Below are 53,408 nucleotides of genomic sequence, written 5' to 3'. Positions count from 1 at the left end.
GCGCCGCGATCCGCGGCCAGGCCGGATCGCGCTGCGCCCGCCAGCGCTCGACGCACCCGAGGCACGGCGAGCGCTCCACGAGCACCAGCGGCCCGACGACGCCCGCCCCGTCCCGCACGAAGACGGGCAGATGGTCGACCCCCTCGGCCCGCAGCGCCGCGACGACCGCGGGGTCCGGGACGACCGCATCCGTCAGCACCACGAGGTCCGGGCGGCGACCGGACGGGGCGGGGCCCGTGTTCGTACCCAGCCCGAGCCGCTCGACGGCCTCGGCGGCCGCGACCGACCGAGGCCTGCCGATGTCCGCCGAGCGCAGGCCCCCGCACCCGACGTCCGCACTCTCGACGTGACCCCGCGCAGCCACCTCCACCGCGCCGATCCCCGCGCGCGCGAGCCCCACCGCCATCGCGGCCGCGAGGGGGCCCTCGCCGGACACCCGCACCCGGGCCGCGGCCCGTCGCGCGGCCGTGCGCGGCCCGATCTCCGCGTCGACCAGGACACCCCGCTCGACGAGCCCGCCGAGCAGCGCGGCCGCGTATGCCGGCGGCACCCCGCGCTCCGTCGCCTCGGCGACCCACTCCACCGCGACGGCGGGCGCCCGCAGCCGATCCACCAGCGGCAGCACCTGCGCGGGCAGCCCCTCGACCGCCACGCTCCGGCCCGGCGAGAGCCCGAACTGGCGCCCGTCCGGCCCGCGGGTGAGCAGCGCCCGGTGCGGTGCGGTGACCAGACGCGCGGGGACGGCCGGCGCGGCGACCTGGTCGGGGGCGGGAGGGGAGGACACGCGTCGAGCATCGCGCTGCCGCGCCGGGAACGCGAACGGTTGTCCACAGGTGGCCAGATCTGTGGATGAACGGACCGGACTCGCCGGAGAAACGGCTGGACCACCGGTTCCGACACCACCGTGCTCATCCGGGGCACTAAGCTGGACCCCATGGCGAGCCCCGCGGTCGTCGAGGTCAGGCGAAGTGACCGGCGGCGTCGGATGGTCAGCGCGCGGCGCGAGGGTGACACGGTGATCGTGTTCATCCCGGGCTGGATGAGCGAGGCCGAGGAACGGCGCTGGGTGGACGAGATGGTCAGCAGGTTGGAGCGCAGCGAGGCCAAGCGGCGCTCTCCGGGTAGGCACGGGGACGAGGCGCTGCAGAAGCGCTGCCTCGAGCTGTCGCGGAAGTACCTGAAGGGCAAGGCGACCCCGGCGTCGGTGCGGTGGGTCCCTCCGATGCGCACGCGCTGGGCGTCCTGCACGCCGGAGGACCGCACGATCCGGATCAGCGAACGACTGCGCGAGGTGCCCGGCTGGGTCGTCGACTACGTCCTGGTCCACGAGCTGGCGCACCTGCTGGTGCCGGGCCACGACGACGCGTTCTGGTCGCTGGTCCGCGCCTACCCGCGCACAGAACGGGCGATCGGGTACCTGGAGGGGCTCTCCGCCGCCGCGGGTCTGGACCTCGTGGGCACCGACGGCCCGGAGGACGCCGAAGAACCCGCCCCAGCCGAAGCGGGCTGAGCGTCACTGGAGCGCAGACCCGACCGCGCTCTCGTCACACTCACGCGACCCACTTCGCGAGTGTCACTGGAGCGCGGATCCGGCTGCGCTCTCGTCACACTCACCGGGATCCGGATCAGCGAGTGTCACCGGAGCGCGCACATGGCGACGCTCAGGTGACGCTCGCCTTGACCGTGGCGGGCGTGACTTGAGCGCCGGTGCGAGCGCACCCGCGTGACGTTCACGGCGCTCGGGATCCGCGGGCGTCATCGTCGGTTGACGGGCGTCACCCGAGCGCAGAGCCCACTGCGTTCCAGCCACACTCGCGTGACCCCTTCGCGAGTGTCACTGGAGCGCAGACCCGACCGCGCTCCCATCACACTCACCGGGATCCGGAACCGCGAGTGTCACCGGAGCGCACACATGGCGACGCTCAGGTGACGCTCGCCTCGACTGTCGCGGGCGTGACCTGAGCGTGGATGCGAGCGCACTCGCGTGACATTCACGGCGCTCGGGATCCGCGGGCGTCATCGTCGGTCGACGGGCGTCACCCGAGCGCTGACCCGACCGCGCTCCCGTCACACTCACCAAAACCCGGATGCGCGAGTGTCACCTGAGCGCACACACAGCGACGCTCAGGTGACGCTCGGCGCTACTTCTTCTCGTCGGGACCCTCGGGGTCGTCCGATCCTTCGGTGCCCTCGGACGCGTCGGACTCGGCGGACTTCTTCTCCTCCGCCGCCGCGTCCGCCTCCGCCTGGAACTGCTTCTCCAGCTCGGCGATGGGGTCGTCGGTGTCGCGGCGGTTCACGAAGCCCGCGGGGTCGTCCAGGTCCTCGGAGACCGGCAGCAGGTCGGGGTGGGCCCACAGCCCGTCCCGGCCCTCGATGCCGCGCTCGGACTCCAGCAGCTTCCACAGCTCGGCCGCCGCCCGCAGCTTCCGCGGCCGCAGCTCCAGCCCGACGATCGAGGCGAACGCCTGCTCGGCGGGCCCACCCGAGGCCCGACGGCGGCGCAGCGTCTCCCGCAGCGCCCCCGCCCCGGGCAGGCGGTCACCCACCGCGTCCGCCACCACGGCGTCCACCCAGCCCTCGATGAGGGCGAGCAGCGTCTCGAGCCGGGCCAGCGCGGCCTTCTGCTCGGGCGTGGTCTGCGGCTCGAACATCCCCGACGACATGGCCTCCTGGATCGACGCCGGGTTCGACGGGTCGATCTGCCGGGCCATGTCCTCGATGCGCGAGGTGTCCACGGTGATCCCGCGGGCGTAGTCCTCGACGGTCGAGAGCAGCCGCTCCCGCAGCCACGGGACGTGCGCGAACAGGCGGTGGTGGGCGGCCTCGCGGGCGGCGAGGTAGATCATCACCTCGCTGGCCGGGCGGTCGAGGCCCGCGGTGAACTTCTCGACGGCCTCGGGCAGCAGTGCCGCGGTGCGCTCCGGACCGACCGGGAATCCGACCTCGGTGCCGGTCAGCACCTCGGCGGCGAGCTGGCCCAGCCCGTTGCCCAGCTGCGATCCGAACGCCATGCCGCCCATCTGGCCGATCATCGCGAGCATGGGCCCCGCGGCGGACCGGATCTCCTCGGGAAGCCCCTCGACCCAGGCCCCGGACACCCGTCGAGCCACCGGGTCGCACAGCCGCTTCCAGGTCGGCATCGACGCCTTCACCCAGTCCGACGGCGTCCACGCGACGGTCTCGGTCGCACCCGCCGGGAACTCGGTGGCCGGGTCCAGCCAGAGCTCCGCGAGCTTCACCGCGTCCGCGACGGCGGTCCGCTGCGCGTCCGTCAGCGACGATGTCTTCTGCGCGAGCTGCTGCGTGGCCAGCTGCGCGGCCAGGTCGTAGTTGACCGGACCGTCCGACGGGCCGGCCTGCTGCGCGCTCGAGAGCATCTGCCCGAGCTGCGAGAGCATCTGGCCGAGCTGGCCCATGTCGAAGTTCCCACCGCCGGGCAGCCCGCCGGGCATTCCCGGCATTCCGGGCAGCCCGCCGGGGAAGCCCCCGGGCAGGTTGCCGAAGCCGAAGGGATCCTTGGGCCCGTCGGAGTCCCGGTCACGGTCGCGGTCCGGGTCGCGGTCGGAGGGGCCGAAGCCGAACGGGACGTCGCTCATGCCACCACGGTACGCGGACCGAACGCGGCGCGGCGTAGGTTCGCTCTCCGTGAGCCGCCGAACGTCGACGCTGGTCGCCGCCGTGCTCCTCGTCGTCGTGGTGGTGGGCGTGGGAACCCTCGTCCGCGTGCCGTTCGTGGCGATGGGGCCGGGGCCGACCTACGACACCCTCGGAACCCTGGACGGGACGCCGGTCGTCGCCGTCACCGGGACGCAGACCTATCCGACCGCCGGGCACCTCAACATGACGACCGTCGCCGTGAACGACGGTGTGACCGCGCTCACCGCCCTCGGCTACTGGCTCCAGTCCGACCGCAGGCTCGTCCCGCGGGACAGCGTGTACCCGCCCGGCCAGACGACCGAGGAGGTCGACCGGCAGAACACCGAGCAGTTCGCGGCGTCGGAGACCAGCGCCGAGGCGGCCGCGCTCGCCGAGCTGGGGCTGCCCACCCGGGTGACCGTGGCGGAGGTCGTCCCGGGCTCGGCGGCGGACGGCGTGCTGCGCGCGGGCGACACGATCGTGTCCGTCGGCGACACCCCGGTGAGCACGCCCGAGCAGCTCGCCGGGTCGCTGACCGGCACCTCGGCGGGACAGACCATCCCGGTGACCTACGAGCGGGACGGCGTGCGCACCACCGTCCCCGTCGTCCTCGGGCAGGGGGACGGCCGGGGGATGCTCGGGGTGCGGGGCGGCGTCGAACCCGTGACGGGTGACATCACGATCAGCCTCGGCGACGTCGGCGGGCCCAGCGCCGGGCTCATGTTCGCCCTGGCCGTGGTGGACAAGCTGACCCCCGGCGAGCTCAACGGCGGCCGTTTCGTCGCGGGCACGGGCACCATCGACGCGGCCGGGACCGTCGGTCCGATCGGCGGGATCCCGTTCAAGATGATCGCGGCGAAGGACGCCGGAGCCACCGTCTTCCTGGTCCCGGACGCCAACTGCGCGGAGGCCGCCGCGAACGCGCCCGCCGGCCTGCAGCTCGTCCGGGTGAGCACCCTGGCGGGCGCGGTCGACGCGCTGGAGGGTCTCGACCGCGGCGCCACCGTGCCGTCGTGTACCCCGTGACCTGTACGGTCGCTTCGGAGAACGGACGAATCCGGCACGTTCACGCTGCACACGGGAACTCCACACACCGTCCGTAGAGTTGTCCCACCAGAACCGACCCTGGAGGAGTGCCCAGTGGCCATGCGGCCCCCGGCGGGAGCGCCCTCGCTGTCCCGCCGTACACGGATCCTGCTGATCGCGGCGGCGGTCCTGGTGGTCGTCCTGCTGGGTGGTTCCCGGCTCGTCGACTTCTACGTCGACTGGCTGTGGTTCGGCGAGACCGGCTTCCGCAGCGTGTTCGGCACGGTGCTCGTCACCCGGATCATCCAGTTCGTCGTCGGCGGGCTGCTGCTCGGCGGCACGGTCTGGCTGGTCATGTGGCTGGCCTACCGCTTCCGGCCGGTGTTCGTGCCGGTCAACGGCCCGGAGGACCCGATCGCGCGCTACCGCACGGTCGTCATCTCGCGGCTGAAGGTGTTCGGGATCGGCATCCCGGTGCTCGTCGGCATCGTGGCCGGGCTGGCGGCGCAGGGCGACTGGCAGACCGTCCAGATGTTCCTCAACGGCACGCCGTTCAACCAGGTGGATCCCGAGTTCGGGAACGACATCTCGTTCTACGCGTTCACCCTGCCGTTCCTGCGGCTGCTGCTGGACTGGCTGTTCGTCGCCGTGGCCGTGGGATTCGTGGTCTCGCTCGTGGCGAACTACGTGTTCGGCGGCATCCGGCTGGCGGGTCGGTCGGGGCAGGTCTCGGCGGCGGCGCGGGCCCAGCTCGCGATCCTCGCGGGGCTGTTCGTGCTGCTCAAGGCGGTCGCGTACTACCTGGACCGGTACGAGCTGCTCTACTCGGACCGCAACCAGAACTTCTACGGCGCCACCTACACCGATCTCAACGCGGTGATGCCGGCGAAGCTGATCCTGCTGGTCATCTCGGTGATCTGCGCGGGGGCCTTCTTCGCGGCGGTGTTCCGGCGCAACCTGCAGCTCCCGGGCATCGCGGTCGTCCTGCTGGTGCTCTCGAGCGTGCTGGTGGGCGCGGCGTGGCCCGCGGTGCTGCAGCAGTTCGTCGTCGCGCCGAACGCCAACGAGCGCGAGGCGCCCTCCATCGAGCGGAACATCGCCGCCACCCGCGCGGCCTTCGGGCTCACCGACGACAAGGTCACGATCGAGCCGTACTCCGGCACGTCGTCGGCCAGCCCGTCGGAGATCCGCAACGACACGGCGACGATCCCGAACATCCGGCTGCTCGACCCGGGCAAGCTCACCAAGACCTTCACCCAGCTCCAGCAGCGGCGGAACTTCTACGGCTTCCCGGACAAGCTGGACATCGACCGCTACACCGTGAACGGCCAGACCCAGGACTACGTCGTGGCGGCGCGCGAGCTGGACTCGACCGCGCTGGTCGGCAACCAGCAGGACTGGATCAACCGGCACCTCGTCTACACGCACGGCAACGGCTTCGTCGCGGCCCCCGCGAACCAGGTCAACGCCGCGCTGGAGGACACCGGCGGCCAGGGCGGCCTGCCGAACTTCACGGTCAGCGACACCTCGGTGCAGGGCGCCATCCCCGTCCAGCAGCCGCGCATCTACTACGGCGAGCTGATCTCGGACTACTCCATCGTCGGGGCCGAGGAGGGCGCGGCGCCGCGCGAGTACGACAGCGACAGCCAGCAGTGGACCTACGACGGCGCCGGGGGCGTCTCGCTGGGCAACCTGTTCAACCGGGCCGTCTTCTCGCTCTACTACGGCGAGCGGAACATCCTGTTCAACAGCTCGATCAACGACAACTCCAAGATCATCTACAACCGGGACCCGCGGGACCGCGTCGAGAAGGTCGCCCCCTGGCTGACCCCGGACAACGACCCGTACCCGGCCGTGGTCGACGGGCGGATCCAGTGGATCGTCGACGGCTACACCACGCTGCAGCACTACCCGTACGCCGAGCAGGTGCCGCTGGGTGACACCACCCAGGACAGCCAGATCGGGCTGCAGGGCCAGCGGCTGCCGAACGAGAACATCAGCTACCTGCGGAACTCGGTGAAGGCGACCGTCGACGCCTACGACGGCACCGTCACGCTCTACGCGTTCGACGAGACCGACCCCGTGCTGCAGACCTGGATGAAGACGTTCCCGGGCACGGTGAAACCCGCCTCGGACATCAGCCCGGACCTGCGGGCGCACTTCCGGTACCCGGAGGACCAGTTCAAGGTCCAGCGTGAGCTGCTGACCCGCTACCACGTGGACAACCCCGGCGAGTTCTTCTCGACGGTCTCGTTCTGGGACGTGCCGTCCGACCCCACGGTCCAGGGCAACACCGGTGCCTCGCAGGACGCGCAGCCGCCGTACTACCTGCTCACCGGCCTGCCGAACCAGGAGGAGGCGAGCTTCCAGCTCACGAGCGCGCTGGTCAGCCTCCGACGGCAGTTCATGGCGTCCTACATGACGGCGAGCTCCGATCCGGACACCTACGGCAAGATCACCGTGCTGCAGTTGCCCGCGGACACCCAGACGCTCGGCCCGCAACAGGTGCAGGCGCAGTTCCTCGGCTCGCCCGAGGTCTCGTCGGAGCTGAACCTGTTGCGGCAGAACCAGACCACGATCGACTACGGCAACCTGCTCACGCTGCCCGTGGCGGGCGGGCTGCTCTACGTCGAGCCGGTCTACATCGAGCGCGCCGGGCAGGACTCCTCCTACCCGCAGCTGGCGCGCGTGCTGGTGAGCTTCGGCGGTCGGGTCGGGTACGACGCGAGCCTGGCGAACGCGCTGGACCAGGTGTTCGGCGCCGGAGCGGGGGCCAACGCCCCCAACCCGACGCAGACGGGCGGCGGCGGGACCCCGCCGCCCACGGCCGGGAACCCGGGCGCGGCGGCCAACCCGGCGGCGGTGCAGGCGGCGAACGACATCAACCAGGCGTTCGCCCAGCTCAAGGCGGCCCAGCAGAGCGGCGACTTCGCCGCGCAGGGCACCGCACTGGCCGCCCTGGACCAGGCCGTCCAGCGCTTCCAGCAGGCGCAGAGCGCGGCACCCGCCGCCCCCGCCGCCCCGGCGGGCGGCGGCTGAGTCCCTCGGTGTGACGGGCTGCGCAGCCCGTCACACCGAGGTGCGCTCACGGCGTCCGGTCCTCCCGGAGCAGCGCGGGGATCTGACGGGCGGGGTCGAGGAACTCGATGCCGAGGACCTGTCCGTCGGCCCCGAAGTCCACCACCAGCACGTCCGCGCCGGCGCTGTCTGCGACCGCGACCTGGCGGACCGCCGATCCTGGGGCCCGCGGGGCGAGGCGCAGGTATCCCGCGCCGGCGTCCTCGTCGACGCTCAGTTCTACGGAAGGCCGGGTTATCGCCATGCGGTCACGACCCAACCATCGTCGTTGAGGATCACCGTGAGGTTGTTCCCAGCATGCCGGTACTGCCCGTTTCCGTGAGAGTTCTTGAAAGCGGATGTGCGGAGCGCAATACGGTGAACTCGACCTGCTGAGGTGTGATGCCTCGCGCAGCCATCTGTCCGCGGGCGTGGTTGGTGTAGCCGGCGACGCGTTGGGGCGGGAGTTCGGTTTCGTATTGGGCCGTCGGTGGAGCTGCAGCGATGGGCGTCGCCGCGGTCGCGGGCACTGCCCACACGGTGACGGCCGTAGCCCGAGGCGATCCCGACACCGAGGACAAGCCGGGTGAGTCTTCTGAACATCGTCGGTTCCTCCTTGATCGTCGTCCTTCAGTGTCGAGGCGGGGGCGAGGTGCTCCGAGACCGCGATCGGGCGAACCCGGGTCTGGCCGGTAGAGGAGTCGGCGATGGCGCAGCAATACTCGATCTGTGAGGAGGGACACCGAAGTCCCTGCCTGTGCCCGTGACCTGCGATTATCGCAGGTCGCGCGCATCGTCGCAGGTCAGGGCCTCGGACATGCAGGGGACCCCCCGTGCACGCGGTGTTCGCGGGCGTGTAATGTTCCTGGCACAAGAGAAAAACACGCGGCACACAGAACGACAGCCGCTGGCGCGGGGTGGAGCAGCTCGGTAGCTCGCTGGGCTCATAACCCAGAGGTCGTAGGTTCGAATCCTACCCCCGCTACAAAGGTCAGAAGGCCCCCGGAGAGATCCGGGGGCCTTCTGCGTTGGCGTTTGTGACCAGATTTGTGACCAGCAGGCCCGGTCAGGGCTGCTCTTCGGTGAGGCGCTGGCGGATCAGCTTGGCCACCAGCTCGGCGGCCTCGCGGTCGTGCCCGGTGGAGCGGTGGCCGTAGATCTGCACGGTGATCCCCTCGTGCGCGTGGCCGATCCGGTCGCTGACGATCTTGGAGTGCACGCCGCTGTCCAGCGAGAGCGTGGCGTAGGTGTGCCTGACGTCGTGCAGCCTGATCCGCCGCACCCCGGCCATGTCGACGAGCCGGTTGAAGCGTCGGGTGATCGTGTCCGCGTGGAGCATCCGGCCGTCCTCGTAGCGCATGAGCTTGCGGTGCGAGGTGTCGTAGCCCGTCCCGAACGCCTCGGCCTCTGCGTCGAGCATCGCCAGGTAGCCGCGGAGCAGCTCGACGGTAAAGGCATCCAGCGAGATCATCCGGACGCCGCTGGCCGACTTCCCGTCTGAGTCGACCGTCTGGCCGGCCACGACCACGCGCGTGTCCTCGATCGTCAGCGTCGCGTCGTCGAGGTCGAGCAGGTCGCGATCCACACCGGCCAGCTCGGAGCGGCGCATCCCCGTCGTCGCAGCCAGCAGCCAGACCGCGGCGAAGCGGTCGGACAGCGCGAGCCGCAACCATGCCGTCAGCTCGTCGACGGTCCAGGGCGTCGGCCGCGTCCGAGCGGTCCGCTTCTGGCGCGGGAGCCGGGCGTGCACCGCGGGGTTGAAGACCAGGTAGTCCCAGGCCACCGCGTCCGAGAACGCCCGGTGCAGCATCCGGTGGACGTTCTTGACGGTCTTCGGGGCGAGGCCAGCCGACGTCTCGACGGGGACCCGGCCACGCCGGAAGCGCAGCACCGCTGCCCTGGCGGCGTGGATCGTGACCCCGCACGCTTCGACGAGGTCCGCGGGCGCCGGCCCCAGGCCCTCGCGCTGTTCGCGGCGTTCCGACCAGTAGAGGTACATGGCCGTGTTCTTGTCGACCTTGACTCGGCCCTCGGTGAGAAGCCGCTGGTAGAGCAGGTTAAGGACGGGCACTGTGACGTCCTGCAGCCGCCGATCGCCAATGATCGGGTCGACGTAGGCCCTGGTGTAGTCCGCGTAGTTCTGCCGGGTCGTCGGCTTGATCGACTCCTCGACAGACGCCAGCCACTCGGCCATGAAGCTGCGCACGGTCCGACGAGCCGGGGCGACCGCGCGGCCGGTCCTGTGGCGCTGCTTGGAGGCGACCGCGGCCTCCCACGCGTCGTCCTCGGTCTCGAACCCGCCCTTGTTCTCCCGCTGCCGCTTGCCGGTCAGCGGGTCCGGGTCGAGGTCGAGCCGGTAGTACCAGCGAGCGCCGCGCTGGCTGACGGTGATGCCCGCAACGGGCGCAGCCCGCTTCGTCATGCCGCCACGCCCTCGACCATCGCAAGCAGCCGCGAGGTGACGACGTAGACCCGGCCGCCGAGGCGTCGGGTGGGCAGCTCGCCCGCGGCGGCGTAGCGGTAGGCGGAGGCGCGGCTGATGCCCAGCAGCTCGGCCGCACGGGGCACGGAGAGCAACGCGGGCAGTGGTGCGCGGTCGGTCGTGCTCGGCGTGGCGCTCATGGCGCGGTCCTCTCACTGGTGGGCGGGCGGCTACTGCGTCGGTCGTCGCGGACTCGTTCGGCGTGGGCGAGTGCGAGTTCTCGGTCGGTGTCGGTGTGGTGGCCGATGCCGACGAGGTGCCAGTCGTTGATGACGATCACGGGCTCGTCGGCGGGGTGGCCCAGCTCGGCGAGCTGCTTGGTCAGCCGCCAGGCCCGTCGCTCGCCGCGGATGGTGCGGAAGGTGGTGGAGTAGGCGCGGCTCTTGGTGAGGAAGTGGCCGCGGAAGCCGAGCATGTGGGCCCACTTGCGCAGGTTCAGCTCCGCGTACTGGGCCAGCCCTCCGAGCTGCCAGGCGGTCTCGATCAGCCTTCGGTGGTGGTCGGCGAGGGTCATGTGCTCGAGGTGGGCGAGCGACCGGATGGGGCGGTCGGGATGCCTGTCGGTCTTGCCTGTGCCCTTGGTGGCGTACTTGGCGATGTAGCCAGCCAACCGGCAGTCGGTGATCTCGCCGGTCTCGTCGGTGACGGCGTCATGCGCGGTGGGGGTGATCTCGCGCAGATCGAGCTGGGCGCCCCAGCACAGCGCGAGCGTGGTTCCGTCGGGTCGGGCGACGTCGAGCACCGACGAGGCGGCAGCTTCCCGGACCGCGCCGTGCAGGCCTTCGGCGGTGATCCCCGCGGGCGCAGGGTCAGCGGGTCCGTCCGGTCCGTCGAGCCGGATGGCGGCGTGGAAGTGCACCAGGCCGCGACGCTGGTACTCGGCGACTTTGGCGTAGGACAGCCGGGCGACCTGCCCGAACCTACGTCCGGAGACGCCGAGGCGGGCGGCGAGGGCGCGGCGTAGGGCGATGGCGAAGCGGGCCCAGAGCTTCCCGGCGTGGGCCTGCCAGAGCACCGCGGCTTGGTAGTCGTAGGTGTCGTGGTCGACGGCCCCGCCGATGTTCGGGTCGTTTGCCTGGTGGTGGCTCCCGCAGGAGCACGGGATCACGCGGCCGCGGGTGGTGAGCCGTCGAGTGTGGACCGGTCCGAACGACGGTGCGGTGAGGGTGAGGAACGCGCGGGGCCGGTCGGTGACCGAGGCGGGGATGCCGCGTTCTTGGCCGGCGAGTCCGGCGCGGATGAGGTGGAAGGCGTCGGCGGCGTAGCGGTCGGAGCAGGCCGGGCAGACGGTGTCGCGGCGGTTGCCGCACGGCGCCCACACCTCCCCGGAGCGCTGCGCCAGGACCTCTCCACCGGTCGTCGTGATCGTCGAGGAGCCCCGAAGACGGACCGGGTGGGCACAACCGCCCGTGGCCTCCATCCGAGCCCGCCAGGCTGGGTAGTCGAACGAGCGGAGCCGAGCGGTCAAGTCGAGATCGTGGCTCATCGAGTCCACCACCAGGTGTAGCGGGCCTCGTAGCCCCACTCAGCCGCGAGAGCGCGGGTCGTCTGCCACTCGACCAGGACCGCGGCGACGACGGCGGCCCAGAACCAGCCGGAGCCAGTACCGAGCACGAGCCACAGGACCCCGATCGCGGCGGCGAGGGCGAGGGTGACGCGTAGCCAGGTCGCGGCGGCCCATCCGGTGACGGCCCACATCACGCGGCCTCCCCGTCGATCGCGCGCAGCTCCGGCGGCGCGGGCGGTGCGCAGCGCTGCACGAGCTCGTCGATCTCGGCGTCGGTGACCAGGCTCGCGCGGAAGCGGATCGGGAGCCGTGAGCGCTGGTCGATGACGTACCCGATGCCTGCGTGGTCGTCGCCGCCGGGGATCTCGTCGGCCAAGGCGCCGCGTTCGCGGGCTCCGTCGCCGAGGATCATGTCGACGTGGCTGGCGGCGGTGACGCCGAGGCAGATGCGGGTGGTGAACAGGTCCCGGACATCGACGACGTCCTTGGTCGGCTCCTGCACATAGCCCAACACCGAGGTCAGGCAAGCGCGGCCCTGGGTGAGGATCTCCGCGAGCAGCCGCAGCGCTTCGCGGACGTCGGCGCGTTCGCCGTATGCGGTGAGCATCGCCATCTCGTCGATGATCACCACGTCCAACGGGGTCGCCGGGCTGACGTCGAGACGCCGGAGCCTCTGGTCGGCCATGAGCTGTTGGCGTGCCTTCATTTCGTCGCGCACGTCGGTGAGTAGCGCGATCGCCTCGGTTGCGGTGGTGGCGTGGCGGTGGAACAGCGGGAGTCCGCGGCGGGTCTCGGCGCCGCCTTTGAGGTCGATGACGTGGACGCGGACGAGGCCGTCGCGGATGGCGGGTCCCATGGCGCGTAGCGGGGACCAGATCAGCGAGCCCTTCCCCGAGCCCGACGCACCGGCCACCGCGATGTGACGGCCGGGCACCCCGAGGTTGAACGGGTGGCCGTACTCGTCTTCCCCGATCGGCAGAGCGCCCAGGTCGACCGCGGCCGCGGACGAGGGGATCGCCGGGGCGGGGATCGGGAACCGGAACGGCATCTCCCGCTCGACGACGACGGTGAGCACACCGGGGCGGTGCCGGGCGACAGCGACCCGATGCGCGCGCAGAGCATCCGCGAGGGGCTCGGTGCGCCCGGTCCAGAGCGTGAGGTCCTGGCCGCGGGTCAACCGGACGCGGAGGGTGTCGAGCGTGGGTGTCGCAGAGCGGACACGAAGCACGCGCGGGGCGGTGATGTGTCCTGTGTGGTGGTTGGTCTGGGCCAGCCCGCAGTCGGCGAGCAGAGACGACCAGCGGCGACCGCGATAGGTCGTCCAGCGCCGCCACGAGGCGCGGAGCGCTGGTGCGGCCCAGCGGTCGAAGGAGGGCGGGTGCAGCCGGCCCCAGACCACGATCACGAGGACGAGTGCGCCGACGCCGATCGCGGTCGGGAGGGCACCAAGGAGCACGGCGGCGGCGACCAGGGCGCCGGGGACGAGTGCGAACAGTGGGTGTCCGACGAGCCAGGCGACACCGCGGAACTCGCCGCCGACCCGGCGGGAGGAATGCCGGACGGTGTCGTGGCGGGCGCGGTGGTGGCTCAGCGAGGGGCGGTTGGTCGGTCGAGGCATGGTCAGACTCCCTTGCGGATGGCGAGCTGCGCGAGGCGGAGGCCTTCGGCGACTCCGGCGCGCCAGGCCTGCTCGGTGGGGATCTCGGGGGTGGTGGCGTGCAGGAACCGGCGGCGTTCGCGGTCGAGGCGGCGCAAGAGGCGCCCGACGCCGTGGGCGGGCTGGCGGACCCGGCCGTGACTGCTGCGGGCGGTGGTCAAAGGCATGACAGCTCCTTGGGAGTGGTTGCGGGACAGGGGATTCCGGTGCCGTGGCAGGTCGGGCACTCACCCGCGGTGCAGGCCGGGCAGTCCTGGCCGTCGTCGGCGCCGGGGTGGGTCGCAGGGGTGGTGCCGTAGCCGTCGCAGGTGTCGCACGAGCCGGAGCCGGTGCAGTCGGGACAGGTGCTCATCGGGGCGGGTCTCCTGGTGGTGGGCCTGTTTTCGGGCAGGGGGCAGCCACCGCGGAATTGCTGCTGATTTCGCCGATCCACAAGGGGGGTCGGCTGCCCCGTGCCCGGAAGCGGCGGCGGTCAGGCCGCGGTCGTGCTGGTGGCGCTGGTCTGGCTGCGCGCGGTTTCGAGCTGGGTGACGACGTCGGTGAGGACGTCGCGCAGGCGGACGAGGTCGCCGTGGTGGCCGAACACGGTCACGTGCGCATCCTTGCCGTCGATCCGGACTGTGGCGCGGTCCTGCTCGGGGTAGAAGTGGGTGGCGTAGCGGGTGGTCTCGTACACGTGCAGCCTGAGGTTCCCCCGCCGGCTCGGAGTGCTGATTAGCTGACCGGGGCCGGGTCGGCCCCGTTGGCGGGTGATGCGGGTTGATCGTCCAGGACGCCCTCCTGGGCGTGCCAGGTGGCCTCGTACTCATCCGGTGAGAGCCATCCGAGGCGGGCCTGGATGCGTTCGGTGTTGTACCAACCGTCGATGTAGGCGAACAGCTCGTTCTCTGCCTCCTCGCGGGTCCGCCACGATTTCCGGTAGACGAGCTCGGTCTTGAGTGTGGAGAAGAAGTTCTCCATGAGCGCGTTATCGTAGGAATCGCCGACCGAACCCATCGACGCGAGAATCCCGTGGTCTTCCAGGCGCTGCCCGAATCTTAGAGACGTATAGTTGGCGGGTTCAACCGGTCGATGCAACACCGGGCTGCGGGAGCGAGCGTAGTTGCTCTTCGAAGACCTCGGCAGGGGTCTTCCATCCGAGGACCTTGCGGGGTCGGTTGTTCAGTGCGTGAGCGACGGCCTCGAGTTCCTCGGCGGACCAGCGCGATAGGTCGGTTCCTTTGGGGAAGTATTGGCGCAGTAGGCCGTTGGTGTTCTCGTTCGTCGGGCGTTGCCATGGTGAGTGGGGGTCGGCGAAGAAGACCCGCGTCCCGGTCTCGACTGCGAACAGCGCGTGCCCCGAGAGCTCCTTGCCGCGATCCCAGGTCAGCGTCTTGCGTAGCTGTTCGGGCAGCTTCGTCATCGACGCGGTCAGCGCGGCGTTCATCGCGACGGCCCCGTAGCCGCCCAGCGACGGCCCGTTCTTGACATACGGCTTCTCGCCCCAGCCTTGCTCCCGCGGCAGGTGCACCAACAGCGTCGAGCGGCTACTGCGCTCGACGAGCGTGCCGATCGCCGACCTCCCGGTGCCGATGATCAGGTCGCCCTCCCAGTGCCCGGGAACGGCGCGATCCTCGGCTTCAGCGGGACGCTCGCGCAGGACGACATCGGCGGTCACGTGACCCTGCGCCTTGTTCCGGGATCGCGCCCGCGGCTCCCGCAGCGCACGCCCTGTCCGCAGGCACGCGACCAGCTCACGCTTGAGCGCACCGCGGCCCTCGATGAACAGCGATTGGTAGATCGCCTCGTGGCTGATGCGCATGGACTCATCATCGGGGAAGTCCACCTTCAGGCGCTGCGCGATCTGTTCGGGGCTCCACGCCAGCGACCATCTACGGTCTGCCCGGTGCGGCTTGTTGAGCCCCTTCCAGACCGGCGGTGTCGGACCCGCGACGATCGTGCCGTCAGGTCTACGGACGTTGCCCGCGAGCCGGTCTTGGACGTACTCGCGCAGCCGCGGGTTCTCGACCAGCTTCGCGGTCTTCGGGCGTTTCGCAGCCTGCTGGGCCTTCCACTGCGCCACCCCGGCGCGGTACTCCACCTTCCCGCTACGGGTGGCGGCGTTGCGGCGTAGTTCGCGTGAGACCGTCCCGGGGTCCCGCCCGATCGCCCTGCCGATCTCACGGACTCCCTTGCCCTTGGCGCGCAAGATCGCGATCTCCTCGCGTTCGTCGAAACTCAGGCAGCGACCCGACGGCTCGGTCAGCAAGATCGGCGGCATGCCGCCAGCGTGGCGAAACCAGCGGGCACCGACCGGCCACGACACGCCGACAGCCAACGACGCCTCCACCGTCGTGACACCCGTGGCGATCAGCCGCCAGAACTGTCGCTGCACCACCCGCGACGGCTCTGGCCGCCCAGGGGAACGCATCGGCGGCCGCAGCGCCCGATCAGCACGCCACTGCCGGCGAAGCCCCTCGGGCATATCGCCGGTCCTCCTGCTCCAGTCCTTCGTCGCCATCCCTGGACTCCTCCGTGATCAGGGTGTTGCGACGACCGTTTGAATCCGCCGTTCGAGCCGCGATCCGAGTGGTGGACTATCTGTCCGCTGGCGACGTTGCGGGTCCAGACCGCGTACTCGAGCGCGCCGAGGATGAGGTCGGTGTCGCAGCGGTCCGAGCAGCGCCAGCCCACGATGCGGTTGGAGAAGGCGTCGCGGACCGCGGCCAGCCAGAACACGCCCTCCCCGCACGGGATCCGGGTGGCGTCGGCGACCCACAGCCGGTCTGGCGCTGCGGCGGTGAAGTCGCGGTTGACCAGGTCGGGAGCCGGGGTGTGGTGCGGGTTCTGCCTGGTCGAGGCGACACGCCAGCGTTTGCGTAGGAACGCGCCCTGCAGCCCGTGCTCGCGCATCAGCCGCTCGACTCGCTTGCGGGAGACGTGGCGTCCGCGGCGGCGCAGGGTCGCGTGTACTCGCGGAGCGCCGTAGGTGGCGCCGGAGCGGTCGTGGATCTCGCGGATCTGTTCGAGTAGCTCGGTGTCGGCGCGGCGCCGCTGCGACGGGTCGCGTTGTTGGGCGAGCCAGCCGTAGTAGGTCGACGCGGCGACACCGAGGACTTTCAGGATCGGGGCGATCCCGAACCGGCCCTTCAGCGCCTCGACGGCTTTCACCACCTCTTCCTTGTCGGGTCCATCTCCTGGGCGAAAAAAGCGCTCGCCGCCTTGAGGATCTCATTCGCGCGGCGCAGTTCGGTGTTCTCCTTGCGCAGCCGGCGCAGTTCCTCGGACTCGGCGGTGGTCGGGCGGTCGTGGCGTTCGCCGTGGTCGGCCTCGGCCTGGCGGATCCAGTTCCGCAGCGCTTCGTGGTGCACGCCCAACTGCTCGGCCAGCCGCCGGATCACCGGCTTGGGGTCGGACTCCCGGTAGAGACGGACAGCGCGCTCACGCAGCTCGTCGGGGTACTTCTTCGGTGCTGCCACGGAGACTCCTTACACGGCCCTTCGGCCATGATCGTCGATCTCCGAGCAAGCGGGGGAACCTCAGCCCGACCTCCACATGCGTCGTCGGCAGCCACTCCGGACGGGACATCACTTGTCCCCGGACGGCCGCGGTGCCGGGGCGGGACCGGCGTGCTTGATGCCCATCGCCCGCCAGGCCAGTCCGGCGTTGACCCGCCCGGCGGTCTCGATCTGGTACGGGCTGATGCGGGCGTCGAGCAACTCGACCCGCACATCCTCACCGAAGTCCGGACCGGGATCGGTCCCCAACGTCACCTTGATCTCCTCACCCTTCGGGGCCCGCTCGCCGGGCTTGACCCGCAGCTTCGCGAACAACGACACCGTGAACTGAGTGGCGCCGTCGCGGTCGGTGACGGGCACCTGGGCGCCGTTGGCGTCCTCACGCATCTTCGGGGCGGGCGGTTCGACGACGGTCAGCTTGTAGCCGCCGAGGTTGACAGGGATGTCTCGCACTGGTGCTCCTTGGTCGAAGTGTGCCCCGATCTCAGGGCGTAGTCCGACCGTAGCATGTGCCGCCTGTGCGCCTTAGTCATGTTGGTCAGGTTACGACATAGTCCACCCAGGTGGCCTAGTCAGCCTATGCGGGAGCACGTAGGGTGAATGGCATGCAGGACTTGGACCCCGACGACCCGCGCCCGCCGTACCGGCAGGTGGCGAGCGCTCTACGTGCAGCGATCCTGACACGTTCGCTCAAGCCCGGGGAGAAACTGCCGTCCGGGCCTGAGCTGGCCAAGCGCTACGGCGTCGCCCGCATGACCGCACAGCAGGCCATCCGCGTGCTACGCGAGGAGGGCCTCGTCGTCTCCCGGCAGGGGAGCGGGGTGTTCGTGCGTGAGCGCACCGAGCGCCCCGTTGGGCTCCGGCCGCACATCGAGCGCGCGTTCGAGGCCGAGAAGGTCACCATCGACTTCGCCGGGTTCTCCGGCGAGACCCTGCACGGCGCGATGTCCGAGCCGCTCGACAAGATCCGGGCCGGCCAGGTGCGCCCCGAGTCAATCCGGGTCCGGATCCTCGTCCCGGACCCAGCGCAGCCCTGGGCCCTCCCGGCGACCGTCGACGGGCTTGCGGACAGCCCGGCGTTCCGGGCGCGGGCGACCGGGATCATGCAGCGCCACACCGAGGCCGTCGTCGAGGCGGTCAACGAGCTCGGCGAGCTCGGCCTCGTCACCGACGCCGCCGCAGAGGTGCGGGTCGCGCCCGCGGTGCCGCTGTTCAAGCTCTACGTGATCAACGATGCCGAGGTGTTCTTCGGCTACTACCCGGTGCAGGAGCACACGGTGAAGCTCGACGGCGACCAGGTCCCCATGTGGGATCTGATGGGCAAGGACGCCACGCTGTTCCACCACAGCGCCGACAGCGACCCCGACACCCTCGCCTCCCAGTACGTCGCCCAGTCGAAGATGTGGTTCGACAGCGTGTGGGGCAGCGTCGCGCGACCGTTCTCCCGGTGAACCTCGCCAAGCTCCTCGAGGAGCGCCGCCACGTCCTTCTCGACTTCGACGGTCCCGTTTGCGCGGTGTTCAGCGCGCGTGGAAGCAAGCATGCCGCTGACACGGTGCGGCGGGCGCTCGGAGCCGCGGCCTGGCGCGAGATGGGCGACGACACCGCCAGCTACAGCGACGACCCGTTCGACGTCCTCCGCTACGCCTGGGCGCGACTCGACCGGCTGAAGGCCGACGCAGCCGAGCAGGCGCTCACCGCCTACGAGGTCCGCGCCGTGGCCGACCTGACTCTCACCGAAGGAGTCGCGGAGGCCATCGAGTCGCTACGAGCTGGCGGACACACGGTGACCATCGTCAGCAACAACTCTGAGCGGGCCATCCACGCGTTCATCGACGCGCACGCCCTGGCCGAGCAGATCGATGGCGTAGTCGGCAGGACCCGCGCCCGGGCCCAGGACCTCAAGCCGGAGCCCTACCTCCTCGACCGCGCCCTCGAACAGCTCGCCGCGAAACCAGCCGACGCCGTCCTCGTAGGAGACTCGATCACCGACATTCAAGCGGCCCGAGCCGCCGGAACCGCTGCCATCGCCTACGCCAACAAGCCCGGCAAAGACCGAGCCTTACGCTCCTTCGAGCCCGACGCTCTGATCAAGTCCATGGACGAGATAGCCCACGCCGCGTAGGCACCGAGCGAAGATCAAACCATTCACACCTGATATGTAGGGCGTTCTGTCAAGTGGGCAGGGTGAAGCGGTGCCCATGACCGTCGTCGTGGGCACCGCTTCATGTCCGGACGGGACGGGTGCTGGTGGTGGCGAGCGTGTCGGCGTTCGACGCGTTGTCAGTCTGATATTCGCGGGTTGGATACCGCAGGACGGACTGTTCGGCGTGGCGGGTTCCGCGGTCTAGGCACGAGCGTGACCAGCAGGTTCTCCGCTCCCCGGCGACGGGGTGGCAGCGGTTGCTGGTCGCTCATAGGTGTGTCGCGGGTCCGCTCACAGGCGCAGCCGTCACCACCGGGCCCGGGTCCGGACGATCAAGGGTGGCCCGGTCAGTCAGGGCCGTCGAGGACGGCGAGGGACCAGCACCATCCGGCGAGTTCGCGGGCGATCGCGGTGTTCGCCACGACCGGCAGCTTGCGGCGGGCGTCGAACCCGACCCAGCGGGCGTGCAGGCGCCGGTTGGCGCGCTCTCCGCGGTCTCGGGCCGCCGGCCCGGCGTGTTCGTGCCGGCGGCGCAGGACCGCGCTGGGTCGTAGCGGGCGGCGGTGATGCCACGCCGCCTCGATCAACAGGCGTCGGGCGTGTCCGTTGCCGGTCTTGGTGATCGAGCCTTGTGAGCGGGTCGTGCCGGAGGAGGACTCGGTCGGGACCAGACCGAGGTAGGCGCCGATCGAACGCCCGGAGAGCCTGCGCCAGTCCCCGATCTCGGTGGCGAGTCCGAACGCGGTCAGCGTCGACACCCCGCGCAGACACCCCAGCCTGGCCACGACCGGCGCGTACTCGCCGTGGGCGGCCATCTCCGCGATCGCGGCATCGAGACGGTCGCGGCGGGCCAGAGTGGCCAGCAGGGTGTCGTAGGCGATGTCGAAGGTCAGACCCAGGCCGGGCTGGGCGGTGAAGATCGGGAGTCGCCGGCGGGCTCGCAGCCAGTGATCGTGGTTGATCGTCCAAGGCTTCCCGCCGGAGTAGATGATCCCGTGGCGCAGCAGCAGTTTCGACAACCGGTGCCGGGCGGCCATCAGATCACCGCGGACGTCCTCCCGGGCCCGTGCCACGTCCCGGGCCGCTTCCTGGGCGATGCTCGGCACCGTCACCGGGACGATCTCGTCGAGGTGCAACAGTCGGGCCAGGTGCCGGGCGTCGCGCTTGTCGGTCTTGACCCGGTCCCCGGACGGGCGCTGCAGCCGTGACGGCGCCGCCACCTGACACCGGAGGCCTTCGTCGGTGAGGAACCGGGCCAGCCCGAACCCGGTCGGCCCGGCCTCGTAGACGACCTCCACCGGGCCCGGCAGAGCCTGCAGCCAGGCCATCAGCTCGTCGTGGTCCGGGGTCAACCGGCGCTCATGCAGCTGCCCGGTCACCCCGTCGAGCCCGCACGCGACCACTGATCGTGCGTGCACATCCAGTCCGACACTCGTACGCTTCCGCTCCACTGGGGCCTCCCACATCTTGTGGCACTACCGGCCAGGAACCTCATTTCCTGCCCGGCAACCCACGTTCACATGTGGCGAGGCCCCAGCCCGGACCTCCATACCGTCTATGCATCGTGATCATCTGGCGTTTGCAGGCACTACGGCGGGTGACCGCCGAACGACGCGTCTGACCCGTATGAGATCTTGATCCGATGTTGGACGCTGCACGCCGCGACCTGGCCCGGATGCGTAGCAACCCGGCTGACTGGCAGGAGCTGCGGTACGTGCCCGCCTTGGATGCTGACGGGCGAGGCAGCGATGAGAACGCAGCCCGTCGTGCAGCAGTCCTCTGGGTCCTCCAGTACGAGAGTCATCAGCCCGAAGACCTCGCCCTTGTTCGGTGGCTGGCCCAGGAGGAGGCGACATGCCGCCATAAGGCACCCGGCAACGGCATGACCGAAGTGACCGAACTTGCCGGCCTCCTCCTGGCGGAGCATCGCCAACTCGACGACGTGTGGCTGCAATACAAGATCAAGATGGCGAACTTCGACACGTACTGCGGGTACGATCGCCAGCACCTCGTCGCAGCCGGCCCTCACGAACTCGGGACATCCGGACACTGCGAAGGTCCTCGATCTGATCATGGAAGAGGACGGCACTCCGCAGATACAGGAACCAGACCTTGAGGCGTGGTTCCTGAGTCGCCGCGAGTGGTTTCCGGCCGACCCAGCCGACGAGAATCCACTCGTCTGGGTCGAGCGAGCGGATCAGCTCGGCGACAAGACCCTGGCACGTCGCTTGCTCGATGACTGGGCAGCGGGGCGGCCTCGCGACGAACGCACACTGTCCACTCTTCGCTGGAAGCTGGTCGACTTCGGCACCTACGCCGAGGCGGCCGACGTGATGCGGGAGATGTTGTCTCTGAAGCCTAACTCCGCGTCGGACCTGCTCCACCTTGCCGAGCTAGAGCGCAAGGCCCACCGGCACGATGCTGCGTGGGAGTCACTCCAGGACTGCCGCCGCGCCCTGGAGAACGAAGATGGATGGCAGGACGTCGGCCTTGGTCGCTTCTACATCGGGGAGCTGTTCCTGCTCGCGGGCGCTGCCCCTGAGCCGCTCTCTCACGTCGTTTTCGCCCAGGCCGATCGGGAAGCGCCCACCGTGTCTCGTCTCGCCCCCGTGACCCTCCGGGCCGCGCTGGACGCCGCTCGCAAGATCGGCCATCCCTCGGAAGCTCAGTACCAGCATCTACGTGACGCCGAAGACGAGCGCATCGGACGGCCCCCCGTGGACGACTAGACCGGTTGCCTCGGGCTCCGACAGCCAGACCGCGGCCAGACCGCGGCCAGACCGCGGCTGCGGGGTTCAGACTTTCTCTTCCTGATCAAGGCGGCGGCTCCGCCGCCGCGCCGCTTCCCGCCGGCCGGGGCGTGCGGCCTCCGGCCGGTCCCCGTCCGGCGCGCGGCCCACGCGACATGCCCCGCTTCTTGCCCGGATAATCGCAACGTTTGACACGCTCCGCCAGCGAGGCGGAGGCGGCGTATGTGCTGGTCAGCGGCCCAGTTGGGCGCTCAAGAGTCGCTAGGCGGGGGTCAAATAACCAAATAACACGCGTCCATGTACTTTACGTCCATGCAGGCGGACGACCTGGCCACCCTTGTCGCCGATCTACGGGCCGAGGGCAGCGACCTCGCTGAGGTCGAGGTCAAGCGTGCTCAGCGTGGCTTCCCGGATAGTCTAGCGCCAACGCTCTCTGCATTCGGGAACACGCCGGGCGGCGGGACCGTCATCTTCGGGCTCGATGAGAACGCGGGCTTCCAGGCCGTCGGAGTCTATGACGCGTCAGAGTGCAAGCGAGCGCTAGGCGCTGCCGTACGGAACTCTGTCGAGCCGCCTCTAACCTTCTCGGCGTCAACGGTTCAGTTTGAGTCGAAGGAACTCGTTGTGGCTGAAGTTGACGAGCTTCCTGGGAGTTCGAAGCCCTGCCGGGTCACAAAGACTAAGAAGTCATACCTCCGTTCTTATGATGGCGACTATCCGTTATCTGATGTGGAGGAGCAGGCCTTCCTGGCTAATAGGGAAACGCCAAGGTTTGATATTCAGCCCGTCAATGGGACCTCTGAGGGCGATCTCGATCCTGACTTAGTTACGGTCTATCTTCGGAACTGTCGCCAGGGGTCCTCCTCGCTTGACAAAATGTCTGATGCTGAAATCCTGCACAAGACAGGCGTAACTACTGGTAGTGATCGCACGCTAACGCTGGGCGGTATTCTCTCGCTCGGAACATACCCTCAGCAGTACTTTCCAAATCTAGTTATTCAGGCAAGCGTGGCGCCCGGCCCGGATGACCCGCCGGGAACGAGGGCGGTAGATGCGCGGAAGTTTGATGGGCCTATCCCGGTAATGCTAGATGAAGCTCTCCGCTGGGTTTCGCGGAATACCAGGACTCGAGTCCAATTCGGTGCTGACGGACAGGGAAGAGATGAGACGGAGTATCCGGCCGAAGCTGTGCGTGAGCTTTTGTCGAATGCACTGGTTCATAGGGACCTCGGGCCGTACTCACTTGGTGAGGCGATTACTCTTCGCCTAGAGACTAGCCAGCTCGTCCTCTCGAACCCCGGCGGCCTCTGGGGGCTGACGGTAGCGAAGCTTGGGCATACTAACGTAACCTCGGCGCGTAACGGATACTTGGTTAGAATTTGCCAGAATGTTCGGGTTGCAAACACCGGAAATCGCGTCGTAGAAGCGCGCTTGCCAGTGGTATTCCGACAGTGCTTGAGGCGGTCAGGCAGGCCGGAATGGTTCCGCCGCGCTTCCATGATCAAGCCATCAGATTTTCGGTTCTGATGCCCAATCACACCTTGTTGGCGGCAAGCGATCTACGATGGCTGGCTCACGTGGCGTCAGGAAAGTCCCTCGGCGATACACATCGACACGTGCTTGCCTCGATGCGGCATGGTCGGACGTGGACCAATAAGACACTTCGAACTACTTTCCCTATGGACTCACGAGACGCTAGGCGTGTTCTGGGTGAACTGGTGGACTCCGGTCTGGTGGAGGCTCACGGGGAACGCGGGGGGCGTATATATCGTCTGGGGCCGAGTGTTCCTCGACAGCTTGAGCCGCCTAAGCTTCCATCGGCTGTCTCGCTGCCTCGCGGAGGAGAGCAGGTGCTTGATGTCCTCGGGAACGGTGCGGCAACTAGGGCTGAAATAGAATCCCGCACTAGCCTTCCTTCGCGACAGGTTCAGCATGCATTAGATCAGCTTCGGCGAATGGAGATTGTTGTTCTTGAAGGCGGTCGAGGTATGCGGAACAGTACGTATCGCTTGAGGTAAGGAGCGTCCTGTCAGGCGTCTGGGTAACGGCACCCTCGCCGGGCGGGCAGATCAACAGGATGGAGGCCCGTGCCATCCCGACGACCTCCCGGAGGGCTACCACCCGGCCACCCGTGGGCGGAGCGTGCGTAGGTCGGCCGGCGGTGGCGTCGAGGGCCGCCCACGGGCGTCCGGGCGGTCGGGCTGCGCCAGGTCGACGGGATGGCACTCAGTGGGCAGGCGAGTGCGAGCTGGGCTGTGACCAGAACTGTGACCAGGACGCCGCGGGACGGTCGATCCGGGGTGGGGTGACCTGAGACGGTGCGGGACCGTCGATGCTGGTCAGGGCGAAATGTGGGCCACTCATGAGACGCCCAGAGACCTCCTGCTCCCGACTCATAACCCAGAGGTCGTAGGTTCGAATCCTACCCCCGCTACGACGCGAGAGGCCCCCAGGACATCGTCCTGGGGGCCTCTCGCCTGTCCGGGGGTCTTGTGCCCCGCTCCACCGATGAGCCCACGCCGCTCGGACGGTCTGCCGTTCGAGATCACGACCCGGGGAGCGGCATGGGCATCGTCCGCTACGGCATGAACACCTCCCTCGACGGTTTCGTCGAGGACGCGTCCGGCGGCTTCGGCTGGTCCGTGCCGGACGACGAGGTGCACCTCGCCGCGAACGCGCAGGCCGAGGAGACCGCGGCGTTCCTGTTCGGACGCCGGATGTTCGAGATCATGGACGAGTTCTGGTCGGCGCCCGAGCGTGCCGACGGGCCCGAGGTCGAGGCGGGGTTCGCCCGGGCCTACGTGGCGACGCCCCGGATCGTCTTCTCCGACACCCTCGCCGCGGTTCCGGACGGCTGTCGGCTGGTCCGTAGCGCGGACGCGGTGGCGGAGGTGCAGCGGCTCAGGGCGGAGACCGACGGGATCCTCGGCCTGGCCGGGGCCACGCTGGCCGCGTCCCTGGCCGACCAGATCGACGAGATCGTGCCCTTCGTGGTGCCGACGGTCGTCGGCGGCGGGAAGCCGTTCCTGCCGCCGGGTCGCGCGTTCGCGCTGAGCCTGGTCGAGCACCGGGTGTTCGCGGCGTCGGGCTGGACGATGCTCCGCTACCGGGTGACGCGGTAGCGCAGCGACCCTGGCTCACGGGCCGGATCCGTGATCCCATGCCGTCGTGCTCACCGCGATCCTGGACCTGTCGCTCCGCCCCGACGACCTGGAGGCCTCGCTCGCCACGCTGCGCGAGATCCTCGTCGACACCCGCGCCTTCCCCGGCTGCGCCGGGGTCGAGGTGCTGGTCGACACCACCGACCCCACCCACGTGGTCGTGTTCGAGCGCTGGGACTCCGACGAGGCCGACGCCGCGTACCGGGCCTGGCGGGCGGGGGAGGGGGCCTCGGGGCTGGGCGACCTGCTCGCCGCCCCGCCGACCCTGACCCGCTTCCACACCGTGGACTGAGACACCGTGGACCGACACACCGCGGACTGAGACACCGTGGACCGAGACACCGCGGACGGGATACGGCCTGGGAGGTTCAGGCGTGCGCCTGCCGGTGCTCGCGGGGCGAACAGCCGAACCGGCTGCGGAAGGCCCGGCTGAACGTGGCCGGGTCCGGCATGCCCCACCGGGCGCCGACCGCGCCGATCGAGAGGTGCGGCGTGCGCAGGTCGGCCCACGCGCCCTGCAGCCGCTGCTCGCGGATCGAGCCCGCGACGGACTCGTCGGCGTCGGCGAAGATCTTGTGCAGGTAGCTCACCGAGATCGCGCAGGCGGCCGCGACCTGAGCGGGGTCGAGGTCGGGGTCGCCGAGGTGCGCCGCGATGTACGCGCGGGCACGCACGAGGTGCAGGTTCGGCGCGCCGTCGGGCACCCGGCTGCGGACGAGCGCCACGAACAGGTCCCCGATGGTGCGCGCCAGGGCGGCCTCGCCCGCCTCGGGCAGGTCCTCCGCGACCGCGCGGTCCAACGACGACAGCAGTGGCGGCAGGAGCGCGCCGATCCCGCGCCTGCCGTCGAAGGTGATCGCGGTCGAGGCGGCCATCTCGGCGGCCGAGAGGGGCAGGTCCCGCTTGGGGTGCAGGCAGACCGAGTACTCGAAGCTGTCGGTGGTGGCGAAGGTGAAGGGGCGGCTGGAGTCGTACAGGACGAACTCGCCGGGGCCGATGACGGCCTCGCGCCCGTCCTGCACGATGAGGGTGCGGCCCCGCCGGGCGAGTGCGATCTGCAGATAGTCCTCGTCCGCGCGGCGGACCTGCCCTTCGGTCCGCACGAACGTGTGCGGCACCGAGGAGATCCGGCGCAGGTGGGTGTCCGCGACGTTCGCCGCGGTGACCCGCCCGGTGACGAGCCCCCCGGGCGTGGGCGTGACGTCCAGGGCGACGAAGTTGTCGCAGACGGTCGACCGCCAGAAGTCCAGGCGATCGTTCTCCGCCACGGCGGAAGTGTCGATCGTGACCAGGGCCATGTCGACACGGTGCCACGCTCACGTCACCGGCGCGTTGCCTCCAGGTGAGTTTCCCCTGTTCGGACCTGTCGGGCGCGGACCCCGGCGTCGGAGCAGAACCCGGCGCCGGAGCGCTTGAGACAGAGCAGCCCGAGCAGCCTCCCGCACCCGTCGACGACGGCGAGCCTGCGCCGCCCGGCGGCGCGCAGCGCGTCCCGGACGGCGAACAGGTCGGCGTCCGGGCGCACGGTCCGCCCCGCCAGCCCGCCGATGTGGCGGACCGGCGCGCCTGCGGGCCGCCCGGGCAGGTCCGCCCGTTCGACGACGGCGAGGAGCGTCCCGTCCTCGACGACCAGCAGGGCGTGCACGTGGTCGTCGGCGAACGCCGCCCGCGCCTGCCCGACGGTGGTGGCGGGCCCGCACGTCTTGGGGGCGTGGAGCATCGCCGCCGCCACCGGGACCGGTTCGCCCCGCGCGGGCAGCCTGCCGTAGGCGTGGTCGGTGACGAGCGCGCGAGACACGTCCCTAGGCCGCATCGCTCGAGTGTCCCGGAACGACGGGCAGATCGGGGCGGACGAGCGGCACGAGATTGTTGACGGCCAGTGCGGCCTCCCCGAACCCGACCGAGATCAGCTTCACCTTGCCCTCGAAGTCCGTGACGTCACCGGCCGCGAACACCCGCGGCAGGTTGGTCCGCATGGACCGGTCGACGGCCACGGCCCGCCTGCTGAGCTCGATCCCCCAGGAGGACAGGGCCGCGAGGTCGGCCTTGAACCCCAGCGCGGCGACGATCTCGTCCACCGCGAGCGTCTCGACGCCCACGGGCCCCTCGACGTCGACCTCCGCGACCCGGTCGGGGCCGCGGACGTCGAGCACCTCGTAGGGGGTGAGGATCCGCACCGACGAGGCCTCCAGCTCCTTCACGCTGCGCTCGTGCGCCCGGAAGGCGGTGCGCCGGTGGACGAGGGTGACCGAGGCGGCGATCGGCTCCAGGCACAGCGCCCAGTCGACCGCGGAGTCACCGCCGCCGACGATCAGCACGTGCCGGTCGGCGAGCTCCGCGGGCCGGGGCACCGCGTACCGCAGGCCCCGGCCCGCGAAGTCGCCCCCCGCGGGGAGCGGACGCGGAGTGAACCGGCCCATGCCGCCGGTCACCAGCAGCGCGCCGGCCTCGATCCGGGCGCCGCGGTCGGTCTCCAACACCACCCCGTCGGGCCCGTGGTCGAGCCCGACGGCGTGGTGGCCCAACAGGTAGGTCGGGTCGGCGGTGGCGGCCTGCTCGACGAGCGAGTCGACCAGGTCCTGGGCCCGGACCCGGGGGAAGCCCGCGACGTCGAACACGGGCTTCTCCGGGTAGAGCACCGACATCTGCCCGCCGAGCTGGTCCAGCGCGTCCACCACGGCCACCGAGAGCCCGCGAAACCCGGCGTAGTAGGTGGCGTAGAGGCCCGCCGGACCCGCCCCGACGACGGCCAGGTCGACCTTCATCGCGGCCTCCGCTGCGCCACCAGGGGGTGGTCGGGCACCGGGTCGGCGTCCTCGCCGCCGCCGGACAGCCCGTTCGACCGGACGGTGACGGCGTTGGCCTCGACGAACGCCGCCTGCTCGGCGGGCACCTTGTACTCCCAGTGGATCGCGTCGCTGGGGCAGGCGGGCATGCACTTGCCGCAGTCGACGCACTCGTCGGGGTGGATGTACATCATCCGGTCACCCGGGTAGATGCAGTCCACCGGGCACTCCTCCATGCAGGAGCGGTCCTGGACGTCGATGCAGGCCTCGGTGACGACGTAGGCCATGTCAGGCGATCTCCACGTCCACGAGGGTGTCCGAGAAGGTGGGCGCGTTGCCCAGGTCCCCGAACACGGTCGGGTTGACGGTCGCGAGCGTCGCGGAGGCCTTGGAGTTCTTCCGCCAGCCGCCCATCGGGCTCACGACGACCCCGCGCGGCACCGTGTCCTGCACGGTGGCGACCACGGTGAACGTGCCGCGGTCGTTGAACACCCGGACCGGGGCGCCCTCTTCGATGCCGCGGGAGGCGGCGTCGTCGGGGTGGATGACGAGGCTGTGCTCGCTCGCCACCTGGCGGTGGAAGTCGTGGTTGCCGAAGCTGGAGTTCAGGAACGCGTGCGACTTCGGGGTCAGCAGGTTGAGCGGGTAGCGCGCGGCGAGCTCGGGGTTCGTGGCGGCGGACTCGCGGGGCGCGATGTAGTGCGGCAGCGGGTCCACGGGCTGGCCGGGCTGGTGGTCGTTGGAGCCCTGGCGGAACAGCGGGACCACGAAGTTGCCGCCCGCCGCGGCGGCGGACACGAACTCCGCCTTGCCCGACGGCGTCGGGAAGTTCCCCTCCGCGTGCGGGGCGTACTCGTCGGGGCCGGGGACGGTGAGCCGCTGCCAGCCCTTCTCCTTCAGCGACTCGACCGTGATCCCCTCCATGTTCGGGTGGGACCAGTCGAAGGCCTCGGCGATCATCTCCTCGTCGGTGCGCTGGAAGACGGGGTCGTCGTAGCCCATCGCGGCGGCCAGCCTGCGGAACAGCTCGGTGTTCGGCACGGCCTCGCCGAGCGCCTCGATCGCCTGGTGGTTGTAGGTGATGTAGAGGTGCCCCCAGCTGAACATGATGTCCGACTGCTCGAGCTGGGTGGTGGCCGGCAGCACGATGTCGGCGTAGTCCGCGGTGTCGGTCATGAACTGCTCGGACACCACCGTGAACAGGTCCTCGCGCTTGAGTCCCTCGATGAGCCGGTCCTGGTCGGGGGTGGTGACGACCGGGTTGGAGTTGTAGACCATCAGCGCCTTGAGCGGCGGGCCCTCCGGGAGGTCACCGGCCAGCGCGGCGCCGAGGGTGTACTGGTTGATCACCCGCGTGCCGGGGGTCAGCATCTCCGGGTGCATGAACGCACCCCAGTTCACCGGGAAGGCCCAGAGCGGGAGCTGCAGGATCCCGCCGCCCGGCTTGCGCCAGGCACCGACCAGACCGGGCAGACAGGACAGGGCGCGCACGGTCTGCCCGCCGCCCGCGTGCCGCTCCACGGCGACCCCGATCCGGATGACCGACGGCTGCGCGGTCGCGTACTCGCGGGCCAGCGTGCGGATGGTCTCGGCGGGCACGCCGGTCTCGGTCTCCGCCCACTCCGGGGTGTAGCGCGCGACCCGCTCCGCGAACTCGGGGAAGCCGACGGTGTACCGGTCGATGTAGTCCTGGTCGGTCAGCCCCTCGGCGATGATCACGTGGGCCATGGACAGCGCCAGCGCGCCGTCGGTGCCGGGGCGGATCGCGATGTGCTGGTCCGCGGCGGCCGCGGTGCGCGAGCGGATCGGGTCGACGACGACGACCTTCGCGCCGTTCTTCCGCGCCTTGGCGATGTAGGGCCAGAGGTGCAGGTTGGTGCTCATGATGTTGCAGGCCCACACCAGGATGAACTTCGAGTGGACCAGGCTCTCCGGGTCCACGCCCGCGGTGTCGCCGATGGTCATGGCGTAGGCGGTGCAGGAGCCGGAGTCGCAGTAGGTGCGCTCGGCGACCGTGGCGCCGAGCTTGGCGAAGAAGGGGTCGCCGACGTTGAGGCCGTTGAGGATGCCCTGGGTGCCGAGGTAGCTGACCGGCATGATCGCCTCGGGCCCGTGCTCGGCCGCGATGGCGGTGAACTTCTCGGCGATCTCGGCGACCGCCGCCTCCCAGGTGATGCGCTCGAAGCGGCCGCTGCCCTTCGGGCCGGTGCGGCGCAGCGGGAACAGCACGCGCCCGGGGTCGTACACGCGGTCCAGGTAGTTGTTGACCTTCACGCAGAGCCCGCCGTTGGTGTACGGGTGGTCCGGGTCGCCCGCGACGTTCACCGCCCGCCCGTTCTCGTCGACGTTCACGAGCATGGCGCAGGTGTCCGGGCAGTCCTGGGGACAGGCGGCCCGGACCGTGGTGGTGGCGGCGGTCATGGGGAACTCCTCCGTGGTGGGGCGGCGTCAGGGGTCGATCCTGGCGGAGGAGGTGCGCCGCGGGCTTGGCGCAGAGGTCAGAGTTCTTGGCGTTGCGTGCACGGTGCGACCATCCGGATCGCCAGGTCGGCGTAGAACGCGCCGACGTCCTCCGGGGCGTCCGCGCCGTCCGTCCGGTACCAGCGGACGAGGTCGATGCTGAGCGACAGCAGGCCGCGGACCAGCCGGTTGACGTCCGGGGCGGCGAAGCATCCCGCGGCCACCCCGCGGGCCACCACGTCCCGGAAGACCGCGTTGGTGCGGTGGCGCAGGTCCCGGATCTCGGCGTAGTGCTCCGGGGTGAGCCCGGTCAGCTCGTACTGGCACACGCGGGCCGCGACGTGGCACCGCGCGTGCCAGGCGGTGTAGGGGGAGACCATCGTGCGCAGGCGGCCCTCGGGGTCCGTCGGGTCGCCGGGCCGCGGCGCGAGCACGGCGAGGGCGTGCTCGTGGCCCGCGCGGACGATCGCGTGCAGCGTCGCCTCCTTGGACGGGAAGTGCACGTAGAGGGCGGCCGGGCTGAGCCCGACGCCCTCGGCGATGTCCCGGGTCGTGGTGGCGTGGAACCCGTTGGCGGCGAAGCAGCGCACGGCCGAGGTGAGCAGGCGCTGCGGGACCGCGCCGAGCTCGGCGGGCCAGAGCTGCGCGGAGTCGTCCTGCAGGCGGGGGTCGACCTCGACCTTTCGACGTCGCCGAGGACGGGTCGCTGGCGAACCGGCGCACGTGGGCGGAGTTCGGCCCGGTGCCCACCGAACGGGACCTGGAGAAGGCACTCGGCCAGGTCGTCGTCGCGCCGGACGGATCGGCCCTCGACGGCGACGGCCTCTGGATCGCCGACGCCGTGGGCGGCCGCCTGATCCGGGTCGTCGAGGGCGGCTCGATCACCGCCGAGGTCCCCACCGGCACCGGGGTGTTCGCGTGCGCCCTCGGCGGCGCGGACGGCCGGACGCTGTTCGCCTGCACCGCGCCCGACTTCCACGAGGCCGCCCGCGCCGCCGCGCGGGAGGCCGCGCTGCTGGCCTACCGGGTCTGACCGAGAGGAGGACCCCGATGGAGGTGTCCTGCGCGTTCCCGACCGCTCTGTCCACACCGGGCGCCGGGCGATGGGTTACAAGGCCATCACCTGGGCGTTCATGGAGTCCTAGCTGCGCGCCTACCGCGCGCTGCTGCGCGGCGAGGTCGTCGAGTGGGAGGGCGCGCGGATGCGGATGCTGCACCCGGACGGGCCCGCCCCGGCCCGCCCGGTCGACGTCCCGATCCTGGTCGGCGCGCTGGGGCCGAAGGGCCACTCGGTGGCGAGGGAGCTGGGCGACGGGCTGTACGTGACCTTGGCGCTGCCCGAGTTCATGACCGAGTACTCGTGGGTGCCCTACCTGGTCTGGGGCACCGTGCTGGGGGACGGCGAGGCGGTCGACGACGAGCGCGTGCGGCTGGCGGGCGGGCCCGGCTGGGCGCTGGCCTACCACGGTGCCTACGAGTTCGGCGGGCCCGACGCCGTCCGCGCGCTACCCGGCGGTGCCGAGTGGATGGCGGTCGTCGAGGAGGCGCCGGACGAGCTCCGTCACCTGTCCGTCCACGCGGGACACTGCGTGGAGCTGGGCCGGGCAGACACGGCCGCCTGGCAGGCGGGCGGGCACAAGATCCTGCCGGAGGTGACGGTCAGCGGCACGGCCGCCCAGGTCCGGCGCAAGCTCGACGAGGCGGTCGACGCCGGGGTGACCGAGATCGTCTTCCAGCCGTGCGGGCCGGGCACCCGCGGCGAGCTGGAGCGCTTCCTGGCGGCGGCCACCGCCTGACCCGACGCGGCCCCCGGGAGCACCGCTCCCGGGGGCCGCGTCGGTCGGACGATCAGACGTCGTAGCGGTCCGCGTCCATCACCTTGGCGAAGGCCGCGACGAAGTCCGCGACGAACTTGTCCTTGGCGTCGTCCGAGGCGTAGACCTCGGCGAGCGCCCGCAGCTCGGAGTTCGAGCCGAAGACCAGGTCGGCGCGGGTGCCGGTGTACTTCACCGCACCGTCGACGTAGCCCTCGAACAGGTCCTCGTCACCGGTGGAGTGCCACTCCACGTCCATGTCCAGCAGGTTGACGAAGAAGTCGTTCGTCAGCGTGCCGACCCGGTCGGTGAACACCCCGGCCGTCGAGCCGCCGGAGTTGGCGCCCAGCACGCGCAGGCCGCCGACCAGCACCGTCATCTCCGGGGCGGTGAGGCCGAGCAGGTTCGCCTTGTCGACGAGCAGGTACTCGCCGGGCAGGCGGTGGCCCTTGCCGCGGTAGTTGCGGAAGCCGTCGACCGTGGGCTCGAGGTGGCTGAAGGAGTCGACGTCCGTCTTCTCCTGCGTGGCGTCGGTGCGGCCCGGGGTGAACGGGACCGACACCCCGGAGGCCTTCTCGACCGCCGCGACGCCACCGAGGACGACGAGGTCGGCGAAGGAGACCTTGCCGTCCGCGGCCTGGATGCCCTCCAGCACGCGGATGACCTGGGCGAGGTCGTCCGGGTCGTTCGCCTCCCAGCCGCGCTGCGGCTCGAGGCGGATGCGGCCGCCGTTGGCGCCGCCGCGCTTGTCGCTGATCCGGAAGGACGAGGCCGCGGCCCACGCCGTCTTGACCAGCTGCGACACGGTGAGGCCGGAGTCGAGGATCTTCGCCTTGAGGGCGGCGACCTCGGCGTCGGTCAGCGTGTAGTCACCGCGCGCGGGGACCGGGTCCTGCCAGATCAGCTCCTCCTGCGGGACCCAGGCGCCGAGGTAGCGCTGCTTCGGGCCCATGTCGCGGTGGGTGAGCTTGTACCAGGCCCGGGCGAACGCGTCCGCGAACTCGGCCGGGTTCTCGTGGAAGCGGCGCGAGATGGGCTCGTAGATCGGGTCGAACCGCAGCGCCAGGTCCGTGGTGAGCATGGTGGGCTTGCGCTTCGGGTCGCCCTCCTGCGGACCGGGGATGGTCGCCTCGGCGTCCTTCGCGACCCACTGGTTGGCGCCGGCGGGGCTCTTCTCGAGCTCCCACTCGTAGCCGAACAGGTTGTCGAAGAAGCCGTTGCTCCACTTCGTCGGGGTGGAGGTCCAGGTGACCTCGAGGCCGGAGGTGATCGCGTCCCGGCCGACGCCCGAGCGGTACGAGCCCTTCCAGCCGAAGCCCTGCTGCTCGATCGGGGCGCCCTCGGGCTCCGGGCCGACGAACTCGTCCGCGTCCGCCGCGCCGTGGGTCTTGCCCAGGGTGTGGCCGCCCGCGATGAGGGCGACGGTCTCCTCGTCGTTCATCGCCATGCGACCGAAGGTCTCGCGGATGTCGCGGGCCGCGGCGACCGGGTCCGGCACGCCGTTGGGGCCCTCCGGGTTGACGTAGATCAGACCCATCTGGACGGCGCCGAGCGGCTTCTCCAGCTCGCGGTCACCGGTGTAGCGCTCGTCGCCCAGCCAGGTGCGCTCCGGGCCCCAGTAGACGTCCTCGTCCGGCTCCCACACGTCCGCCCGGCCGCCGGCGAAGCCGAAGGTCTTCAGCCCCGCGGTGTCCAGCGCGCGGTTGCCCGCGAAGATCATGAGGTCGGCCCAGGAGATCTTCTGGCCCCACTTCTTCTTGACCGGCCACAGCAGCCGACGGGCCTTGTCCAGGTTCCCGTTGTCCGGCCAGCTGTTCAGCGGCGCGAAGCGCTGCATGCCCGCGCCCGCACCCCCGCGGCCGTCGTCCACGCGGTAGGTGCCCGCGCTGTGCCACGCCATGCGGATGAACAGACCGGCGTAGCTGCCGAAGTCCGCGGGCCACCAGTCCTTGGAGTCGGTGAGGACGTGGTCGACGTCCTTCGCGAGCTCGTCGAGGTCGACCGAGAGGAAGGCCTCGCTGTAGTCGAACCCGGGGAGCGGGTTGGCCTCGGCCGGGTGCTTGCGGAGGATCTTCAGGTTGAGCTGGTTCGGCCACCAGTCGGTGTTGCTCGCGCTCTCGGTGGGGTGACCGAGACGGCCGGCGTGGACGGGGCAGCCTGCGGCGCCCGTCTCGTTCATCTCGCCGACTTCGGCGTTCGGGTGCTCAGACACGGGAAGTTCCTTCCGGGTTCACTGAGGTGGTGGTGGCCGCGCACGCTGGGCAGAGTCCCCAGTAGACGACCTCGGCCTCGTCGATGGCGAAGCCGTGGTCGTCGTCCGCGGTGAGGCAGGGAGCGGATCCGACGGCGCAGTCGACGTCGGCGATGGCTCCACACGACCGGCACACCACGTGGTGGTGGTTGTCCCCGACGCGCGCCTCGTAGCGCGCGAGCGACCCGCTCGGTTGGATGCAGCGCACCAGGCCCGCCGCGGTCAACGCGCGGAGCACGTCGTAGACGGCCTGGTGGGACACCTCGCCCAGGGAGTCGCGGACGGCCGTGATGAGCGTGGCCGTGTCGGCGTGGGGGCGGTCGTGCACAGCGGACAGCACCGCCACCCGGGGCCGCGTCACACGTAGTGCGGCTCCGCGCAGCAGGCTCTCGAGATCCGCTGTCGTCGGCACCCGCCCACCCTGGCGGAAGAACTGGAACCAGTCAAGAAAGCGTCTCAGTACGAGACGCCCCGTTCGATCAGTCGAACAGGTCCGGGTCCGTGCGGACGATCTCGTCCCACAGCGGCTGGAAGGCGAACCAGCCCGAGTAGTGCCCGCCCGTCTGCTCGCGGGTGAAGCGGGCGTTCTCCGGGTCGATCAGGTGCGGCGTGCCCGCGGCCTCGGCCAGGAGCTGGGCCTGGCAGTTGCGCTCGGTGGAGATGAACCACCACGCCGCCTCGGCGACGGTGTGCCCGACGGCGAAGATCCCGTGGTTGCGGTGGAAGCACATCGCGTTCTGGCCGAGGCCCGCGGCGAGCAGGCGCCCCGCCTCCGCGTCGACCACGACCGCGCCGCCGCCCTCGGTCACGACGGTGTGGTTCTCGTAGAGGGCGCACGCGTCCTGGGTGATCGGGTCCAGCACCCGGCCCAGGGAGGACCACGCCTTGCCGTAGACCGAGTGCGCGTGGGCCGCGGCCACGACGTCCGGACGCGCCTCGTGGACCGCGGAGTGGATCACGAAGCCCGCGCGGTTGACGGGCCTGGTCCCGTGCACCACCCGTCCGGAGTGGTCGACGCAGAGCAGGTCGGACACCCGGATGTGGCGGAAGGACATGCCGAACGGGTTGACCCAGAACAGGTCCGGGTCCTCCGGGTCGCGCACCGTGATGTGGCCCGCGACCCCCTCGCCGAACCCGAACCGGCCGAAGATCCGGAAGGCGCCCGCGAGCTGCTGCTTGCGGTGCTCGCGCTCCTGCTCGGCGGTCGCGAACACCGGAGGCTGGGGCAGGGCGATGCCCTCCTGGTCCGGCTCGAAGGCGGTCATGTCGGTCTGGGGCGTCGTCGGCGCAGCCATGGTCCGACGGTGCGCCGTCGCGGCGGCGCCGTCAACCGGGACCGACCGGCGCAGCCCCACCGCCTCTCGTCGCTCGGACGGGCGAACGTCACAACTCGGACACAACGGGCTGTGACGATCGGGGCCCCACGAGGCAGGGAGGGCGAGGAGAACCATGGCGGTGGTGGCGACGAGCGGACCCCGGGCACTGCTCCGGCGATGGCACCGGCGGCGGCCGGAACCGTCGATGCTGGACCTGATCCAGGGGCACCGCATCGCGGCGGCGATCCACGTCGCGGCCCGTCTCGGCATCGCGGACGTGCTGGCCGCGGGCCCGCGCACGCCGGGGGAGATCGCGCTGCGGGTGGATGCGGACCCGGACGGCGTGCGCAGGCTGCTGCGCGCGCTCGCCGCGGTCGAGATCTTCGCGGTCCGACCGGACGGGCGCTACGAGCTGACCCCGCAGGCGGACACGCTGCGTGCCGACCACCCGGAGTCGCTGCGCCCGGCGGCCCTGTTCTGGGGCGGCCCGCCGCAGTGGGAGAACTGGGGCACGCTGCTGGACGTGGTGCGCGAGGGCGCCCCCGTGGTCCCGGCGCCGCAGGGCGGGGACGAGCCCGTCGGGCCGCCGGAGCCGGTCGTGGCCGCCTACGACTTCACCGGGACCGGCACGGTGGTGGAGGTCGGCGGCCGCGGCGAGCTGCTCGCCGCCGTGCTCCGGGCCGCGCCGCACGCCCGCGGCACGCTGCACGACCCGGCCGAGGGACCGCTGCCCGCGGACGCGGACTGCTACCTGCTGAAGAACGTCCTGCACGACCACCCCGAGGCGCCCGCGCTGCGGATCCTGCGCGGCGTCCGGGAGGCGATCGCGCCCCACGGGCGGCTGCTGGTCGTCGAGGCGGTGCTTCCGGAGGGCAACACCCCGCACCCGGCGAAGATGACCGACCTGGAGAAGCTGCTGACCGTGGGCGGGCGCGAGCGCACCGAACGGGACCATCGCGCCCTGCTCGCCCAGGCGGGCTTCGAGCTGGCCCGGATCATCCCCACCGCCTCCCCGCTGTCGATCCTCGAGGCCCTGCCGGCCTAACGCAGCGCAGCCCGCAGGGAGGCCAGGGCGAGGCCCTCCAGATCGCCGTCCGAGGCCCCGTACACGTCTCTGACCAGCGCGTACTCGTCGACGAGGGAGTGCCCGGTGATGTCCGGGACGTCGGTGTTGAGGGTGACGACGAGCCCGGCCTCGATCATCCGGGGCAGCGGGTGCGCGCCGAAGGGGACCAGGCCCAGGGCGGTGTTGGACGACGGGCACACCTCCAGCGGGACCCGCCGGTCGCGCAGCTCCGCGACGAGCTCGCGGTCCTCGAGCACCCGCAGGCCGTGCCCGATCCGCACCGCACGGCCGAGCCCGAGCGCCTCCCGCACGCTCTCGGGCCCCGCCGTCTCGCCCGCGTGGTGGACCATCGCGATCCCGCTGTCGGCGATCACGCCCGCGAACGGCGCCAGCGGATGGGCCTCGTCCCCGGCCAGCCCGACGGCGCGGACCTCGGGCCGGGACCCGGCCAGGGCCACGGTGCGGGCGAAGCGGGCGACCGACCGCCGTCGGGAGTGGTCGAGGATGACCGCGAACGTCGTCCCGGTGCGGGCGGCGGCCCCGCGGAGGCCGGTGAGCAGCGCGTCGAGCGGCATCTCGGGCTCGCCCAGGCGCTCGCCGTGCGAGGCCGCCGTGAAGGTGACGTCGACGTGCACGGTGCCCTGCGCCGCCTCGTCCTCGATCAGCTCGCGCCCGATCCGGGTGAAGTCGCCGGGCTCGCGCAGGCAGGCGCGGGTCCGTGCGTTGTGGTCGGCGAAGTCCCGGAACCCGGTGAACGCGCGCCTGCGCGGCCCGAGCTCCACCCCGTGCCGGGCGGCGAGCTCGGCCAGCGTCGTGGGCCGGATCGTGCTCTCCGCGTGCACGTGCAGGTGGGCCTTGGGGAGGAGCCGCAGATCGAGCACGGGGCCATCGTGCAACGATCGACCGATGTCGCGCCCGCCCATTCTGGACGTCCCGATCGCCGAGGAACCCATCCGTCTCGGCCAGTTCCTGAAGCTCTCGGGGCTGGCCGAGGACGGCGTGCACGCCCGCGAGCTGGTCGAGGCCGGCGAGGTCGAGGTCGACGGCAGGCCCGAGACCCGCCGCGGCGCGCAGCTGCGGCGCGGCCAGGTCGTCGCGGTGCAGGGCAGGCGGGCCCGCCCGACGGCCTGACCAGACCCCGATCAGACCCCGAGGATGCGGTCGAAGTCCTCGCCGACGACCGGGGCCAGGGACGTCATGTACGTGGCGGTGATGTGGTTGAAGTCCAGGTACATCAGCACGTTGCCTGCCTCCACCGGACAGGTCTGCGGGCCGCAGAAGTAGTCCGTGTAGTCCAGGAAGGACACGTTCGGCGGGAGGTCCGGGATCGCCTCCCACGGCGGCACGGGCGCGTAGAGCTGCGCGCGTTGCAGGCTGCACTGGTCCGACCCGCGGCCCGCCTGCTGCAGACAGTCCGCAGGCCGGAACTCGGGGGCGAAGCGCGGGTTGTCCCGCAGCGCGATGACCCGGATGCCCTGGGCGTCGAGCTCGCGCCAGCGGTCCACGAACCCGGGCGGGGTGACCTCGGTCAGTCCGGCCTGGACGTCCCGGCTCGCGAGCGTGACCACGACGTTCGGGTGCAGGTCGGCGATCTCGCCCGCGGCGGCGTCGTTGAAGTTCAGGCACACCGGGTCGTCCGGGTAGACCTCCGACGCGGTGGAGAAGGGGCAGGCGCCGTGGATGATCGCGGTGAGCTCGACGTTGCGGGCGTGCGCCCACGGCACCATCGCGGCGGTGAACTGCTGGGCGTGCGAGTCCCCGACCACGACGACCCGTTCGACGGGCGGCACGGCCGGGTCCAGCGGCGGCAGGGTGCAGGCGGCGTTCTCCGGCAGCCGGGACATCGGCACGCAGTTCCAGTACTCGATGCGCGACCAGTCGTCCTGGGCGGTGACCAGCGGCGGGATCAGCGGGGCCTGCGTCACGGCCGGGCCGCCCCGCATCGCCAGGGCGCCGGGGTGCGACTCGTCCCCGACCACGGCGACCGAGCTCGCCCGCGCGGTGGTCTCCCACTGCCAGGCCCCCGCCGCGAGCAGCACCACGACGAGCCCGGCGGCGGCGCCGCGGTACCGGGCCCGGTCCGAGATCGACGCCCGGCGGATCGGCTCCTCGACGAAGTGGTGGGTGAGCACGGCCAGCACGAACGCCAACGCGATGATCGCCAGCCCGCCGCGCAGGCCGACCGCCTCCTGGTCCCGGGTGACCAGGAACAGGATGAGCAGCGGCCAGTGCCAGAGGTAGAGGGCGTAGCTGACGTCCCCCACGTACTTCAGCGGGCGGGAGGACAGGATGCGGTCGGCGCCCGCCCGGCTGCCGGTCGCGCCCGCGATCAGGACGAGGCAGGCGGCCCCGGTCGGCCAGAGCGCGGCGAAGCCGGGGAAGACGGCGTCGACCTGCAGGACGGCGCCGCAGGCGATCAGCCCGACGACGCCGACCCAGCCGAGCAGCAGGCGGGTGCGCGCCGACAGGACGATCGAGTCGATGGTGAGCGCCAGCAGCCCGCCGAGCGCGAACTCCCAGACCCGGGTCAGCGAGTGGAAGTACGCCAGCGGCTGGTCGGTGAGGGTGAGCATCACCGAGTAGCTCAGGGACGCGACGAACAGCCCGCCGAGGGCGAGGAGCAGGTAGGCGCGCAGGCGCTCGCGCGCGGAGGCGGAGCTCGCGGAGCCGACCACGAGGCGGTTCGCGGCCATCAGCGCCACGAGCGCGACCAGCAGCGGCCACACGATGTAGAACTGCACCTGGATGGACAGCGACCAGAAGTGCTGCACCAGGCTCTGCGTGTTGTGCTGCGCGGCGTAGTCGACGGAGTCCGCGGCGAGCCGCCAGTTCTCCAGGAAGACCGCGGAGGAGAACACCTCGTTGAGGGTCTGCTGCCAGCGTGCCTCGGGCAGCAGCAGCCACCCGGCGGCGACGGCGCCCAGCAGCACCGTGAACGCGGCGGGCAGCAGCCGTGCCGCCTGCCTGGCCCACATCGGGCGGAAGCGCAGCGTGCCCCGGGCGGCGGCGCGGTGGAGCTGGCCGGTGATCAGGAACCCGGAGATCACGAAGAATACGTCCACGCCGCCGGACACCCGGCCGAACCAGACGTGGTAGACGACGACCAGGAGCACCGCGAGGGCCCGCAGGCCCTGGAGCTCGGGACGGAAGCGGCGGGTCCGCTGCTGCAGGGCGCTTGTCGTCTCGTCCGACGGACCCGGGTGGGCCTGGCTCATCCGGGTCCTCTCGGTCGTGCCTGAGAGTCGATCGTAAAGGCGCCCACCTGTGCGCGCCCGACGGGCGGGGTCTCGCCGGTCCTCGACTCAGTAGCCGATGTAGTCGCCTGCGTGGTTGCTCCGGCCGCCGGCCTCCAGGGTGGACAGCCCGTAGGTGGCGACCATGTAGCGCACGCCCGCGGTGATGTTGGCGACCGGATCGGTGATCGGGCGGCCCGCGAGGCTGGGGTGGACGAACTTCCTGAACGTCGAGGGGATCGTCTGCATGAGGCCCTGCGACGGGGTGCCGCGCAGGGCGTTCGCGTCCCAGTTGTTGACGGCCTTCGGGTTGCCCCCCGACTCCGCCATGATGACCTTCTTGACGCTGGGGGCCAGGTCCTGCGGGAGATCGCAGATCCGCAGGGCCTCGGCGATCCAGCCGTCCAGCCCGCCCTTGGCGATGACCGCGTTGAGGCGGTCCTCCTCGGCCTGCGCCGCGGCCTCCTCCGCCTGCTTCTGGGCGATCGCGTCGGCGATCTTCCCCGCCTTGTCCAGCGCGGAGAGGTCGAAGTCCTCGCCCGCGTCGAGGTCGTCGACCCCGAAGGCGGCGGGGGTGACGTGCGCGGCGCTCGAGACGGTGTCCGCGGCGGGCAGCACGGCCTCGTTGGCGGCCAGGGTGGTCGCCATCGTGGCCGGACCGGTCTCCGCGGCGTCCGCCACGGCTCCGGCGGTGCCGCCCGAGGTCACGGCGGCGAACGTGCCCGTCGCCAGCACGCCGAACGCGGCGCCGACGGCGGCGGTGTGGGACGCGACGGTGCGTCGAGACACGGTTGCGTGTCTGGCGGCGCGGCGAGGCGGGGTCCCAAGGGGGAGCGGGAGCCCGTCACCACGCCGGCCGCCTGGGGAGCGGTGGCCAGCCAAGGTTCGAGTGCCTTTCGGTCCAGCGGCTGATCCCGCTCAGGCCCGGATGGGGGGTCCGGGGAGCCGGTCGGGGAGTCCGGCTCCGGGTGCCTGTTCGTGATCTCGCCGTGATGACTACGGGGAGATTACGGAGCGCGACCCGAACGGCACAACCCTCGGGGCGGCCTGTCGCCGCTGCTCCGGGTCCGTTCGTCGCGCCGATCCACGGTCGGGTGAGTCGGTCGTCGTGCGGTGAGCGGTAACCTCATCCTGAAGTCGACTTCAGGGGTGAGCGTGCACGCCAAGGACCTGCTGACCATCGGGGAGGTCGTGGAGCGCAGCGGCTTCGCCCACTCCGCGCTGCGCTTCTACGAGCGGGAGGGGCTGGTCCACACGACCCGCACGGCGGGCGGTCAGCGGCGCTACGAACGGAGCGTGCTGCGCAGGCTCGCGTTCCTCCGGGCCGCCCGCGCGATCGGGATCGGGCTCGACGAGGTGCGGGCGGCGCTCGCCACCCTGCCCGCCGACCACACCCCGACCAAGGCGGACTGGACGCGGCTGTCCCAGACCTGGCGCGGGCGGCTCGACGAGCAGATCGACGCCCTCGTCGCCCTGCGTGACGGGCTGGACGGCTGCATCGGCTGCGGGTGCCTGTCGCTGGCCCGGTGCAGGCTGATGAACCCGGGCGACCGCGCGGGCGCGGACGGCGAGGGTGCCCGCATGCTCCCGCCGGTGCTGCGGCGGACCCCGGCGTAGCAGGCTCCTCGGGAGACACGCCCTAACCCGAGGGCAGGCGCTCGGCGCGCAGGGCGGAGCGGCGCACCTTGCCGGTGTCCTCGCGCAGCGGGTGGTCCATCCGTTCGACCGTGGCGGGCACCTTCTGCCTCGCCAGCCGCCCCGCGACGTGCGCGCGGAGCTCCTCGTCGGGGACGGGTGCCGCGAGCTGGACGAGGGCGTGGACGCGGTTGCCGAGGTCGTCGTCCGGCAGCCCGATGACGCAGGACGAGAGCACCGCGGGGTGGGTCTCCAGGGCCGCCTCGACCTCGGCGGGGTACACGTTGGACCCGCCGACGAGGATCATGTCGCTGCGGCGGTCGGCCAGGTAGAGGTAGCCCTCGGCGTCCATCCGGCCCAGGTCGCCCAGGGACTCCCAGCCGTCCCGGTGGCGGGCGGTCGCGCCGAGGTAGGCGTAGGGCTGCTCGGGCACCCGCATCCACACCTCCCCGACCTCGCCGACCGGCAGCGGCCTGCCCTCCTCGTCGCCGATGCGCATCTCGCCGGAGACCACCCGACCGACCGAGCCGGGGTGGGCCAGCCACTCCATGCCGTCGATCACCGTGCTGGCCTGCGACTCCGTTCCCGCGTACAGCTCCCAGACGTGCTCGGGGCCGAACCACTCCAGGCACGCGCGCTTCACGTGCTCCGGGCACGGCGCGCCCAGGTGGAGCAGGGTCTCGACGCTGGACACGTCCGGGCGCTCGGCGGCCGGGACGCGCAGCATCCGCCCCATCAGCGTCGGCACGGCGTAGAGGAAGGTCACCCGGTGCTCGGCCACGGCCTGCAGCACGGTCGGCCCGTCGAAGTGGTCCAACACCAGCACGGTGCCGCCGCGCAGCAGGCTGATCAGCGAGAACATGAACGGCGCGTTGTGGTAGAGCGGCGCGGTCACCGCGAACACCTCGCCGTCGCCGCGGATGCGCAGCCGGTCGGCCGCCGCGGTCACGGTGCCGACGCGCCCGGCGTTGCCCGCGAGGATGATCTTCGGTCGGCCGGTGCTCCCGCCCGAGGTCGGGGCCTTCCAGCGCGGCGGGACCGCGGGCGGCAGCGGGCCCGCGTCCCGGGCGGGGTCCGGGCGCCAGTCGGCGGGCAGGTGCGGGCGGCCGTCGGGCGGGGTGAGGCCCACGACGACGGCCGGATCGGCGATCTCGATCAGCGCCGCGAGCTCGGCGGCGGGCAGCTTCGCCGACACCGGCTGCGGGATCGCCCCGAGCTTCCAGGCGCCGACGACCGCCTCGTAGAAGGCGGGCCCGTTCGGCAGGCCGATCGTGACCAGCGAGCCCTCGCGCACCCCGAGCTCGGCGAGCTCGCGCGCCGCCCGGTTGGACGCCGCCGCCAGCTCGGCGCGGGTGAGCACGGTGTCGCGGTGCAGGAGGGCGGGACGGTCGGGGGCGGCCGCGGCGAGCGCGTCGAGCGCCACGCCCAGCGGCGGGTCGGCGGGGGAGCCGGGCTCGGGGAGGGTGGTGTCGGCGCTGCTCACCCTTCGCATCCTGCGTCGCGGTGCGCCGAACCGGAAGTCCCGTCCACATGCCGGCATCCCACGAGAGTGGTGGTGACCCTCCCGACCGGGAGCGCTCCGCCGCGAAGACTCTCCGACATGAACCGCAGCCTGCTGACCCTGATCCCGACCCTCGCCGTCGCCACCCTGCTGTCCGCGGGCTGCGGTGCCGTCGCCGACGCCCAGCCGCGTGTCGCGGCCACGCCGGTCGCCCAGTCCGCGCCCGTCACCGCGCCCGTCGCCCAGTCCGTACCCGCCGCGGAGCAGGCGTCCGCGGCGCCGCTGCCGAAGTCGGCGCCGGAGCCTGCGGCGGCCGTGCAGAAGCCCGCGGGCGCCGCGAGCACCGGTGGTACGGACCTCGACGCCGCCGCCGATGGCCTGCGCCCCTTCCTGCTCACGCCCGCCGAGATCGGGCCCGGGTTCGCCGTCGGTGACGAGCCGAGGCCCGACCCGGCGCAGCCCGCGATCTGCGGCGGCCCCGGCGTCGTCGCGCAGTTCCCGTACGCCGTGCGGGTCGGGGCGGCGGCCGAGAGCCCGTCCGGCCTGGTCCAGGAGGCGATCAGCGTCTACGGCGACCCCGGGTCCGCCGCGGCGGCCTACCGGGCCTCGCTCGCCGGGATGGACTGCGGGCAGGGCAGCGTCGGCGACAAGCCGGTCGTGCTCGCCCCGGCGGAGGACCTGTCCGCGGACCTGCCCTACGACGAGGCGACCGGATGGCGGCTCGGCGGGGAGGGTTTCGACGTCGTGATGATCTCGGTGCGGGAGGGTGAGGTCGTCATGAACTTCACCGTCCTCGCCCCCGAGGACGGCCTGCCCGCGCTGCCCGATCCGCTGGTCGTGGCCCAGGCGGGCACCCAGAAGCTGCTCGGCTGAGACCCCGGTCACGCCCCGCGCCGGTTACGGTCGGGGCGTGACCTCCACGGATCGGTGGCTGCAGTTCGAGGGCCTCAGCAACATCCGAGACGTCGGTGGTCTGCCGCTGGGCGACGGGTCCCGCACCCGGCCCGGGGTGCTGCTGCGCAGTGAGGCACTGACCCACGTCACCCCGGCGGACGTCCGCAGGCTGGTCGACGAGCTGGACCTGCGGCTGATCCTCGACCTGCGGACCGACCGGGAGATCGCCCAGTTCGGGGAGAGCCCGCTGATCGCCGCCGGCGTCGAGACGGTGCAGTTCACGTTCATCCCCGAGGCGGGCCGGGAGCTGCCCGAGGTCGGCGAGGACGTCCATCCGATGGTCGGGAACTACCTCGGGTACCTGCGGGACAAGGCGCCGAACGTGGTCGGCGCCGTCCGGCGGCTGGCGCTCGGCGAGGGCGCCGCGCTGGTGCACTGCGCCGCGGGGAAGGACCGCACGGGCACGCTGGTCGCGCTGGTGCTCGAGGCCGTCGGGGTGGAGCGGGAGGCCGTGGTCGAGGACTACGCCCTGTCCGCCACGAAGATCGACGACATGTTCCGCCGCTGGACCGCGTCCACCGGCGAGGAGATGCCCGCCCCCGACGAGCTGGACCGCCATCGCCCCCGCGCGGAGGCGATGGCCCAGGTCCTGGCCATCCTCGACGAGCGGGACGGCGGCGCGGCCGCCTGGCTGCAGGCCAACGGCCTCACGCACCCGGAACTGACCGCCCTGAGATCCCGCCTCACCTAGTCGCGGTGTGGCTCCACACTGCGCTCAGGTCAGGGGAGCTCCTCGATCGCCACGGCCGCGTCCAGCTTGCGGAGCGTGCCGGGGTCCCCCGTCACCGCGGGCCAGCCCCGCCGCCTGCTGGTCGCCACCACCTGGCCGCTCACGATGTCGTCCTGACCGGACGCGGCGAGCAGCAGGCCGGACTCCTGGGCCATGGCGGGCGAGAGGTCGTGGATCACGGTGTTGGGCAGGCCGAGCAGCACCTGCAGGGCCGCGTGGTGCTCCGGGTCGAGCTGCGCCCAGGCCCGACCGAGCGCGGCGCTGGGTATCGCGAGGACGAGGTTCTCCTCGACCGCCGCCCACACGAGGGCCCGCATGTACACCGGCCTGCCGGTGGCGAATGCCGTGAGCGCGGTGGAGTCGAGCACTCTTCCGCCGATCATCTGCGCGCCCTTCAGCCGACGGCGACCGGGGGAACCAGGCGCAGCGACCTGCGTGCCGCGTCGAGCTCGTCCGCCGGCGGGGGACCTCCGTACAGATCGGCAAGAGTAGCGAGTGCGCGGTCGCGGGCCTGCCGCGCCTGGACCGCCTCGGCGACGTAGGCCGAGAGGCTCGCGGCCGACCCGTTCTGGACCGCCTCACGTGCCTCGGCGACCAGCTCGGCCGGGAGGGTGACGGTCACCCGCTCGCTGCGCATACCGTCAGGCTACTCGGCGCATACTCCGCCGTCGACCGCTATGCAGGTTACCGACGGGTATGCAACTCGGTCGTCGTCATGGGCGGAGGGTTGTTCGGCGAGATCGTTACGGATCCATCGCAGATTGCCTGCACCGTCGTATCGAAGAACTCGGCGATCCGCACCAGCTCGCCGCCACTGAACGGGCCCATGCCGTTGAGGCGGTTGTAGAGGGTGTTGCGCGAGACCCCGACGTAGCGCGCCAGGACAGGAACGTCGACGTCGTACGCACTCCGTAGGGCGCGGACAGTCAGTCGGATGCGGTCGTTGGCCTGGGCGGCCGGGGTGCCGTCCTCCGCCTTGACGTGTGCCGTGGTCATGGTCCAGAGACTAGATCCTTGTCATAGAGTTTGACAACTCTGCACCACTCGATCGAGTCGCGACACGCTTGTGTCGTTCTGTTTGACCTAGTCCAAATCTCTGGACTACGGTCCCAAATCATGTCCGAGACCCCGCTGCAGCGACTCGCCAGTCACCTGCTGGGCGAGCCGGTGGGTCCTTGGATCCGAGCGCGCCGTCCCGAGCGCAAGTCCTGGCGAGCGATCGCCTCCGAGCTTGAGCAGGCGACCGGCGGCCAGATCAAGGTCCCCTTCCAGACGCTCATCAACTGGGCTCCCGACCCGCCGACCACCGACGACGGCTCCGATGCGACCGAGCCCGCCGAGGCTGCGTCGTGAGCCGCCGCTGCGCCAAGACCCCCGCGGCGTGAGCTCGCGCCGTTGCCGCTCGTGCGGCTGCACCGATGCCGACTGCACACAGTGCGTCGCTGCTCTCGGAGAGCCCTGCTGGTGGGTCGGCGAAGACCTGTGCTCGCGGTGCTCGCCGTGGGAGACGGCGCGCCAGCCAACTGAAGGGGCCCGAACCGTCGCAACCGGTCCGGGCCCGAGTGACCAACGAGAGGACCAACCCACATGTCCGTCCACACCGCCGATCAGGGCCCAGCGTACCGGCCCGACGGCCGAGTTCTCGCACTCTCGACCGTGACACCCACCCGTTGGCTGCTGGTCAGCCTGGTCGTCGGCGGCCTTGTCGCGATCGCCACCGTCGCCGCGGTGACTGCGTGGGGCCCGTCCGGCTGGATCGTCCTGGCCGGTGCCGTCTGCGGCATGGGCGTGGTCGCGCTCGTACTCGCCGAGCACCTCTGGCCCGGCCGCCCCGGCTCGCTGCCCGGCGGCGCCCTGCTCGCCCGTCCCCGCGGTCGCCACCGCGCCACCGGCAGCTTCACCACCGCGCTGGCCGTGACCGGGCTGCTGGTCGTACTCGGGATCGTCGCGGCCGCGATCGTCACCGGCGGTGCCTCGTGAAGCCGCTAGCACCGGGGGTGCGTGTCCGAGTCCGGAGCACCGAGCACCCCCACGCGGGGGCGACCGGTCGGATCATCGGCCGCGCCACAGGCGGGGCCGCGGCGGTCGGTATGGACTGGGAGGTGCGCACCGACGGCGGAGTGTTCGGGTTCTTCGCTGCGGCGGCCGACCTGCAGGTGATCGGCGATGCCTGACGCCGCCCAGCCCACCGACCAGCCCGCGGAGATCGACCCGGCGGACGGCCCGCCCACCACATGGGTGGATCACGTCGTCGCCCTGGCGGCCGAGCACGAGCACCTGCCCTCGCTGCTGACCGACCCGGTCGACGCCCTGTCCGTCGACGGGCACTGGCAGCTCTACCCCTGGGCGCTGCGCCTCGACGTCGCCTCGATGCTCGCGTGGGCAGCCCAGTTCGACGGCGGCCTCACCGCCGCGGCGGTCACGCTGCGCTCGATCCCGGGCGGGGCCGCGGTCACGGTGTCCGGCCGCTACGCCGACACCCCGACCGACCTGATCGGCATGACCCACCGCCACGACGGCGGCCCCGGCCCCCGCACCGTCGACGCGCTCCGCGAGCTCGCACACCACGAGCTCGCCGCGCTCGGCCGCACCCTCGACGACCTGCGCCTGGACCTCGCCCAGGCCACGGACCCCCTCAACACGCTCGGATCGGTGACCGCATGAGCTCGCCCGCCCCCGCCTCGGCCCCGCTGGTGTTCGTGGACACCGAGACCGACGGCACCCACCCCGACCGCAAGATCTGGGAGATCGCGATCATCCGCCGCGAACCCGACACCGACCGCGGCCCCGGCCGAGAGACCACCTGGCAGTCCTTCGTCGAGATCGACCTCGGCGCGGCCGACCCGTTCGGCCTCCGAGTCGGGCGCTTCCACGAGCGCCACCCCTACGGCCGCTACCTGTCCGGGCGGGCCACCGAGCGCCCGGAGGCCGACGACGACGACGCGACCACCCACGTCCTGCACCCCAACGGCAGCGAACTGTGGGACGGCTACCTCTCGGGCATCTCCGCGGCCGAGGAGATCGCCCGCCTCACCCACGGGGCGCACTGGATCGGCATGGTGCCCGGGTTCGACGCCGAGGCGGTCGCCGCGCTGCTGCGCTTCCAGGGCCTGACCCCGACGTGGGACTACCACCTGACCGACGTCCGGCCCCTCGCCGCCGGGTACATCCTCGGCCGCGGCGGCGACGCCTCAACCGCGATGCCCACCGCCGAACTCAGCTCCCTCTGCGGGGTGCCCGAGGCCGCCGAGGACGAGCGTCACACCGCTCTCGGTGACGCCCGGTGGACCATGCGGCTCTACGACGCGATCACCTCCGGCCGCGCTGCGGGGCTGCCCTCGTGACCAGCGTCGACCCGCAGACCTACGCCAACCCCGACGTCGACAGCTTCGTCCACTCGCTGCGGCTGACCTGGTCCGCGGCCGGGCAGGCCGTCCGACACGCCGTGCAGGAGATCTCCCCGCCGCTGGCCGAGGCGCTGCGCCTGCTCGACCAGGCCGCCCGGCAGGTCCCGCCCCCGCCCGCCCCGATGCGGTCCTGGCACTCCTGGCGCGACCGCGAGGGCGACGTGTGGATCCCGCGCGTCGACGGCACCTGGTGGCTGCTCTCGGAGTCCGCCGTGCCCGACCTGGCCACCCTCCAGGACCGCTACGGCCCGCTCTGGGACGTCGGCCCCCACGGCGCGCTGCCCCCACCGCCCGCGCCCCGCCGCGAGAGCACCACCCCCGACGGTCAGGAGATCTAGTGGAGTCCCCAGACAGACGCGCGAAGCGCCCCATCCGCGGCGGCATGTTCGTCGCCCAAGGGCGGTACCGGCCCCGGACCAGCCCCCGCACCTCGCGCGGCGTCCACCTGCTCTCGCTGCCCCTCGACGAGCACGGCACCCCATTCCGCACCCGCCGCGCCACCCCGCGCGCCGACGCCCGCCGCCGCGAGCTCGCCGCCGATCGGAGGGCCTGATGGGCTGCCACCTCGCGCCCCGGATCATCGGGGCCCCCGACACCGGCGGGAACTGCTGCGAGGGCGCCTTCGACGATGGCCCGGAGGCCTGCACCTGCTGGACTCCGGTCTACGACCTCGAACAGAGCCCGCCCGACACCCGGGCCGCCGAGCTGCTCGCGGCCGGGATCGAGCCCAACACCCGCCCGCGGATGTGCGAGGACTGCGCCTACCGGCCGACCTCGCCGGAGCGGACCGGCGCCGAGGACGTCGCGGGCGACGCGGAGTTCCTCGAACGCATCGCGCGCCGCGGGGAGCGGTTCTTCTGCCACCAGGGCATCCGCCGCCCGGTCAAGCTCGTGCACCCCTCCGGCGCCGAGATCCCCGGGCACACCGCCGCCTACGACCCCCCGATCGCCGCCGGGGTCCCGTGGCGCGCCGACGGCACCCCCGCCGAGCTCTGCGCCGGATGGGCCGCCCGCCGCCGCGCCACGCTCGCCGCCGAGAGGACCCGCTGATGGAGACCGTCACCGTGAAGACCACCCCGTCGGCAGTCCTCCGCGACGCGGCCCAGGTAACCGCCAAACCCGCAGGCGAGCCCTGGTACGAGCGAATCGCTCGTGGCATCGACGCCCTGGGCTACGCGATCGCCCCCAAGAGCGGCGACGCCTGCGCGGGCCCGGTCGTCGTCGAGCTACCCGAACCCGACGACCACGACGTGGTCGAGGACGACGAGGGCCGCCGCGGCGCGGTCCCGTCCTGGTCGCTGCACTCGCACGTCACCTTGGCCGAGGCGGTGCAGGCCTGGGCTGAGGGGCTGGACTTCGAGGGCGACCTCACCGACTCCGCGGAAGCGCTGCGCGACCTCGAACGCGACGCCCTCAAGGTCCTCGCCGCGATCGCCACCCACCGCCGAGCGGCGAGGCGAACCCGGGGCGGCCAGTGTGACGGCGTGCACGACCACGTCGGCCGGGTGCCCGCGCGGTGCCCGCGCTGCGGCTCGCACAACCCGAAGCTGCACCCGGCCGTGCAGCACGAGGGCGAGGTGCACGTCTGCCCGCACCCCTGGCACGGTCCGCAGTGACCGCGGCGGTGCGGGTCAACACCCGCGCACTGATCGGATTCCTGTCCGACCTGATCCACACCGCGTTCACCGACCCCCGCGTCGGCGGCCTGTCCGGGGTACTGGTCCACACCTCCCGCGGCGAGTGGGGCGTCGAGCCGGGGGAGAAGGACCTGCTCTGCGGGGCCTCGACGACACGCCTGGTCGCCGGGCACACCTACACCGACTGTCAGGGCCAGCTTGACGGCCCGTCGCTGTGGCCGGTGCGCGACTGCCAGTCGATCATCGCCGTGTTCAAGTCCTCGGCGAAGGCCGACGAGCACCACACCGTCGACGTCGACCGCGACGGGCAGACGGTGACCGTGTGCGAGGACCCGAACCTGTTCAACGACGGCCTGTCGCTGTCGTTCTCGCAGATGAAGCTGCACGACTTCCCCGGGATCACGCTCTACCAGCACCTCGACCGCACCACCGCCCACCGGGTCGAGGTGGCCGCCGGACGGATCGAGGAGGCGTTGCCGCGCACCGACTTCACCGCCGGCGCCGCGTCGGCATTCGTCAAGGTCGCCGAGCGGCGCAAGGCGACGATGTCGTGGTACCGCACCCATCAGCGCGAGCCCATCCTCGTCGAGATCGGCCCGCACTACCGCGGCGTGCTCATGCCCCAGCGCTACGAGCCCGAGGGCGACGAACGCCGCCCCGGCGCCGAGGCCCACCCGCCCGACCTCGCCGACCTGGCGCGCCGCATCGAGGCCGACAAGGCCGCGACCAAGCCGGGCGTGAAGACCGGCCAGCTCGCCGTCGACGACACCCCGCAGGAGACCTCCGATGGCGATTGACCGCTACCCCACCCAGCGCACCGACGACCCGAAGGGCTGGCTCAACTTCGGTGAGCTGCGCGAGCTCGTGGCCGAGGCGATGCGCCGCGACGTCCCCGACGACGCCGTGATCCGCGGCGAGGCCATCCCCTTCCGGATGGCCGACCTGGGCAACCCCAAGGGCGGCGTGCTCCGCTCGATCGCCATCGACGACCGGCCCGCCCGATGACCGGCGAGCAGATCACGCGGGCGGCGTTCGTCGGTGTCGGCGCCCTGCTGATCGGATGGTTGGCGTGGCTCGCGCGGCCGCGGCCGTACAACATCAACGGCGGGCTCCCCCGCGGGATCACCGCCCCGATCGGCGTGCTGCTGGGGATCGCCCTGGTCGTCCTGGGCAGCACGGGGTGGATGTCGTGACCGCCCTGCTGCCGGTCCCGGGTGGCCTCGCGCGGGCCCTGCGCGTGTTCCGGCTGGGGCTCGGGTTCGGCTACCCGCTGTGCTGCGTGCTGCGCTTCGCCTGGGACATGGCCCTCGACCGCTACCCGGGCGTCCTGCGTGGCTCGATCACCCGCCCAGCGGGCGAGTCGTGCGTGCCCTGCGGGCTGCTGCACCGCACCGCGCCCGACACCCCGTGCCGGCTGTGCATCGGCGACAACCGGCAACCGAACCGGCTCTGCCCGGCCCATCGGGTCGCCGAGCTGGAGCGCCTGGCCCGCGCTCGGCCGCTGCTGCGGCACCAGCCGCTCGAACCGCGCTGGCCGGACCGGAGGTGTCGGCTGGGCTGGCACCGCTTCCTCCAGCGGGACGTGATTGCCGCCCGCGAGGTCGACGTCGCGGGCCGCGGCCGGGTCGTGCTGGTCACCCGGATCTCGGCGTGCGCGCGGTGTGACTGCATCCGCCACGAGCAGAACGCGGCGGGTCGGGTGGTCGCGGCGGCCGCGGGTGAACCGTGAGCTGGCGCGACGAGGCCGCCTGCCGTGACGCCCCGGATCCGGACGAGTTCTTCCCCAAGACCTCGAAGGGCCCCGGGTCGGGGGAGTCCGGCGTGAGCCGGGTCCGGCGCCTGGCCCGGAAGTGGTGTGCCCGCTGCCCGGTCCTCGACGAGTGCGCCGCCGAGGCCGACGAGGACAAGCTGATCGGCCTGTGGGGCGGGGTGTACCGCTACGGCGGCGCGGGACGGTACCAGTGGACCAAGGTCCTCGCCGTCGCCCCGGATCCCCGGCCGCGGCCGCGTAAGCCGGGCCCACCGCCCGGAATCCGGGCCGCCTCGTGACCGGCCCGCCGTCCCCGCTGACGTGCCGGGTCCTCACCGGCGACCTGGGCGACGTCGCGGGCCTATCCCCAAGCGCGCGGCGGCACCCGCTCGCGACCCGGTCGGGGATCGCGCTGTTCGGGCGGATCCTGGCTGCCCAGGCCGTGTGGCGAGACCTCACGACACCCGGACGTCAAGCCCTCGTTGACAGCTACCAGGCCGCAGTCGCCGGTGCCGCGGTGGGCGATCGGATCCCGCTGCCCGCCCTCGTCGACGTGCACCCCCGCACCGCCTCCGCGCTGCGCCGCCGCGGCCTGATCGAGCACGGCCGCCTGACTCCGGCCGCGGTCGACGTCGTCACCTACGCCGGACTCGACCCACCGTCGCGCCCGACGACCAGTCCACCCACGACACCGGGAGGTCTGCCATGAGCATCCCCCGGAGCATTCGCACGCTCCCCGCCCACCTGCCCCTGCTACGCCTGATCGCCCCCGTCGCGCTGCGGCTGCTCCTGCGCCGCCCCGCCCGCCGCGGCGCGATGGTGGACGGCTGCGGGGTCCCGCGCGACCCCCTGGAGTCGGCCATGCTCGCCGAGCTGCGCGCCGCGGATCGACGGCCGCGATGACCGCCACCGACTCAGTCAAGCCCACCTTGACAGGACGGCCCCGTCGGCGATCGCGCCGACACCGGGAGAACCCCGACTACGCCGCGTTCGCTCGCCGGATCGTGCAGGCGCACGGCCGCCGGGTCGCCGACGGCGACATCGAGGGCCTGGCCGATCTCGCCCGCCTCGCCGAGGACGTCGACACCGCACTGACCGCGGCCGTGGTCGGACTCGCCGACCGCGGCTACACCTGGGCCGAGATCGGCGCCCGGCTCGGCATCACCCGCCAGGCAGCGCACCAACGCTTCGCCCGGGAGGTGTCGCGCGATGGCCGGGCAACTCCACGGTGAGGTCCTCTCCTACGCCCGCCGCCTGTACCGGGCCGGGGTCTCGCGCAACGCGATCGACGCCCTGTCCGTCGTGGCCGAGGCCTGCCGGGTCGAGTCCCGCCGCGGCGAGGTGTTCCGCGGCCGGGTCGCCGACAAGCTCTGCGCCACCGAGCGCACCGCCACCCGCGCCATGGCCGAGCTGATCGGGCACGGCCTGGTCGTGGTCGTGCAACGCGCGGGCGGCCGTGGTCGCACCGGCCGCGGCACCGTCTACGAGATGGTGTCGCTGCCCGCCTGGCTCCACGACCCCGTTCCTGGATGTCCCGCCGATCCCGATCCGGGAGACACGCCTGTGTCCCGCGGACCCGATCCCGAACAACGATCCGCGGGACACGATGGTGGCGCGCCGATCGACCCGACCGCCTGTGGACAACCCGATCCGCGGGACATCCCGGGCCCATCGGCGGGACATCCTGGTGTCTCCCCTCCCGTAGGTCCCGTAACTACTCCTGGGGGGACTACCGAGGTGACCACCCGACCGCGCGCGACCCGAACGCCCCCACCCACCCCGACCGAGCCGAGACACGACCCCGGGTCGGTGTGCGGTCAGCTCGACTGCCGAGCCCCCGCACCCTGCGGGGCCTGCGGACGGGCCCGACGGGCCGAGGCCCAGGCCGCCGACCGGGCCGCGGCCGAGGCCGCCGCGCAGGCCCGACGCGAGCAGGCGCACCTCGC

65 protein-coding genes, 1 tRNA gene and 1 pseudogene (2 of these 67 running past the window's edge) are annotated in these 53,408 nt (G+C 71.7%); 35 read left to right on the top strand and 32 right to left on the bottom strand.

Annotated features, from left to right (window positions below; translation table 11 throughout):
* Window positions 1-784, bottom strand: partial view of a hypothetical protein gene (locus L3X23_RS20015; protein WP_237193643.1) — the 5' portion only. The gene continues 320 nt to the left of window position 1, outside the view; only the first 784 of its 1,104 coding nucleotides appear in the window; it begins with the start codon at window positions 782-784; the stop codon falls past the left edge of the window.
* Window positions 785-934: 150 nt separating this feature from the next.
* On the opposite strand from L3X23_RS20015, the gene L3X23_RS20010 reads away from it, so the two are divergent.
* A complete protein-coding gene (locus tag L3X23_RS20010) occupies window positions 935-1,510 on the top strand; it encodes a M48 family metallopeptidase (protein WP_237193642.1) in 576 nt (191 codons plus the stop codon).
* A gap of 631 nt (window positions 1,511-2,141) precedes the next feature.
* On the opposite strand, the gene L3X23_RS20005 is transcribed toward L3X23_RS20010, so the two are convergent.
* Complete coding sequence (locus tag L3X23_RS20005) at window positions 2,142-3,599, bottom strand: zinc-dependent metalloprotease (protein ID WP_237193641.1); 1,458 nt, start codon at window positions 3,597-3,599, stop codon at window positions 2,142-2,144.
* A 49-nt stretch (window positions 3,600-3,648) separates the two neighbouring features.
* Between L3X23_RS20005 and L3X23_RS20000 the strand changes: the two genes are divergently transcribed.
* Window positions 3,649-4,665 carry a PDZ domain-containing protein gene (locus tag L3X23_RS20000; protein ID WP_237193640.1) on the top strand — a complete coding sequence of 339 codons (1,017 nt, stop codon included), beginning with the start codon at window positions 3,649-3,651 and terminating at the stop codon, window positions 4,663-4,665.
* A gap of 120 nt (window positions 4,666-4,785) precedes the next feature.
* Entirely contained in the window at window positions 4,786-7,704 is a 2,919-nt protein-coding gene (locus tag L3X23_RS19995; protein ID WP_237198070.1) for a UPF0182 family protein, read from the top strand.
* Window positions 7,705-7,750: 46 nt separating this feature from the next.
* On the opposite strand, the gene L3X23_RS19990 is transcribed toward L3X23_RS19995, so the two are convergent.
* Window positions 7,751-7,987: a DUF2283 domain-containing protein gene (locus L3X23_RS19990; protein ID WP_237193639.1), complete on the bottom strand. Its 237-nt coding sequence runs from the start codon at window positions 7,985-7,987 to the stop codon at window positions 7,751-7,753.
* A gap of 646 nt (window positions 7,988-8,633) precedes the next feature.
* On the opposite strand from L3X23_RS19990, the gene L3X23_RS19985 reads away from it, so the two are divergent.
* Window positions 8,634-8,707 (top strand) — tRNA-Met (locus tag L3X23_RS19985).
* A gap of 81 nt (window positions 8,708-8,788) precedes the next feature.
* Here the strand turns inward: L3X23_RS19985 and L3X23_RS19980 are convergent.
* The 12 genes from L3X23_RS19980 to L3X23_RS19925 form a co-directional block, all read right to left on the bottom strand.
* Window positions 8,789-10,144: a tyrosine-type recombinase/integrase gene (locus L3X23_RS19980; protein WP_237193638.1), complete on the bottom strand. Its 1,356-nt coding sequence runs from the start codon at window positions 10,142-10,144 to the stop codon at window positions 8,789-8,791.
* The gene (locus L3X23_RS19975; protein WP_093084046.1) at window positions 10,141-10,344 is read right to left on the bottom strand and encodes a helix-turn-helix domain-containing protein; all 204 of its coding nucleotides are present in this window, start codon (window positions 10,342-10,344) and stop codon (window positions 10,141-10,143) included. The genes L3X23_RS19980 and L3X23_RS19975 overlap by 4 nt, the downstream gene beginning before the upstream one ends.
* Window positions 10,341-11,690, bottom strand: coding sequence for a replication initiator (locus tag L3X23_RS19970; RefSeq protein WP_237193637.1), 1,350 nt, complete (start codon window positions 11,688-11,690; stop codon window positions 10,341-10,343). Before L3X23_RS19970 ends, L3X23_RS19975 begins: the two co-directional genes overlap by 4 nt.
* Window positions 11,687-11,902: a hypothetical protein gene (locus tag L3X23_RS19965; protein ID WP_237198069.1), complete on the bottom strand. Its 216-nt coding sequence runs from the start codon at window positions 11,900-11,902 to the stop codon at window positions 11,687-11,689. Before L3X23_RS19965 ends, L3X23_RS19970 begins: the two co-directional genes overlap by 4 nt.
* On the bottom strand, window positions 11,902-13,329 hold the full coding sequence (locus L3X23_RS19960; protein ID WP_237193636.1) for an FtsK/SpoIIIE domain-containing protein: 1,428 nt from the start codon (window positions 13,327-13,329) through the stop codon (window positions 11,902-11,904). The genes L3X23_RS19965 and L3X23_RS19960 overlap by 1 nt, the downstream gene beginning before the upstream one ends.
* 2 nt (window positions 13,330-13,331) lie before the next feature.
* Window positions 13,332-13,535 carry a hypothetical protein gene (locus L3X23_RS19955; RefSeq protein WP_237193635.1) on the bottom strand — a complete coding sequence of 68 codons (204 nt, stop codon included), beginning with the start codon at window positions 13,533-13,535 and terminating at the stop codon, window positions 13,332-13,334.
* A 305-nt stretch (window positions 13,536-13,840) separates the two neighbouring features.
* A complete protein-coding gene (locus L3X23_RS19950) occupies window positions 13,841-14,044 on the bottom strand; it encodes a hypothetical protein (RefSeq protein ID WP_237193634.1) in 204 nt (67 codons plus the stop codon).
* A 38-nt stretch (window positions 14,045-14,082) separates the two neighbouring features.
* Complete coding sequence (locus L3X23_RS19945) at window positions 14,083-14,448, bottom strand: IS3 family transposase (protein ID WP_308116924.1); 366 nt, start codon at window positions 14,446-14,448, stop codon at window positions 14,083-14,085.
* The gene (locus tag L3X23_RS19940; RefSeq protein WP_237190097.1) at window positions 14,429-15,832 is read right to left on the bottom strand and encodes an IS30 family transposase; all 1,404 of its coding nucleotides are present in this window, start codon (window positions 15,830-15,832) and stop codon (window positions 14,429-14,431) included. The genes L3X23_RS19945 and L3X23_RS19940 overlap by 20 nt, the downstream gene beginning before the upstream one ends.
* Window positions 15,718-16,518: an IS3 family transposase gene (locus tag L3X23_RS19935; protein ID WP_237193632.1), complete on the bottom strand. Its 801-nt coding sequence runs from the start codon at window positions 16,516-16,518 to the stop codon at window positions 15,718-15,720. Before L3X23_RS19935 ends, L3X23_RS19940 begins: the two co-directional genes overlap by 115 nt.
* Window positions 16,515-16,826, bottom strand: coding sequence for a transposase (locus tag L3X23_RS19930; RefSeq protein ID WP_237190013.1), 312 nt, complete (start codon window positions 16,824-16,826; stop codon window positions 16,515-16,517). The genes L3X23_RS19935 and L3X23_RS19930 overlap by 4 nt, the downstream gene beginning before the upstream one ends.
* Window positions 16,827-16,934: 108 nt before the next feature.
* Complete coding sequence (locus tag L3X23_RS19925) at window positions 16,935-17,318, bottom strand: hypothetical protein (protein ID WP_237193631.1); 384 nt, start codon at window positions 17,316-17,318, stop codon at window positions 16,935-16,937.
* A 152-nt stretch (window positions 17,319-17,470) separates the two neighbouring features.
* Between L3X23_RS19925 and L3X23_RS19920 the strand changes: the two genes are divergently transcribed.
* Together L3X23_RS19920 and L3X23_RS19915 are read left to right on the top strand one after the other, a co-directional pair.
* Window positions 17,471-18,316 carry a winged helix-turn-helix domain-containing protein gene (locus L3X23_RS19920; RefSeq protein ID WP_237193630.1) on the top strand — a complete coding sequence of 282 codons (846 nt, stop codon included), beginning with the start codon at window positions 17,471-17,473 and terminating at the stop codon, window positions 18,314-18,316.
* Complete coding sequence (locus tag L3X23_RS19915; RefSeq protein ID WP_237193629.1) at window positions 18,313-18,990, top strand: HAD family hydrolase; 678 nt, start codon at window positions 18,313-18,315, stop codon at window positions 18,988-18,990. The genes L3X23_RS19920 and L3X23_RS19915 overlap by 4 nt, the downstream gene beginning before the upstream one ends.
* 368 nt (window positions 18,991-19,358) lie before the next feature.
* Here L3X23_RS19915 and L3X23_RS19910 read toward each other — a convergent pair whose 3' ends face one another.
* Window positions 19,359-20,477, bottom strand: coding sequence for an IS110 family transposase (locus L3X23_RS19910; RefSeq protein WP_255733978.1), 1,119 nt, complete (start codon window positions 20,475-20,477; stop codon window positions 19,359-19,361).
* Window positions 20,478-21,083: 606 nt separating this feature from the next.
* Between L3X23_RS19910 and L3X23_RS19905 the strand changes: the two genes are divergently transcribed.
* From L3X23_RS19905 to L3X23_RS19890, 4 genes are all read left to right on the top strand, one after another.
* On the top strand, window positions 21,084-21,740 hold the full coding sequence (locus L3X23_RS19905) for a hypothetical protein (protein ID WP_237193627.1): 657 nt from the start codon (window positions 21,084-21,086) through the stop codon (window positions 21,738-21,740).
* A gap of 333 nt (window positions 21,741-22,073) precedes the next feature.
* Complete coding sequence (locus L3X23_RS19900) at window positions 22,074-23,288, top strand: RNA-binding domain-containing protein (protein ID WP_237193626.1); 1,215 nt, start codon at window positions 22,074-22,076, stop codon at window positions 23,286-23,288.
* A 1,037-nt stretch (window positions 23,289-24,325) separates the two neighbouring features.
* Window positions 24,326-24,883, top strand: a complete 558-nt coding sequence (locus L3X23_RS19895; RefSeq protein ID WP_237193625.1) for a dihydrofolate reductase family protein — start codon at window positions 24,326-24,328, stop codon at window positions 24,881-24,883.
* Window positions 24,884-24,929: 46 nt separating this feature from the next.
* Entirely contained in the window at window positions 24,930-25,214 is a 285-nt protein-coding gene (locus L3X23_RS19890; protein ID WP_237193624.1) for an antibiotic biosynthesis monooxygenase family protein, read from the top strand.
* Window positions 25,215-25,290: 76 nt separating this feature from the next.
* On the opposite strand, the gene L3X23_RS19885 is transcribed toward L3X23_RS19890, so the two are convergent.
* The 6 genes from L3X23_RS19885 to L3X23_RS19860 all read right to left on the bottom strand — a co-directional run bounded on the left by L3X23_RS19885 (window position 25,291) and on the right by L3X23_RS19860 (window position 30,941).
* Window positions 25,291-26,220, bottom strand: coding sequence for a helix-turn-helix domain-containing protein (locus L3X23_RS19885; RefSeq protein ID WP_237193623.1), 930 nt, complete (start codon window positions 26,218-26,220; stop codon window positions 25,291-25,293).
* 23 nt (window positions 26,221-26,243) lie between these two features.
* Window positions 26,244-26,735, bottom strand: a complete 492-nt coding sequence (locus L3X23_RS19880) for a CBS domain-containing protein (protein WP_237193622.1) — start codon at window positions 26,733-26,735, stop codon at window positions 26,244-26,246.
* Window positions 26,725-27,687 (bottom strand): NAD(P)/FAD-dependent oxidoreductase, encoded by a 963-nt coding sequence (locus tag L3X23_RS19875; RefSeq protein WP_237193621.1) that lies wholly within the window; start codon window positions 27,685-27,687, stop codon window positions 26,725-26,727. Before L3X23_RS19875 ends, L3X23_RS19880 begins: the two co-directional genes overlap by 11 nt.
* Window positions 27,684-27,995 carry a ferredoxin gene (fdxA, locus tag L3X23_RS19870; RefSeq protein WP_237193620.1) on the bottom strand — a complete coding sequence of 104 codons (312 nt, stop codon included), beginning with the start codon at window positions 27,993-27,995 and terminating at the stop codon, window positions 27,684-27,686. The genes L3X23_RS19875 and fdxA overlap by 4 nt, the downstream gene beginning before the upstream one ends.
* Before the next feature lies 1 nt (window position 27,996).
* Window positions 27,997-30,129 carry a molybdopterin-dependent oxidoreductase gene (locus L3X23_RS19865; RefSeq protein ID WP_237193619.1) on the bottom strand — a complete coding sequence of 711 codons (2,133 nt, stop codon included), beginning with the start codon at window positions 30,127-30,129 and terminating at the stop codon, window positions 27,997-27,999.
* 77 nt (window positions 30,130-30,206) lie between these two features.
* A complete protein-coding gene (locus L3X23_RS19860; RefSeq protein WP_308116923.1) occupies window positions 30,207-30,941 on the bottom strand; it encodes a TetR/AcrR family transcriptional regulator in 735 nt (244 codons plus the stop codon).
* Here L3X23_RS19860 and L3X23_RS19855 point away from each other — a divergent pair.
* Window positions 30,863-31,201 (top strand): annotated as a pseudogene (locus L3X23_RS19855) (SMP-30/gluconolactonase/LRE family protein); the annotation flags it as partial. The gene L3X23_RS19860 and the pseudogene L3X23_RS19855 overlap by 79 nt on opposite strands.
* Window positions 31,202-31,313: 112 nt before the next feature.
* On the top strand, window positions 31,314-31,964 hold the full coding sequence (locus L3X23_RS19850) for an LLM class flavin-dependent oxidoreductase (protein ID WP_255735203.1): 651 nt from the start codon (window positions 31,314-31,316) through the stop codon (window positions 31,962-31,964).
* 52 nt (window positions 31,965-32,016) lie between these two features.
* On the opposite strand, the gene katG is transcribed toward L3X23_RS19850, so the two are convergent.
* From katG to L3X23_RS19835, 3 genes are all read right to left on the bottom strand, one after another.
* Window positions 32,017-34,194, bottom strand: coding sequence for a catalase/peroxidase HPI (gene katG / locus L3X23_RS19845; protein WP_237193615.1), 2,178 nt, complete (start codon window positions 34,192-34,194; stop codon window positions 32,017-32,019).
* Window positions 34,187-34,645 (bottom strand): Fur family transcriptional regulator, encoded by a 459-nt coding sequence (locus tag L3X23_RS19840; protein ID WP_093084100.1) that lies wholly within the window; start codon window positions 34,643-34,645, stop codon window positions 34,187-34,189. Before L3X23_RS19840 ends, katG begins: the two co-directional genes overlap by 8 nt.
* A gap of 67 nt (window positions 34,646-34,712) precedes the next feature.
* Window positions 34,713-35,528: a class II aldolase/adducin family protein gene (locus L3X23_RS19835; RefSeq protein ID WP_237193614.1), complete on the bottom strand. Its 816-nt coding sequence runs from the start codon at window positions 35,526-35,528 to the stop codon at window positions 34,713-34,715.
* Window positions 35,529-35,682: 154 nt separating this feature from the next.
* Between L3X23_RS19835 and L3X23_RS19830 the strand changes: the two genes are divergently transcribed.
* A complete protein-coding gene (locus tag L3X23_RS19830) occupies window positions 35,683-36,594 on the top strand; it encodes an acetylserotonin O-methyltransferase (protein WP_237193613.1) in 912 nt (303 codons plus the stop codon).
* Here L3X23_RS19830 and L3X23_RS19825 read toward each other — a convergent pair.
* Entirely contained in the window at window positions 36,591-37,496 is a 906-nt protein-coding gene (locus L3X23_RS19825) for an adenosine deaminase family protein (RefSeq protein ID WP_237193612.1), read from the bottom strand. The genes L3X23_RS19830 and L3X23_RS19825 overlap by 4 nt on opposite strands.
* 25 nt (window positions 37,497-37,521) lie before the next feature.
* Between L3X23_RS19825 and L3X23_RS19820 the strand changes: the two genes are divergently transcribed.
* Window positions 37,522-37,746 (top strand): RNA-binding S4 domain-containing protein, encoded by a 225-nt coding sequence (locus L3X23_RS19820; protein WP_093084106.1) that lies wholly within the window; start codon window positions 37,522-37,524, stop codon window positions 37,744-37,746.
* Between the two features lie 11 nt (window positions 37,747-37,757).
* On the opposite strand, the gene L3X23_RS19815 is transcribed toward L3X23_RS19820, so the two are convergent.
* The gene (locus tag L3X23_RS19815; RefSeq protein ID WP_237193611.1) at window positions 37,758-39,830 is read right to left on the bottom strand and encodes an acyltransferase family protein; all 2,073 of its coding nucleotides are present in this window, start codon (window positions 39,828-39,830) and stop codon (window positions 37,758-37,760) included.
* Window positions 39,831-39,917: 87 nt separating this feature from the next.
* Window positions 39,918-40,637 (bottom strand): transglycosylase SLT domain-containing protein, encoded by a 720-nt coding sequence (locus L3X23_RS19810; RefSeq protein ID WP_237193610.1) that lies wholly within the window; start codon window positions 40,635-40,637, stop codon window positions 39,918-39,920.
* Window positions 40,638-41,003: 366 nt separating this feature from the next.
* Here L3X23_RS19810 and soxR point away from each other — a divergent pair, with 366 nt between their 5' ends.
* A complete protein-coding gene (soxR, locus tag L3X23_RS19805) occupies window positions 41,004-41,465 on the top strand; it encodes a redox-sensitive transcriptional activator SoxR (protein ID WP_237198068.1) in 462 nt (153 codons plus the stop codon).
* 22 nt (window positions 41,466-41,487) lie between these two features.
* Here soxR and L3X23_RS19800 read toward each other — a convergent pair whose 3' ends face one another.
* On the bottom strand, window positions 41,488-42,966 hold the full coding sequence (locus tag L3X23_RS19800) for an AMP-binding protein (protein ID WP_237193609.1): 1,479 nt from the start codon (window positions 42,964-42,966) through the stop codon (window positions 41,488-41,490).
* Window positions 42,967-43,083: 117 nt separating this feature from the next.
* Here L3X23_RS19800 and L3X23_RS19795 point away from each other — a divergent pair, with 117 nt between their 5' ends.
* Both L3X23_RS19795 and L3X23_RS19790 read left to right on the top strand, forming a co-directional pair.
* Window positions 43,084-43,857: a hypothetical protein gene (locus L3X23_RS19795; protein WP_237193608.1), complete on the top strand. Its 774-nt coding sequence runs from the start codon at window positions 43,084-43,086 to the stop codon at window positions 43,855-43,857.
* Between the two features lie 37 nt (window positions 43,858-43,894).
* Entirely contained in the window at window positions 43,895-44,629 is a 735-nt protein-coding gene (locus tag L3X23_RS19790; protein WP_093084119.1) for a tyrosine-protein phosphatase, read from the top strand.
* A 29-nt stretch (window positions 44,630-44,658) separates the two neighbouring features.
* Here L3X23_RS19790 and L3X23_RS19785 read toward each other — a convergent pair whose 3' ends face one another.
* From L3X23_RS19785 to L3X23_RS19775, 3 genes are read right to left on the bottom strand one after another with little or no spacing between them, the layout of a single operon-like run.
* On the bottom strand, window positions 44,659-45,051 hold the full coding sequence (locus L3X23_RS19785; RefSeq protein ID WP_093084122.1) for a hypothetical protein: 393 nt from the start codon (window positions 45,049-45,051) through the stop codon (window positions 44,659-44,661).
* Window positions 45,052-45,062: 11 nt separating this feature from the next.
* Complete coding sequence (locus L3X23_RS19780) at window positions 45,063-45,305, bottom strand: hypothetical protein (RefSeq protein WP_093084125.1); 243 nt, start codon at window positions 45,303-45,305, stop codon at window positions 45,063-45,065.
* Window positions 45,306-45,352: 47 nt separating this feature from the next.
* The gene (locus L3X23_RS19775; protein WP_237193607.1) at window positions 45,353-45,664 is read right to left on the bottom strand and encodes a helix-turn-helix domain-containing protein; all 312 of its coding nucleotides are present in this window, start codon (window positions 45,662-45,664) and stop codon (window positions 45,353-45,355) included.
* Window positions 45,665-45,784: 120 nt separating this feature from the next.
* Here L3X23_RS19775 and L3X23_RS19770 point away from each other — a divergent pair, with 120 nt between their 5' ends.
* The 18 genes from L3X23_RS19770 to L3X23_RS19685 all read left to right on the top strand — a co-directional run.
* Entirely contained in the window at window positions 45,785-46,021 is a 237-nt protein-coding gene (locus L3X23_RS19770; protein ID WP_237193606.1) for a hypothetical protein, read from the top strand.
* 303 nt (window positions 46,022-46,324) lie between these two features.
* Window positions 46,325-46,648, top strand: coding sequence for a hypothetical protein (locus tag L3X23_RS19765; protein ID WP_237193605.1), 324 nt, complete (start codon window positions 46,325-46,327; stop codon window positions 46,646-46,648).
* 17 nt (window positions 46,649-46,665) lie between these two features.
* Window positions 46,666-46,842, top strand: a complete 177-nt coding sequence (locus L3X23_RS19760; RefSeq protein WP_237193604.1) for a hypothetical protein — start codon at window positions 46,666-46,668, stop codon at window positions 46,840-46,842.
* Window positions 46,835-47,332, top strand: a complete 498-nt coding sequence (locus tag L3X23_RS19755; protein ID WP_237193603.1) for a hypothetical protein — start codon at window positions 46,835-46,837, stop codon at window positions 47,330-47,332. Before L3X23_RS19760 ends, L3X23_RS19755 begins: the two co-directional genes overlap by 8 nt.
* Window positions 47,329-48,012 carry a hypothetical protein gene (locus tag L3X23_RS19750; protein ID WP_237193602.1) on the top strand — a complete coding sequence of 228 codons (684 nt, stop codon included), beginning with the start codon at window positions 47,329-47,331 and terminating at the stop codon, window positions 48,010-48,012. The genes L3X23_RS19755 and L3X23_RS19750 overlap by 4 nt, the downstream gene beginning before the upstream one ends.
* Window positions 48,009-48,413, top strand: a complete 405-nt coding sequence (locus L3X23_RS19745) for a hypothetical protein (protein WP_237193601.1) — start codon at window positions 48,009-48,011, stop codon at window positions 48,411-48,413. Before L3X23_RS19750 ends, L3X23_RS19745 begins: the two co-directional genes overlap by 4 nt.
* The gene (locus L3X23_RS19740; RefSeq protein WP_237193600.1) at window positions 48,413-48,628 is read left to right on the top strand and encodes a hypothetical protein; all 216 of its coding nucleotides are present in this window, start codon (window positions 48,413-48,415) and stop codon (window positions 48,626-48,628) included. Before L3X23_RS19745 ends, L3X23_RS19740 begins: the two co-directional genes overlap by 1 nt.
* Window positions 48,628-49,125: a hypothetical protein gene (locus L3X23_RS19735; protein WP_237193599.1), complete on the top strand. Its 498-nt coding sequence runs from the start codon at window positions 48,628-48,630 to the stop codon at window positions 49,123-49,125. Before L3X23_RS19740 ends, L3X23_RS19735 begins: the two co-directional genes overlap by 1 nt.
* On the top strand, window positions 49,125-49,691 hold the full coding sequence (locus L3X23_RS19730) for a hypothetical protein (protein WP_237193598.1): 567 nt from the start codon (window positions 49,125-49,127) through the stop codon (window positions 49,689-49,691). The genes L3X23_RS19735 and L3X23_RS19730 overlap by 1 nt, the downstream gene beginning before the upstream one ends.
* Window positions 49,688-50,509, top strand: a complete 822-nt coding sequence (locus tag L3X23_RS19725; RefSeq protein ID WP_237193597.1) for a hypothetical protein — start codon at window positions 49,688-49,690, stop codon at window positions 50,507-50,509. Before L3X23_RS19730 ends, L3X23_RS19725 begins: the two co-directional genes overlap by 4 nt.
* Window positions 50,499-50,717 (top strand): hypothetical protein, encoded by a 219-nt coding sequence (locus L3X23_RS19720; RefSeq protein ID WP_237193596.1) that lies wholly within the window; start codon window positions 50,499-50,501, stop codon window positions 50,715-50,717. Before L3X23_RS19725 ends, L3X23_RS19720 begins: the two co-directional genes overlap by 11 nt.
* Entirely contained in the window at window positions 50,714-50,905 is a 192-nt protein-coding gene (locus L3X23_RS19715) for a hypothetical protein (RefSeq protein ID WP_237193595.1), read from the top strand. Before L3X23_RS19720 ends, L3X23_RS19715 begins: the two co-directional genes overlap by 4 nt.
* Window positions 50,902-51,441: a hypothetical protein gene (locus L3X23_RS19710; protein WP_237193594.1), complete on the top strand. Its 540-nt coding sequence runs from the start codon at window positions 50,902-50,904 to the stop codon at window positions 51,439-51,441. Before L3X23_RS19715 ends, L3X23_RS19710 begins: the two co-directional genes overlap by 4 nt.
* Window positions 51,438-51,761: a WhiB family transcriptional regulator gene (locus tag L3X23_RS19705; RefSeq protein ID WP_237193593.1), complete on the top strand. Its 324-nt coding sequence runs from the start codon at window positions 51,438-51,440 to the stop codon at window positions 51,759-51,761. Before L3X23_RS19710 ends, L3X23_RS19705 begins: the two co-directional genes overlap by 4 nt.
* Window positions 51,762-51,979: 218 nt before the next feature.
* On the top strand, window positions 51,980-52,171 hold the full coding sequence (locus L3X23_RS19700) for a hypothetical protein (RefSeq protein ID WP_237193592.1): 192 nt from the start codon (window positions 51,980-51,982) through the stop codon (window positions 52,169-52,171).
* Window positions 52,168-52,365 carry a hypothetical protein gene (locus L3X23_RS19695; RefSeq protein WP_237193591.1) on the top strand — a complete coding sequence of 66 codons (198 nt, stop codon included), beginning with the start codon at window positions 52,168-52,170 and terminating at the stop codon, window positions 52,363-52,365. Before L3X23_RS19700 ends, L3X23_RS19695 begins: the two co-directional genes overlap by 4 nt.
* On the top strand, window positions 52,362-52,694 hold the full coding sequence (locus L3X23_RS19690) for a hypothetical protein (protein WP_237193590.1): 333 nt from the start codon (window positions 52,362-52,364) through the stop codon (window positions 52,692-52,694). Before L3X23_RS19695 ends, L3X23_RS19690 begins: the two co-directional genes overlap by 4 nt.
* Window positions 52,672-53,408 carry the 5' portion of a hypothetical protein gene (locus tag L3X23_RS19685; protein WP_237193589.1) on the top strand. 277 nt of this gene lie beyond the right edge of the window, so the window shows 737 of its 1,014 coding nt (coding positions 1-737); the start codon lies at window positions 52,672-52,674; the stop codon falls past the right edge of the window. Before L3X23_RS19690 ends, L3X23_RS19685 begins: the two co-directional genes overlap by 23 nt.

It is taken from the genome of Pseudonocardia sp. WMMC193, assembly GCF_021728735.1.
GTDB lineage: Bacteria > Actinomycetota > Actinomycetes > Mycobacteriales > Pseudonocardiaceae > Pseudonocardia > Pseudonocardia oroxyli.
This window is presented reverse-complemented; position numbering and strand designations above follow the sequence as displayed.

What these genes read in the sequence shown, in the direction of transcription:
- L3X23_RS20010 (WP_237193642.1), top strand. Translation starts at nt 935, where the DNA reads ATGGCGAGCCCCGCGGTCGTCGAGGTCAGGCGAAGTGACCGGCGGCGT.
- L3X23_RS20005 (WP_237193641.1), bottom strand. Translation starts at nt 3,599, where the DNA reads ATGAGCGACGTCCCGTTCGGCTTCGGCCCCTCCGACCGCGACCCGGAC.
- L3X23_RS19995 (WP_237198070.1), top strand. Translation starts at nt 4,786, where the DNA reads ATGCGGCCCCCGGCGGGAGCGCCCTCGCTGTCCCGCCGTACACGGATC.
- L3X23_RS19990 (WP_237193639.1), bottom strand. Translation starts at nt 7,987, where the DNA reads ATGGCGATAACCCGGCCTTCCGTAGAACTGAGCGTCGACGAGGACGCC.
- L3X23_RS19980 (WP_237193638.1), bottom strand. Translation starts at nt 10,144, where the DNA reads ATGACGAAGCGGGCTGCGCCCGTTGCGGGCATCACCGTCAGCCAGCGC.
- L3X23_RS19975 (WP_093084046.1), bottom strand. Translation starts at nt 10,344, where the DNA reads ATGAGCGCCACGCCGAGCACGACCGACCGCGCACCACTGCCCGCGTTG.
- L3X23_RS19970 (WP_237193637.1), bottom strand. Translation starts at nt 11,690, where the DNA reads ATGAGCCACGATCTCGACTTGACCGCTCGGCTCCGCTCGTTCGACTAC.
- L3X23_RS19965 (WP_237198069.1), bottom strand. Translation starts at nt 11,902, where the DNA reads ATGTGGGCCGTCACCGGATGGGCCGCCGCGACCTGGCTACGCGTCACC.
- L3X23_RS19960 (WP_237193636.1), bottom strand. Translation starts at nt 13,329, where the DNA reads ATGCCTCGACCGACCAACCGCCCCTCGCTGAGCCACCACCGCGCCCGC.
- L3X23_RS19955 (WP_237193635.1), bottom strand. Translation starts at nt 13,535, where the DNA reads ATGCCTTTGACCACCGCCCGCAGCAGTCACGGCCGGGTCCGCCAGCCC.
- L3X23_RS19940 (WP_237190097.1), bottom strand. Translation starts at nt 15,832, where the DNA reads ATGCCCGAGGGGCTTCGCCGGCAGTGGCGTGCTGATCGGGCGCTGCGG.
- L3X23_RS19920 (WP_237193630.1), top strand. Translation starts at nt 17,471, where the DNA reads ATGCAGGACTTGGACCCCGACGACCCGCGCCCGCCGTACCGGCAGGTG.
- L3X23_RS19910 (WP_255733978.1), bottom strand. Translation starts at nt 20,477, where the DNA reads ATGTGGGAGGCCCCAGTGGAGCGGAAGCGTACGAGTGTCGGACTGGAT.
- L3X23_RS19905 (WP_237193627.1), top strand. Translation starts at nt 21,084, where the DNA reads ATGGAAGAGGACGGCACTCCGCAGATACAGGAACCAGACCTTGAGGCG.
- L3X23_RS19900 (WP_237193626.1), top strand. Translation starts at nt 22,074, where the DNA reads ATGCAGGCGGACGACCTGGCCACCCTTGTCGCCGATCTACGGGCCGAG.
- L3X23_RS19895 (WP_237193625.1), top strand. Translation starts at nt 24,326, where the DNA reads ATGGGCATCGTCCGCTACGGCATGAACACCTCCCTCGACGGTTTCGTC.
- L3X23_RS19885 (WP_237193623.1), bottom strand. Translation starts at nt 26,220, where the DNA reads ATGGCCCTGGTCACGATCGACACTTCCGCCGTGGCGGAGAACGATCGC.
- L3X23_RS19880 (WP_237193622.1), bottom strand. Translation starts at nt 26,735, where the DNA reads ATGCGGCCTAGGGACGTGTCTCGCGCGCTCGTCACCGACCACGCCTAC.
- L3X23_RS19875 (WP_237193621.1), bottom strand. Translation starts at nt 27,687, where the DNA reads ATGAAGGTCGACCTGGCCGTCGTCGGGGCGGGTCCGGCGGGCCTCTAC.
- fdxA (WP_237193620.1), bottom strand. Translation starts at nt 27,995, where the DNA reads ATGGCCTACGTCGTCACCGAGGCCTGCATCGACGTCCAGGACCGCTCC.
- L3X23_RS19865 (WP_237193619.1), bottom strand. Translation starts at nt 30,129, where the DNA reads ATGACCGCCGCCACCACCACGGTCCGGGCCGCCTGTCCCCAGGACTGC.
- L3X23_RS19835 (WP_237193614.1), bottom strand. Translation starts at nt 35,528, where the DNA reads ATGGCTGCGCCGACGACGCCCCAGACCGACATGACCGCCTTCGAGCCG.
- L3X23_RS19830 (WP_237193613.1), top strand. Translation starts at nt 35,683, where the DNA reads ATGGCGGTGGTGGCGACGAGCGGACCCCGGGCACTGCTCCGGCGATGG.
- L3X23_RS19820 (WP_093084106.1), top strand. Translation starts at nt 37,522, where the DNA reads ATGTCGCGCCCGCCCATTCTGGACGTCCCGATCGCCGAGGAACCCATC.
- L3X23_RS19815 (WP_237193611.1), bottom strand. Translation starts at nt 39,830, where the DNA reads ATGAGCCAGGCCCACCCGGGTCCGTCGGACGAGACGACAAGCGCCCTG.
- L3X23_RS19795 (WP_237193608.1), top strand. Translation starts at nt 43,084, where the DNA reads ATGAACCGCAGCCTGCTGACCCTGATCCCGACCCTCGCCGTCGCCACC.
- L3X23_RS19785 (WP_093084122.1), bottom strand. Translation starts at nt 45,051, where the DNA reads ATGATCGGCGGAAGAGTGCTCGACTCCACCGCGCTCACGGCATTCGCC.
- L3X23_RS19780 (WP_093084125.1), bottom strand. Translation starts at nt 45,305, where the DNA reads ATGCGCAGCGAGCGGGTGACCGTCACCCTCCCGGCCGAGCTGGTCGCC.
- L3X23_RS19775 (WP_237193607.1), bottom strand. Translation starts at nt 45,664, where the DNA reads ATGACCACGGCACACGTCAAGGCGGAGGACGGCACCCCGGCCGCCCAG.
- L3X23_RS19770 (WP_237193606.1), top strand. Translation starts at nt 45,785, where the DNA reads ATGTCCGAGACCCCGCTGCAGCGACTCGCCAGTCACCTGCTGGGCGAG.
- L3X23_RS19755 (WP_237193603.1), top strand. Translation starts at nt 46,835, where the DNA reads ATGCCTGACGCCGCCCAGCCCACCGACCAGCCCGCGGAGATCGACCCG.
- L3X23_RS19750 (WP_237193602.1), top strand. Translation starts at nt 47,329, where the DNA reads ATGAGCTCGCCCGCCCCCGCCTCGGCCCCGCTGGTGTTCGTGGACACC.
- L3X23_RS19735 (WP_237193599.1), top strand. Translation starts at nt 48,628, where the DNA reads ATGGGCTGCCACCTCGCGCCCCGGATCATCGGGGCCCCCGACACCGGC.
- L3X23_RS19730 (WP_237193598.1), top strand. Translation starts at nt 49,125, where the DNA reads ATGGAGACCGTCACCGTGAAGACCACCCCGTCGGCAGTCCTCCGCGAC.
- L3X23_RS19720 (WP_237193596.1), top strand. Translation starts at nt 50,499, where the DNA reads ATGGCGATTGACCGCTACCCCACCCAGCGCACCGACGACCCGAAGGGC.
- L3X23_RS19715 (WP_237193595.1), top strand. Translation starts at nt 50,714, where the DNA reads ATGACCGGCGAGCAGATCACGCGGGCGGCGTTCGTCGGTGTCGGCGCC.
- L3X23_RS19695 (WP_237193591.1), top strand. Translation starts at nt 52,168, where the DNA reads ATGAGCATCCCCCGGAGCATTCGCACGCTCCCCGCCCACCTGCCCCTG.
- L3X23_RS19690 (WP_237193590.1), top strand. Translation starts at nt 52,362, where the DNA reads ATGACCGCCACCGACTCAGTCAAGCCCACCTTGACAGGACGGCCCCGT.